We start from the raw sequence: 56231 nt of genomic DNA, 5'->3' as shown, positions 1-56231 counted from the left end.
GCGGCTACGGCGACTTCGCGATGGTGCCGGACCTCGGCACGTTGCGCAGGATGCCCTGGCAGCCGGGCTCCGCGCTGCTGCTGGCCGACCTGACCTGGCTCGACGGTTCCGGTGACGTGGTCGCCTCGCCCCGGCAGATCCTGCGCCGGCAACTGGCCCGGTTGGCCGAGCACGGGCTGACCGCGTACGCCGGCACCGAGCTGGAGTTCGTGCTGTTCCGCGACTCGTACGAGGACGCCTGGCGGCGCGGCTACCGCGATCTCACTCCGGCCAACCAGTACAACGTGGACTACTCGCTGCTGGGCACCGCCCGGGTGGAGCCGCTGCTGCGTCGGATCCGCACCGAGATGGCCGGCGCGGGGCTCACGCCGGAGAGCGCCAAGGGCGAGTGCAACCTCGGCCAGCACGAGATCGCCTTCCGCTACGACGAGGCGGTCGCCTGCGCCGACCACCACGTGATCTACAAGAACGGGGCCAAGGAGATCGCCGCCCAGGAGGGGATGGCGATCACCTTCATGGCCAAGCCGAACGAGCGGGAGGGCAACTCCTGCCACATCCACTTCTCGCTGCGCGACAGCAACGGCCGCTCGGCGATGCTCGGCGACGGGCCGGCGCACCTGTCGCCGACCGGGCAGCGGGTGCTGGCCGGGCTGCTGGCCACCATGCGGGAGTTCAGCCTGCTGTTCGCCCCGAACATCAACTCCTACAAGCGCTACCAGCCCGGGTCGTTCGCCCCGACTGCGCTGCGCTGGGGTGTCGACAACCGCACCTGCGCGCTGCGGGTGGTGGGGCACGGGCAGGGCATGCGTGTGGAAAATCGGGTGCCCGGGGCCGACGTCAACCCGTACCTGGCGATCGCCGGGCTGGTCGCCGGCGCGCTGCACGGCATCGACGGGGAGCTGGAGCTGGGCGAGGAGTGCGCCGGCAACGCGTACGACGACCCGGAGGCCGAGCGCGTCCCCAGCACCCTGCGCGACGCCCTGACCCTCTGGGAGGGCTCCACGGCGGCCCGGGAGGCGTTCGGCCCCGAGGTGGTAGCCCACTACGCCAACCAGGCAAAAGTAGAGCTGAAAGCCTTCGACGCGGCGGTAACGGACTGGGAGCTGACCCGTGGCTTCGAACGCCTGTAACCCCCCGTTCCACCGGGTTGATCATGGGCTTGTGGCGGGCGGAAAGTCAGGGAAGGCGGCTTTTGTGGGGCACCACAACTCCATGATCGACCGGGATATCGAGGGGTGGGGCGTGTGACGGTGGTGGTGGATCCGGCTTCCGGGGTGGGGTTTCGGGAGGTTTCTTCGGCGTCGGTGGGGGACGTGGACTCGGCGATCTCGCGGGCCGCTTCGGCCTTTGCTACCTGGCGTCTCGTTGCGGCGGGGGATCGGGCTCGGTTGCTGCGGCGGTTCGCCGCCGTCGTCGACGCGCACCTGGAGGAGTTGGCTCAGCTGGAGGTGCGCAACTCGGGGCACACCATCGGCAACGCCCGGTGGGAGGCCGGCAACGTCCGCGACGTCCTGGACTACTACGCCGGTGCGCCCGAGCGGCTGACCGGGCGACAGATCCCGGTGCCGGGCGGGTTGGACGTCACCTTCCACGAGCCACTCGGCGTGGTCGGTGTGATCGTGCCGTGGAACTTCCCGATGCCGATCGCCGCCTGGGGTTTCGTCCCGGCCCTCGCCGCCGGCAACACGGTGGTGCTCAAGCCCGCCGAGCTGACCCCGCTCACCGCGCTGCGCCTGGCCGAGCTGGCCCGCGAGGCGGGCCTGCCCGACGGCGTCTTCACCGTGCTCCCGGGCCAGGGCTCGGTGGTGGGGGAGCGGTTCGTCAGCCACCCGGCGATCCGCAAGATCTGCTTCACCGGCTCCACCGAGGTCGGCACCCGGATCATGGCCGGCTGCGCCGCCCAGGTGAAGCGACTCACCCTGGAGTTGGGCGGCAAGAGCGCGAACATCGTGTTCGCCGACGCCGACCTGGACCGCGCCGCCGCGACCGCGCCGGGGGCGGTCTTCGACAACGCCGGCCAGGACTGCTGCGCACGGTCGCGGATCCTGGTCCAGCGCACTGTGTACGACAGGTTCCTGGAACTGCTCGAACCAGCGGTACACGCCGTACGGGTGGAGGACCCGTCCCGGGACACCGCCGAGATGGGGCCGCTGATCTCCGCCGCCCAGCGCGACCGGGTCGCCGGTTACCTGCCCGGGGCACGTGTCGCGTTCACCGGCTCCTGCCCCGACGGGCCCGGCTTCTGGCACGCGCCCACAGTGCTGCTGGCCGACTCGCCGGCCGACCGGCACTGGCGGGAGGAGATCTTCGGCCCGGTGGTCTCGGTGCTGCCGTTCGACGACGAGGCCGAGGCGGTCCGGCTCGCCAACGACACCGAGTACGGGCTCTCCGGCTCGATCTGGACCCGGGACGTGAGTCGGGCGCTGCGGATGGCCCGTGCCGTCGACTCGGGCAACCTCAGCGTCAACTCGCACTCCTCGGTGCGCTACTGGACCCCGTTCGGCGGGATGAAGCGCTCCGGGCTCGGCCGTGAGCTGGGCCCCGACGCGCTGCATTCCTTCACCGACGTCAAGAACGTGTTCATCGCGACAGAGGAGTGACGCCAGTGCAGGGTCGGTTGCAGGACCGGGTGGCAGTGGTCACCGGAGCGGGCAGCGGCATCGGGTTGGCCACCGTGCGGCGGTTCGCCGCCGAGGGTGCCCGGGTGGTCTGCGTGGACATCGACGCGGAGGCCGGCACGAGGGCCGCGCAGGAGTGCGGCGGCGAGTTCGTGGCCACCGACGTGGCCGACGAGTCGGCGGTACGCGACCTGTTCGACGGGGTGGCCGACCGGCACGGGCGGGTGGACATCGCGTTCAACAACGCCGGCATCTCCCCGCCCGACGACGACTCCATCCTGGACACCGGCCTGGACGCGTGGGAGCGGGTGCTGCGGGTCAACACCACGAGCGTCTACCTCTGCTGCAAGTACGCGATACCGCACATGCGCCGCCAGGGCAGGGGTTCGATCATCAACACGGCGTCGTTCGTGGCGCTGATGGGGGCGGCGACGTCGCAGATCGCGTACACCGCGAGCAAGGGCGGGGTGCTGGCGATGACCCGGGAGTTGGGTGTGCAGTTCGCCCGCGAGGGCATCCGGGTCAACGCGCTCTGTCCCGGCCCGGTGGCCACCCCGTTGTTGCTGGAGCTGTTCGCCGCCGACCCGGAGCGGGCCGCCCGCCGGCTGGTGCACGTGCCGATGGGGCGCTTCGGGCAACCCGAGGAGATCGCCGCCGCGGTGGCGTTCCTGGCCAGCGACGACGCCTCGTTCATGACCGCCGCGCAGTTCGTTGTCGACGGCGGCATCACCGGCGCGTACGTCACACCCCTGTGAGGAGGCCGCTGATCGGGATCAGCTCGTATGTCGAACCCGTCGACTGGGCGGCCTGGCGGGGCGTGCGGGCCGTGCTGGTGCCCGAGGCGTACGCGCGGGCGGTGACGGCGGCGGGTGGCCGTGCGGTGGTCCTGCCGCCCGACGACGTGGACGGCGACGTGGTGGCCGTCCTGGACGGGCTGCTGCTGGCCGGTGGCGCCGACGTGGGTCCGGGGCGGTACGGCCAGCAGCCCGACCCGCGTACCGAGGACCGGCCCGACCGGGACGCCGGTGAGCTGGTGCTGTTGGCCGCCGCGCTCGCCGCCGGACTGCCGGTGCTGGGCGTGTGCCGGGGGATGCAGTTGCTCGCCGTCGCCTACGGCGGCACCCTGCACCAGCACCTGCCCGACGTGGTGGGCCACGAGGGGCACCGTCCGGCGCCCGGCGTCTACGGGACCCACGCGGTGCGGTTCACGCCGGGGAGTCTGGCCGCGCGGGTGCTGGCCGGGGTGGACCGGGTCAACTCGTACCACCACCAGGCGGTCGCCGACCCGGGTCGACTCGCGGCCACCGGGTGGGCGCAGGACGGCGTGGTCGAGGCGGTCGAGGATCCGGCGCAGCCGTTCGTGCTCGGCGTGCAGTGGCATCCGGAGAACGAGCCGGACCCCCGTCCGATCACCGCGCTGGTCCGGGCCGGCGGTGTGACGTAGGTCGCCCCGGCCGGATCATGGGGCCGGTGGGAGGATCGGCGCATGGGCAAGGTCTATCCGGAGATCGACAGTCGACTACGTGACTTCATCGCGGGCCAGCCGGTCTTCTTCGTGGCCACCGCGGCGTCCGACGTCGAGGGGCACGTCAACGTGTCACCGAAGGGCATGCGGGGCACGTTCGTGATCCTCGGCCCGCACCGGGTGGCCTACCTCGACTATCACGGCAGCGGGGCGGAGACCATCGCCCACCTGCGCGACAACGGCCGGATCACGCTGATGTTCTGCGCCTTCGACGGCCCACCGAAGATCGTCCGGTTGCAGGGCCGGGGCCACAGCGTCGCGGTCACCGAGGACGCCTTCGCCGACCGGCTGGCCGAGTTTCCCGCACCGCCGGACGTGCACGCCGTCCGGGCCGTGATCACCGTCGAGGTGGAACGGGTCAGCGACTCCTGCGGCTACGCGGTGCCACTGATGGACTTCCGCGCCGAGCGCGACCTGTTACTCACCTCACACTCCCGCCGCAGCGCGGATGACCTGGCGGTCTATCGGGCCACCAAGAACGCCACGAGCATCGACGGTCTGCCGGTCTTCTGACTGGTCGGGCACCCCGGCGACCACCGCTCGTCGCGGGGCGCGCCCACCCTGTCCGGTGCCCGACGGCTCGCGCGTAGGTAAACAGCGCCCGACCGTCGTCTTGCGTTACGTTGCTGGTCCGCTGGGGTACAAGTCGAAGCACGGCGGGTAAAGATCAACGGTCGCGGGGTGCCGGCCGGAGCGGGAGGCTTCATGAGCTCGGCCCAGGGGGGTGCGGACATCGGGCGCTTCTTCGCGCCCGGTCCGCAGGCTCCTCCGATGCTGGCGGCGGCGTTCGCGGCCGGCGGCGAGATGGGCGAGCTGATCAGCGGCGTCGACTGGTCCACCAGCCCGCTGGGCGAGCCCGCCCGCTGGCCGCTGGCGCTCTCCAACGCGGTCGGCATGATGCTCGCCTCCAGTGCGCAGATCGTCATGTTCTGGGGCGACGAGCAGCTCGCCTTCTACAACGACGCGTACCGACCGACCATCGGCGGCAAACATCCGGAGGTGCTCGGCCAACCGGCCCGGCAGCACTGGGCGGAGACCTGGGCCGTGCTCGGCCCGCTGCTCGACGGTGTGCGGAGCACCGGGCGCTCCTACCGCGGTGAAGACCACCCCTTCCTGCTGGACCGGCACGGCTTCGTCGAGCAGACCTACTTCGACGTCTCGTACGACCCGATCAGGGGTGCCGACGGCTCGGTCAGTGGCGTCTACTGCATCGTCAACGAAACCACCGGCCGGGTGCTCGGCGAGCGCCGGCTGCGGGCACTCGCCGAGCTGGGTGCCGAGTTGAACGACACGGGCAGTGCTGCCGAACTCGGCCGGACCGTCGCCGAGGTGCTCGGCCGGCACCGGGCGGACGTGCCCTTCGCCCTGATCTACCTGGCCGACGACAGCGGCCGTCTCGCCCTGGCCGGGTCCACCGGCACCGCCCCGGCCGCGGTCGGCGACACCGCCGAGCTGCTGGCCCGGGTCACCGCCGACACCGCGCCCGCGACCGTCGACGTGGCCGACCTGCTCGACCCGCCGCCGGCTGACGCCGCCGACCAGGCCCTCGTGCTGCCCCTCACCGCGACCAACCAGACGGTCGGCGCGCTTGTCGTCGGCGTGGCCCGCCAGCTTCCGCTCGGCGCCGACTACCGCGACTTCCTGGAGCTGATCGCCGCCCAGATCTCCCGCGCGGCCGGCACCCAGCGGGCATACGAGCAGGAGCGGGCCCGCGCCGCCGAGCTGGCCGCACTGGACCTGGCGAAGACCAACTTCTTCGCCAACGTCAGCCACGAGTTCCGTACCCCGCTGACCCTGGTGCTGGGCCCACTGGAGGACATGCTGGCCGACCCGGCACTGCCCGCGGCCGACACCGCCCGGCTCACCCTGATGCACCGCAACGCGTTGCGCCTGCTCAAACTGGTCAACACAGTGCTGGACTTCTCCCGGCTGGAGTCCGGTCGCCTCGCCGCCCGCTACCAGCCCACCGACCTCGCCAGCTACACCGCCCGGCTGGCCGGCACCTTCCGTTCGGCGACCGACCGGGCCGGGCTGCGGTTGGTGGTCGACTGTCCACCGTTGCCGGCGCCGGTCTTCGTCGACCGGGACATGTGGGAGAAGATCGTCCTCAACCTGGTGTCGAACGCCGTCAAGTTCACCTTCGACGGCGAGATCCGGGTGCGGATCCGGGCGGTGGACGGCATGGCCCGGCTGGAGGTGACGGACACCGGCGTCGGCATCCTGCCGGACGACCTGCCGCACGTCTTCGAGCGGTTCCACCGGGTGCCCGGCGTCCGCGTCCGCACCCACGAGGGCACCGGGATCGGCCTGGCGCTGGTCCGGGAGCTGGTCGAGATGCACGGCGGCGAGACCGGGCTGGTCAGCCAGGTCGACGAGGGCAGCACCTTCACTGTGACAGTTCCGTTCGGGTCGGTACACCTGCCCGCGGACCGGGTCGCGGCCGTCGACTCGTTCCATCCGGGCGAGCCCGAGCAGGCCCGGCTCTACGTGGCGGAGACCGCGCTCTGGACCGGCGTCGAGCCGACACCCGACGTCGCCGGCCGACCGACGAACGGCGCACCGGCCGGCCGGATCCTGGTCGTCGACGACAACGTGGACCTGCGCGAGCACGTCACCCGACTGCTCTCCCCGACCTGGGAGGTGGTCACCGCGAGCGACGGGCTGGCCGCCCTGCCGCTGGCACGTGAGGGCGGGTTCGACCTGGTGCTCAGCGACGTGATGATGCCCCGACTGGACGGGTTCGGGCTGGTCGGTGCGCTGCGTGCGGACCCGCGTACCCGTCATGTGCCGATCGTGCTGCTCTCCGCGCGGGCCGGCTCCGCGGAGGCCGTCGCCGGTCTCTCCGCCGGCGCCGACGACTACCTCACCAAGCCGTTCTCCGGCCAGGAGCTGATCGCCCGGGTCCGGGCCAACGTCGAGTTGGGTCAGCTCCGCGGCCAGGTCATCCGTCGGCTCCGGGCGCTGGCCGACGCGGCGGTGGCGGTGAACACCGCCCGGTCCACCGCCGACGTGCTCCAGGTCGCCGCCCGGCACGCGTTGTGCCTCGCCGAGGCCGCGCGGGTGGTGGTGTCCGCCGCCGGGGCCCGGTCCGAGGCGGACACCGGCGGCGCCACCGCCGCCGACCCGTCCTTCGTGGCCGACCTGACCGGCACCGCCGGCGAACCGCTGGGCGAGCTGCGGGTCTGGCGTCCGGCCGGCGACGACGCCCAGACCGACGAGGCCGCGTTGACCCAACTGGCCCGGCTGGTCGGGGTACGACTGGAAAACGCGCAGCTCTACGAAGCCGAACACCGCATCGCGACCACCCTGCAGCACAGCCTGCTGCCCCGGTCGCTGCCGCAGCTACCGGGAGCGGTGTTGGCCAGCCGGTACCTGCCCGGCACCGCGGACGTCGAGGTCGGCGGCGACTGGTACGACGCGATAAACGTCGAGGACGACGACCTGGTGCTGGTCATCGGCGATGTGGTCGGCAAGGGCGTCCAGGCCGCGGCGGCGATGGGGCAACTGCGCAACGCGCTGCGGGCGTACCTGCTGGAGGGCTACGACCCGGCCGAGTCGCTGACCCGGCTCAACCGGCTGGTCGGCTTCACCGAGGGGCGCTCGTTCGCCACTGTGGTCTGTCTGCTGTTCAACCCGCGCACCGGCCGGCTGCGGTACGCGAGCGCGGGGCACCCGTCCCCGCTGGTGATCAGAGGAGGTGACGTGTCGTTCCTGCACGACAGTGCGCTCGGCCCACCGATCGGCGCGATCCCCGCCGCGACGTACGAGGCGGTCGACGGCGAGTTGGTTGCCGGCAGCCGACTGCTGCTCTACACCGACGGGCTGATCGAGGACCGTCAGCTCGGCATGGACGCGGCGCTGGCCCAACTGCGCGTCGACGCGGCGACCCCCAGTGAGCACGTGGTCGACCTGATCGACGCTGTCGTCGAGCGGGTCGACGGGCGTCCGCGCCGCGACGACGTGGCGGTCCTCGCCCTGGAGGCGGCCGAGCTGAACCGTTTCGCGTTGCGGCTGCCGGCGGACCCGACCCGGCTGAGCGTGCTGCGCAAGCGCCTGGAGGACTTCCTCGTCGCGCACGCGGTCGACGAGACGGACGTGTTCGACCTGACCGTGGCGGTCTCCGAAGCCGCGGCCAACGCCATCGAGCACCCGATCCACCCCGCCGAGCCGACGATCAGTGTGACGGTGGCCATCGAGGATCGGACGGTGACGGCCACTGTGCGCGACAGCGGGCAGTGGCGTGAGTCGACAGGCTCCGGCTTCCGGGGGCGTGGCCTGGCGCTGATCAGGGCGCTGGGTGAGCTGTCGGTGCGGCGTACCGAGGAGGGCACCGAGGTGACACTGCGCCGGGAGCTGCGGGGCTGACCGCGCGCCCGGGGGCGGCTGATGGCCCGGCCCGGCGGCCAGCCGGCTCAGGCCGGCCGGAGCCAGCTCTGCTCGCCCAGGCCGGAGATCTCCAACACGCGGCGGACCTGCCGCGACGGCAGGACGGTCAGCACGCCCGGAAACTGCTGGGCGAGCCGGACCAGGGCGTGGATCGCGGCCGAGTCGAAGAAGGTGACGGCCCTCAGGTCGAGGGTGATCCGCCGGGCTGGCTCGCGCAACGCGGTCTGGAGCATGGTGTCGGCGGTCGCCATGTCGACCTCACCGGCCACCACCACCCGGAGGTGGTCACCGTCGATCTCCGCGCTGGCGGAGAAGACGGGTGGTGCTCCCCCTTGATCCACGCTGCCACCATGGCACAGCCGACCGGGCAGGGCAACAACCCCCTTCCCGCGCCCGTGGCGCGGGTCACCAGCGGCCCCGGCGATAGGCTGATGGCATGACCGTCCGTCCGCCGCTGACGCCAGGCGCGCTCTCCCCAACGCGTCCGGTGCCACCCCAGATCGCCCGACCGGAGTACGTGGGCAAGGAGCGCCCGATCCAGTGGCGCGGCTCGCACGTGCAGACGCCGGAGACCATCGAGAAGATGCGGATCGCCAGCCGGCTCGCCGCCCAGGCGACCCAGCTCGCCGGCGAGCACTGCAAACCCGGCGTGACCACCGACGAGATCGACAAGGTGGTGCACGAGTTCCTCTGCGACCACGGCGCGTACCCGTCGACACTTGGCTACAAGGGCTTCCCGAAGTCCTGCTGCACAAGCCTCAACGAGGTCATCTGCCACGGCATCCCGGACTCCACGGTCCTGGCCGACGGCGACATCATCAACGTCGACGTGACCGCGTACATCGGTGGGGTGCATGGCGACACCGATGCCACCTTCTGCGTCGGCGAGGTGAGCGAGGAGGCCCGGCTGCTTGTCGAGCGGACCCACGAGGCGATGATGCGCGGCATTCGCGCGGTCGTCCCGGGTCGGCAGATCAACGTGGTGGGCCGGGTCATCGAGTCGTACGCCAAGCGGTTCGGCTACGGCGTGGTCCGCGACTTCACCGGCCACGGCATCGGCGAGGCCTTCCACAGCGGTCTCTACGTGCCGCACTACGACAGCCCGCGCCCCACTGACATCATGGAGCCGGGCATGACGTTCACCATCGAGCCGATGATCACACTCGGCACCTACCAGTACGACATGTGGGACGACGGGTGGACCGTGGTGACGAAGGACCGGAAGTGGACGGCCCAGTTCGAGCACACCATCGTGGTGACCGAGGACGGTCACGAGATCTTGACACTGCCGTGACCGACACCCCAGCGGCGCTGCGTGAGGCGCACCACGCGGACGTGTCCGGCGGGTGGCTGCGTCCGGCGGTCTTCGGCGCGATGGACGGTCTGGTCACCAACATCGCCCTGATCGCCGGCGTCGGCGGCGGCGGGGTGTCGCCCCGCAGCATCGTGCTCACCGGCTCCGCCGGCCTGGTCGCCGGTGCGATCTCGATGGGGCTCGGCGAATACACGAGCGTCCGCTCCGCCAACGAGCAGGTCGCCGCCGAGGTGGCCAAGGAGCGACGCGAGCTGGAACGGCACCCCGAGGCGGAGGCCCGGGAGTTGGCCGACGCGTGGGTAGCCCGGGGCCTGCCCCGTGATCTGGCCACCCAGGTCGCCGAGGCGGTGCGGCGCGACCCGGAGGAGGCGCTGCGGGTGCATGTCCGGGAGGAGTTGGGCGTCGACCCCGACGACCAGCCCAGCCCGTGGGCGGCGGCGATCTCGTCGTTCCTGTTCTTCTCGATGGGCGCCCTGGTGCCGCTCCTGACCTACCTGTTCGGTGCCACCGAGCTGTGGCTGGCCCTCGCCGTCGGCGGGCTCGGGCTGTTCGCCGCCGGCGCGGTGGTGGCCCGCTTCACCCAACGTCCGTGGTGGACCAGCGGGCTGCGGCAACTGCTGTTGGGTGCCGCGGCCGCCGGCGCCACCTACCTGATCGGCTCGCTGATCGGTGTGCCGGGCGGGCTCTGACGTGGCCCGGGCCGCTCGCGGGCCCGCCGTGGGCGGCCCGCCCTAGCCGGCCTGCGGCGGGCCGGTCGGCACGAGCCGGAAGATGTGCAGCTCCCGGCCACCGGCCCGTCGCACGTACGTGCGGTACGCGGGCCACTCGGTCACCAGCAGCTGCCACAGGCGGTCCCGTTCGGCGCCGGACGCCAGGTCGGCCCGCACCGGGATCAGCCGGCCCTTCAACTGCACCGCGGCGGTGGGATCGGCGAGCAGGTTCATCGCCCAACCGGGGTGCTGGGTCTGCCCCCAGTTGGAGCCGATCACCACGTACGTGTCGCCGTCGGGGACGTAGAGCAGGGGATTGCTGCGGGGCTTGCCGGAGCGGCGGCCGGTCGTCGTGATCACCAGGGACGGGATCAGGCCGAGCGCGACCACCCGCCCCCGGGTGAGTCGACCGACCACCCGGTCGGCGGGGACCAGCAGGCGTGCGGCGGCGCCGAACCAGCGGTGATGACCGACTCGACGGGTGATGTTTCCCAGCGCTGACACGCCGATCAGTCTGCCGGTTGCCCGGCCCCGGCGGCACCCCCGTACGCGCCCGGATCGTCAGCCGGCCGGCCACCGCTTCGGCGTCAGTCCAGCCGCCGTTCGATCGGCAGCCGGGCGCGGGTGAACAGGCCCGCCCCGAGCATCGCCACCACCGGCACCAGCACCAGGACCCCGAGCACGGGCCAGGGCACCAGCAGGGGGTACGGATCGGATGCCGGCCAGTCGTTGGCGTACTCGCGGTTGACCGAGACCAGCACGATCGCGGCGGTGCCGAGGCCGGCCACGATGCCGAGCACCGAACCGACACCGGCGATGATGCCGGCCTGGCAGATCGCCAGCATGCGGCGTACCGCCGGTGCCGCGCCGACGGCCGCGAGTGTGGTCAGCTCCGCGCGCCCCTCGGCGGCGGCGAGCGCTGTCGCGATCCCTGCCGCCCCCACCGTGATCACCCCGGCCGCCGCCGCGAGCAGCAGCAGCAACGGTGAGATGTCGCGGGGGCCACCGCCGTACTCCACGGCCACCATGAAGGTGCCGAAGGGCCGCAGTGCGCTGGTGAACCGTCGCTCCTGACGCGGGTCCGGCGGGGTCGGGGTGCCGATCACCCAACCGGCCGGTGACCAGGTCAGGCCGAGGTGCCGGGCCGCGGACGCGGAGAGCAGCAGGTGGGGTTGGACGACCACCCCGCTCAGCGCGTACCCGGGCAGGTCGGCGGTGGTCGACCCGTCGGTCCCGGAATCCACGTGGTTCACCCGTACCGTCACCAGGCCGTCGTGCAGGTAGCGCGGGTCGGTCACCACCACGCCCCCGGCGCGCAGCACGGCGGTGGCGGCGGCGGTCGTCGCCGGGTCAGCGCCGGTGAGCAGCGGCAGTGCGGTTCCGTCATCCACTCCGGTCTGCACGTAGCCGCCGTCGTAGCCCAGCGCGCTGATCCGACAACGCGGGTCGGCCCGAGCCTGTCGACGCTGCGCCGCGGAGAGATCGACCCCGGGCTGCCAGGGGCAGACCTGCGCGGGTGGGAGCGCCGGTGTGACATCGCAGTAACCCGTCCCGGACGCGCAACTCACCGAGTTGATCGGGGCGATCGTGTCGGCACCCAACTGTTCCCGGGCCACTGTGGCGACCTGGGCCAGGGTGGGTGGCCGCGCCAGTTCGCTCGCGTAGACCAGCACGTTGCCGGTCGGCACCGACGGCCGGTAGGCGCGCGACTCCCGCGCATCGTTGCTGGCCAGGAACCCACCGAGCGCCACACTGCTGGCGACCGCGGCCATCACGGCGCAGATGGCGGGCGTCGCGGCTGCCCGGTTGCGGCTGGCGTCGCGCAGTGCGATTCGCGGTGCCAACGGCAACACCCGGCCCAGCCGGGCGAGCGCGCCGATCAGCGTGGGCGTGCAGCACACCAGGCCCAACTCGCCGAGGATGAGGCCGGCGAGGATCACCGCCGGGGTGGTACGGGCAGCCCCGAACGCCGCCAACCCCGCCCCGCCGCCCACCAGCGACAGACCGAGGGCCAACCACCGGACCCTGGACACCGGTGGGGTACGCCGCCCGGCGAGCCCGGCGCTGACGTCCTGTCGTGCGGCGGTCCAGGCCGGTGCCAGCGCGGCGAGCACCCCGGCCAGCACCGCGACCCCACCGAGCAGCACCAGCGCGATCGGCCAGCACCGGTACCCACCGAAGCGGGCGTGGAAGACGTACTGCTCCACAAGCGGACGTCCGGCGAACGCCGCGGCGACGCCGACCAGCAGGCCGGCGACGGCGCCCAGCACACCCAGCACCACGCCGTCGGCCAGCACGACGCGGCGGAGCTGGGCGGCATCCCCACCGGCCACCGCGACGAGCGCCAGATCCCGCCGTCGGCGACGGATGCCGACCGCGAAGGCCGGGCCGACAAGCAGCACGACCTCCAACAGCCCGAGGCCGGCGATGAGCACACCGGTGCTCAGGTCGCCGGTGCCGCTCGGGTCGACCGGGCCGAGCCACGTCCGCTTCCGGTCGTCGGCCGGCGCGCGGGTGGTGACCACCACCCCACGCTCGTTGAGTCGGGACACCAGCGCGGCATCGACGGTGCCGGGCACGTCCGCCAACCAGTTGGTCGCCGAGCTGAAACTGGTCGGTGGCGCCGCACCCGGATGCAGCGCCACCACCATTCCGAGATCGTCGGGAAACTCGACGACCCCCACCACCGTGTACGCGCGGCTCCCGTCGGCGAGGGCCACGGCGCGGCCGAGGCGCAGGTCCAGGCGGCGTAGCGCCGCCGGACTCACCGCGACCTCGCCGGGCTGCCGCGGTGCCCGGCCCGCCCGGAACCGCACCAGCCCGCGGGCCAACGGGTCGCCGAGGTCCAGCACCCGCCCCTGCACGTCCTCGTCGTCGCGCGGGCCTCGCAGGGTCAGCGGGATGCGGGTGCGCACCTCGGTGACCCGACTGCCCGGTCCCAGCAGCGCGCTCACCTGGGCGGTGGTGGCCCTCGCGTGGGGTGGCTGCTGCTCGCCGTCTTGGACGTACCAGGTGTTACCGCCCTCGTCCTGTCGCACCGGCGCGTCGGCGATCCAGCGCAACTCCGCGTCGGCCACGCCGAGCCGACGATCGATCCCTTCGGCCGGGGTCAGCCCGGCCATGTCGTAGCTCGCCGCGAGGAAGGCCAGCGCCGCCACCGGCAGGGCGATCATCGCGAGCACCAGGGCGGTCCGGCGTCGGGCCCGGCGGGACTCCCGCCGGGCGATCCGCAGCGCCGTCCGCCAGGAGCCGGTCAGCTCGGCGAACCGCCGTCGGCCGACCGGGGCGAGGGGCGCGGCCGGCCGTGCCGTCGCGGTGTCGACCGGAGCGGGGGCCCGCGTCGCACGGCGGATCGTCACCGGCCGCTGCCGGACAGCAACTGGTCGACGCTGCCCAGCGGCGCCGTCGTGTCCACCAGGACGCCGTCGCGCAGGAACACCACCCGATCGGCCCAGCCGGCGTGCCGCGCCTCGTGGGTGACGAGCACCCCGGCGGCACCCGCGTCGATCCGGCGGCGGAGCAGGTGCAGCACCGCCTCACCGGTCTGCGAGTCCAGTGCGCCGGTGGGCTCGTCGGCGAGCACCAGCCGCCGTTCGCCCACCAGCGCGCGGGCGATGGCCACCCGCTGCTGCTGCCCGCCGGAGAGTTGGTCCGGAAAGCGGTCACCCAACGCGGGCAGACCCACCTCGGTGAGCGCGGCCATGGCCAGGCTGCGAGCCCGCCGTCCGCTGGTGCCGTCCAGCTCCAGCGGGAGCGCCACGTTCTCCAGCGCGCTCAGACTGCCCAGGAGGTTGAGCTGCTGGAAGATGTACCCGATCCGACGGCGGCGCAGTTGGGCCAGACCGCGACGGTCCAGCGCCCCCAGCGGTTGCCCCTCCACCCGGACCTCGCCGCGGGTCGGGCGGTCCAGGCCACCGGCGAGGGCCAGTAACGTCGACTTGCCGGAGCCGGACGGGCCCATCACGGCGACCAGCTCGCCGGGCCGGACGACCAGGCTGACCCCGCGCAACGCGTGCACCGCCGCCGGTCCGGCACCGTGGGTGCGGTGGACGGCGCGGAGCTCCAGCACCGCGTCGTCCGGCCCGCTCACCGTCGTGCCTCCTCGCCGGCCCAGCGCGCCCCGTCCCGCGCGTCGGCATCACCCACCCGTAACGGGGGAGGCGCCGGGCCGCTGGGCTGGTGCCGCACGAGACTGGTCTCGCAGTGGTCCAGCCAGCGCACCTCCGCCTCGGCCTGGAAGACCATCGAGTCCAGTACGAGGCGCCAGGGGAGGTCCTCCGGCCGGTCGCTGCCGTACTTGAGCCGGGTCAGCTCCTGTAGAGCCCGCATCGTCGCGCTGCGCTGGGCCTGCACCACCGAGCGGACGTCCACCCCGGGGGTGGTCAACGCCAGGGCCAGCTTGATCGCCAGCTCGTCGCGGGGTCTGTCGTTCCGGCTGACCGGCGTGGCGAACCACAGCGCCAGGTCGGCCCGGCCGGCGTCGGTGATCTCGTACGGGCGCTGCCCGGCCTCGCTCTCCGGCAGCGGGCGCACCAGACCGTCTCGTTCCAGCCGGGACAGCGTGGTGTAGACCTGCCCGATGTTCAGTGGCCAGGTCGAGCCGGTCGACTCCTCGAACGCGGCGCGCAGCTGGTAGCCATACATCTGGCCGCGTTCGAGCAGGGCGAGCAACCCGTGACGGATGGACATGGCAACGGAGTATGCATACCTGGTATGCGTACCGCAACCGGAGCGGAACGGTTCAGGTTGGCCGACCGGGAAATGGGACAGTCAGCGGGGTCAGCCCGGCCGTCCTGCGCCACCGGGTGGCCCGCACCGCGTACTCGACGAGGGCGGCCAGCGCCTGGTTGCGCTCTGCTCCGGTGGTGGACGCCAGGGCCGAGCGCCAGTGCGCGGCAGTGCGCTCCTCCACCTCCGCGGCGAGCCGCAGGGCGCTGGCCCGGTCGGTGACCGGGAACGGCAGCGCGTACCCGGCGCGGTCCGGCGGCACGACGCCGCCAGCCGCGCTCAGTTGCACCACGAGCGCGTCGCGCCGGCTCCGATGCGCGGCCTCGGCCTGGTGTGCGGCGTCCCGCGCCGCCCCGGTGAGTCGGACCCCGATCCGGCCGTAGGCGTAGATGGCCGCGTACTCGGCGGACAGGGCGGAGGCGAGCGCCTCCCCGGCGGACGGCTGCCTCACTTCAGTGCCTCCTGGTGGGTGGCTCGGGCGGCGGCTATCGACCCGAGCAGTGCGGCCCGTTCCGCACTCGCCGCGGCACAGGCGGCGGTGGCCGACTGCTGGGCGGTCTTCTCCAGCCTGCGCAGGGCGGCGAGCGCGCCGGCCTGGTCGGCGGCGGGGGCGGTGGTCGGTGTGGCGGCCGCCGTCGGCAGGGCGACGCCGATCACCCGGGCCAGCTCGACGGCGTGCGCGGTGTGCGCCTCGGCGATCGGGCCGAGCCGCCCGGCCAGGTCGGGGTGCGCTGTCGCGCCCGCCTGGTACGCGGCGGCGAGCGCGAGTGACTCGTCCACCATCGGCCGCAGCGGGTCCGGCGGTGGCGCCGGCTGATCGTCACGGTCGAAAAGATCACAGCCGGTCAGCGGCGCAGCGGCACCGCCGAGCGCCAGCAGCGCCCCGGCGCGCAAGAGCTTTCGCCGGGAATGTCCTGATGCTTGGTCGCGCTGTGTCGTTCTGCCGGTCCCCACCCGGCAAGTCAACACCATGCCCGCCGGTCCGGGGGCCACCGCCGTCGGTGCGCCGCCCGGCCCACCGACGGGCAGGCGCGTTACGCTCTGCGCAGCCACCGGCGCGTCCGCTCCGGTGGCGTGCCGGCATGTCGGGACGACCGATCACCGTCGACCAGGGAGAGGGTGCGGAGATGACGCAGCGTGGCCGTGCCACCAGGTCGACTGGGCGACCCCGTGACGGCGCGGGTCCCCGCGGCGGTGACCTCGCCGCGCGGCGTGCGCGGTTGCGGGCCGTGATCGAGCCGGTGGTCAACGACGCCGGCTACGACCTGGAGGACCTGACGGTTTCCCGGGCCGGTCGCCGGCACGTGGTGCGGGTGATGGTGGACACCGACGGCGGGATCGACCTGGACGCCGTGGCCGACGTCTCCCGCGCGGTCTCGGCCGCCCTGGACGCCGCGGAGGAGACCGGTGGCGACATCGTCGCCGGGGAATACCAGCTGGAGGTCAGCTCGCCGGGCGTCGACCGGCCACTCACCCTGCCCCGCCACTGGCGGCGCAACGTGGGCCGGCTGGTCAAGGTCACCGCTCGGGGCGCGGCCGCGTTGCCCGGCCAGCGTGGCGAGCAGCCCGCCGGCGACCGCCAGCTCACCGGCCGGGTGGTCGCGGCCGACGACGAGGGCGTCCAGCTGGAGGCCGACGGCGGTCGCGCCTCCTGGACGTACGCCCAGCTCGGCCCCGGCCGTGTGCAGGTCGAGTTCACCCGGCTCGCCGAACTCGGCGAGCCGGACGAAGAGTTCGACGACGCGGACGACTCAGACGAGATCGACGACTCAGACGAGATCGACGATTCAGACGACATCGACGACGAAGATGATGTGGAGGACGAGGAGAGGTGAACATCGACCTCGCGGCGCTGCGCGCACTCGAGCGCGAGCGGGAGATCCCGTTCGACACGATTCTCGCGGCGATCGAGACCGCGTTGCTGACCGCCTACCGGCACACCGACGGTGCCGAACCGCACGCCCGGGTGGAGATCGACCGCAAGTCGGGCGCGGCCCTGGTGTACGCGCAGGAGATGGACTCCGACGGCAGTCTGGTGCGGGAGTGGGACGACACCCCGCACGACTTCGGCCGGATCGCCGCCATGACCGCCAAGCAGGTGATCCTCCAGCGTCTGCGGGAGGCCACCGACGAGGTGCACTTCGGTGAGTACGTGGGCCGCGAGGGTGACCTGGTCACCGGCGTGGTGCAGGCGCACGAGACGCGTACCGAGAAGGGCATCGTCAGCGTCGACCTCGGCAAGCTGGAGGGCGTGCTGCCGCAGTCCGAGCAGGTGCCCGGCGAGCGGTACGCCCACGGCGAGCGGGTCCGCTGTGTCGTGGTGCACGTGGCCAAGGGCATGCGCGGGCCGCAGATCACCCTGTCCCGGTCGCACCCGGCGCTTGTCAAGAAGCTGTTCGCGTTGGAGGTGCCGGAGATCGCCGACGGCACTGTGGAGATCGGCGCGATCGCCCGTGAGGCAGGTCACCGCACGAAGATCGCCGTACGATCCACGACCCCCGGGGTGAACGCCAAGGGCGCCTGCATCGGCCCGATGGGTCAGCGGGTGCGGGCCGTGATGAGCGAGTTGCACGGTGAGAAGATCGACATTATCGACTGGTCGGACGACCCGGCCACCTTCGTCGGCAACGCGTTGTCGCCGGCCAAGGCGCTGCGGGTCGAGGTGGTCGACCTGGCCAATCGGGCCGCCCGGGTGACAGTTCCCGACTTCCAGCTCTCGCTCGCGATCGGCCGGGAGGGGCAGAATGCCCGACTCGCGGCCCGATTGACCGGTTGGCGGATCGACATTCGGTCGGATGCGGAGCAGACCGCCCCGGCCGCCCGTGCGTCAGCCGATCACGTGCGGGAGCCGGGCGGCGCGATCTCGGGCAGCTAGGGGTAGACTTCTTCCAGTGGTACGACGCACAACGCCGGAACGCACCTGTGTGGGTTGTCGGCAACGTGCGCCGGCCAGCGAATTGCTGCGGATCATCGCGGTCAGGGACGAGGCTGGTCTCAGTCTCCGACCTGATCCGCGCCGCAGGCTGCCGGGTCGGGGAGCGAACATGCACCCGGATCCGGCCTGCTTCGCGCTGGCGGTGCGCCGCCGCGCCTTCGGGCGTGCGCTGCGCAGCACCGAGGTCCTTGACCACGGTGTGCTGGCGGAGCACGTCGATGCGCCAACCACTACGTCCGGTCAGCCCGACCGGGCGAGGGTCGCTAGCAGGGTAGGACGACCGACATGAGCACACGATGAAGTCCCTGAAATGACCAGGCTTCAAGTGCACGAGTGAGGTCGCTGCGGGTGCTGCCCGCACGACCTCGGAGTGAGGAGTGCAGTGGCAGGCAAGGCCCGCGTTCACGAGCTTGCAAAAGAGCTCGGGGTCGAGAGTAAGACCGTTCTCGCCAAGCTGAAGGAAATGGGCGAGTTCGTGAAGTCCGCGTCCAGCACCGTCGAGGCGCCCGTCGCCCGACGGCTGCGTAACGCATTCGTCGCGTCCGCCGGTGCTCCGGCACCGGCCGCCCCGTCGGCGCCCGCGCCGACGCCGGCTTCCAACCCGACCCCGACGCTGTCCCCGACCCCGGGCGCGCCCCGGGTCTCGGCCAAGCCGATGCCGCCTCGGCGGCCGGCCGCGCCGGCGCCCGGCCCGAAGCCGAAGGGCCCGGTGCCCGCCGCACCGCAGCCCGCGGCTCCGGTCGCCAAGCCGGCGAGTGCCCACGACATCGAAGTGGCGGCCGCCGAGGCGCGCGCCGCCGCGCTGAAGGCTGAGCAGGAGGCCGCGGTCAAGGCCGCGCAGGCCGCCCGCCAGCAGCAGCGGGACAACCCCGTTCGCCGGGAGCCTCCGGCCGACGGCGGCAACCGTCCCGGTCCTCGGCCGGGTCCCGCGGCGATGCCGCCCCGTCCCGGTTCGCCGGCCGCTCGTCCGAGCACGCCGGCTCCCGGTCCGGGTGCCCGGCCCGGTGGTCGTCCGCCGGCGCGTGGCGCCGGTAACAACCCGTTCGGCATCCAGGGTGGCCAGCAGCAGCGGCCCCCGGCCGCCGGCGCGGGTGGCCCCCGGCCCAACAGCCCGGCGGGCATGCCGCCGCGGCCGAGCCCCAACTCCATGCCGCCGCGGCCCAGCCCGGCGTCCATGCCGAGCCAGCGTCCGGCTGCTGGTCGCCCCGGTCCCGGTGGCGCTGGTCGCCCCGGTGGTGGCGGTGCCGGTCGTCCCGGTGGCGGCGGCGGTGGCTTCCGTGGCGGTCCCGGCGGTGGCGCCGGTGGCGGTGGCGGTTACCGCGGCGGCCCTGGTGGCGGCGCGGGTGCCGGCGGTGGCGGTGGTTACCGTGGCGGTCCCGGCGGCGGTGGCGGTGCTCCCGGTGGCGGTTTCCGTCCGGGTGCTCCCTCCGGTGGCGGCGGTCGTCCGGGTGCGGGTGGTCGTGGCCGTGGCGGCGGCGCCGCGGGTGCCTTCGGGCGTCCGGGTGGTCGGCCGACGCGCGGTCGCAAGTCCAAGAAGCAGCGCAGACAGGAGTTCGACAACCTGTCGGCTCCGACCATGAGCTCGGGTGCTCCCCGGGGTCAGGGTCAGGTCGTCAGGCTCTCCCGTGGCGCCTCTCTGTCGGACTTCGCTGACAAGATCAACGCCAACCCGGGTTCGCTGGTCCAGGAGATGTTCAACCTGGGCGAGATGGTCACCGCGACCCAGTCCTGCTCTGACGACACCCTGCAACTGCTGGGTGAGCACCTGGGCTTCGACATCCAGATCGTCAGCCCGGAGGACGAGGACCGCGAGCTGCTCGCGCAGTTCAACATCGACCTCGACGCGGAGGTGGCCGAGGAGCGTCTGGTCAGCCGTGCGCCGGTGGTGACCGTCATGGGTCACGTCGACCACGGTAAGACCAAGCTGCTCGACGCGATCCGCAAGGCGAACGTCGTCGCTGGTGAGGCGGGTGGCATCACCCAGCACATCGGTGCGTACCAGGTGCACGTTCCGCACGATGGTGTGGACCGCGCGGTGACCTTCATCGACACCCCGGGTCACGAGGCGTTCACCGCCATGCGTGCTCGTGGTGCCCAGGTGACGGACATCGTGATCCTGGTGGTCGCGGCCGACGACGGCGTGATGCCGCAGACCATCGAGGCGTTGAACCACGCCAAGGCGGCCGACGTGCCGATCGTGGTCGCGGTCAACAAGGTCGACAAGCCGGAGGCCAACCCGGACAAGGTCCGCCAGCAGTTGACCGAGTACGGCCTGGTCGCCGAGGAGTACGGCGGCGACACCATGTTCGTCAACGTGGCCGCGAAGCCCGGGATCGGCATCGAGGAGTTGCTCGAGGCCGTCCTGCTGACCGCCGACGCGTCGCTGGAGCTGACCGCTCCGATCGACGGGCCGGCGCAGGGTGTGGCCATCGAGGCGCACCTGGACAAGGGCCGCGGTGCGGTGGCGACGGTGCTCGTGCAGAAGGGCACCCTGCGGGCTGGCGACTCGATCGTCGCCGGTGGGGCCCACGGCCGGGTCCGGGCCATGCTCGACGAGAACGGCAACCAGCTCTCCGAGGCTGGGCCGGCGCGTCCGGTCATGGTTCTGGGTCTGACCGCGCCGCCCGGCGCGGGTGACACGTTCCTCGCCGCGGCGGACGACCGCACCGTGCGGCAGATCGCCGAGCAGCGCCAGGCGCGGCGGCGGGCGGCGGCATTCGCCAACTCCCGTGGTCGGGCCACTCTTGAGACGCTCATGGAGCAGCTCAAGGAGGGCGAGAAGACGTCGCTCAACCTCATCCTCAAGGGCGATGTCTCCGGTTCGGTGGAGGCCCTGGAGGACGCGCTGTTCAACCTCGACATCCCCGAGGAGGTCCAGCTCAAGGTCCTCGACCGGGGCGTCGGCGCGATCACCGAGAGCAACGTCATGCTCGCGAGTGCCTCGTCCGAGCCGGTCACGATCATCGGCTTCAACGTGCGGGCCTCCAACAAGGTCCGTGAGATGGCCGACCGCGAGGGCGTGGAGATCCGGTATTACACAGTCATCTACCAGGCCATCGAGGAGATCGAGGCGGCGCTCAAGGGCCTGCTCAAGCCGGAGTACGAGGAGGCCGAGCTGGGCAGCGCGGAGATCCGCGACGTCTTCCGCTCGTCCAAGATCGGCAACATCTCCGGTTGCATCGTCCGGTCGGGCGTCATCCGACGCAACGCGAAGGCTCGACTGCTTCGGGACGGGACGGTCGTGGCGGACAACCTCACGATCACTTCGCTCAAGCGGTTCAAGGACGACGCCACCGAGGTCCGCGAGGGCTTCGAGTGTGGTCTGACCCTGGGTGGTTACAACAACGTCCAGGTCGGCGACGTCATCGAGACCTTCGAGATGCGGGAGAAGGTTCGCGCCTGATCCGGCAGTGACACGCTGATCAAGGGGTTTACGCCGGACGGCGTAAACCCCTTGATCATGCGGGGTGGGTTGGCGGTATCGTCCGGGGCGATGTTCACCGGAACCGCGGTCTTCGACCTGCTGCTGCCGGGCGACTCCAGGTCGCTCAAAGCCAAGAGATCATACGTACGGCCGATCGTGGCGGCGCTGCGCCGCTTCGAGGTGTCGGCTGCCGAGGTGGGAGCGCTCGACCTGCACGGTCGAGCGCAACTGGCGGTGGCCGTGGTGGCCGCCGAGACGGCGCACGTCCGCGAGGTGCTCGACTCCTGTGAGCGCCTGGTGGCCGGTCGCCCCGAGGTCGAGCTGCTGTCGGTCCGGCGCCGGTTGTACGGCGTGGACGACGACTGACCCCGGAGCCGGCTGTGCCGGGCGACCGGTGCGGCCGCGAAGGTAGTGTTCGAGATGTTGGCCGGTCGGCCGGCGGCCCCGGGTCGCCGACCGACCGGGAGCAGGACGCCGTGGAGGTGGCGAGATGTCTGATCCGGCCAAGGTACGCCGGCACGCGGAACGGGTGCGTGAGCTGGTCGCGTCGGTGGTGCGGAGCCAGATCAAGGACCCGCGGCTTGGGATGATCACCATCACCGACGCCCGGATCACCGCGGATCTGCGGGACGCGACGGTGTTCTACACGGTGCTCGGTGACGCGGTGGCCCAGGCCGACACCGCGGCGGCGCTGGAGAGCGCCAAGGGGCTGCTGCGCAGCACCGTCGGCAAGGCCCTCGGGCTGCGGCACTCGCCGACCCTCACGTTCGTCCTGGACGACGTGCAGGACCAGGTCAAGCACATCGACGACCTGCTCGCCGCCGCGCGCAACGCCGACGCGGAGGTGCAGCGGCTCGCCGCCCAGGCGAAGTACGCGGGCGAGGCGCAGCCGTACCGGGTCGACGACGAGACGGACGAGGGTGACGAGGCGGAAGCGGCCACTGACGTCACGGGGGCCCCGCGGGGTGGGGAAACGCGGTGACCAGCACCGCCAGCGTCCCGCTCGCCGGGGCGGCCGAGGTCGGCCCCGCCGAGACGGACTGGGCTGCCGCCGAGGCGCTGGTGCGGGCTCTCCCGTCGAACGCCCGGGTGCTGCTGATCTGCCACGTCAACCCGGACGGCGACGCGCTGGGCAGCATGCTCGGCTTCGGTCTGGGTCTGCGGCAGTTCGGCGTCCGCGAGGTGCAGGCGACGTTCCCCGGGCCACCGGAGGTGCCCGAGCCGTTCCGGGGGCTGCCCGGGCTGGACCTGCTGGTCCCGGCGGACGCCGCCGACCCGGCACCGGACCTGGTGATCTGCTTCGACGCGGCGAGCGAGTCGCGCCTCGGTGAGCTGGCCGGGCGGTTGTCGTCGGCGGGTGCGGCGCTGGTGCTCGATCACCACGCCTCGAACTCCGGCTTCGGCACTGTCAACCTGGTGGACCCGGGCGCCGCGGCGACGTCGGTGGTGGCGGAGCAACTGCTGGCCCGGCTCGGGGTCGTGGTGGATCCGGCCATCGCGGAGTGCCTCTACGTGGCACTGACCACGGATACCGGGTCGTTCCGGTTCGCGGCGACCACCCCGGCGGTGCACCAGATGGCTGCCCGGTTGCTGGCGACCGGCATCTCACCCGGTGACATCTCCCGGCGGGTCTTCGACACCCGCCCGTTCGGGGCGGTACGGCTCTTCGGTGAGGTGCTCGGCCGGGCCCGGCTGGAGCCGTCGGCTGCTGGCGGTCGAGGTTTTGTCTGGACCTTCGCCACGCTTGACGACCTGGCCCGGCACGACCAGCGTCCGTACGTGCTGGAGGCGCTCATCGACTCGGTGCGGTGTACCGCCGAGGCGGATGTGGCGTGCGTGGTGAAGCAGACCAGGCCCGCCGAGTGGGCGGTGTCGATGCGCAGCAAGGGTGCGGTGGACGTCAGTCGGGTCGCTGTCGCGCTGGGCGGTGGTGGTCACACGTTCGCGGCCGGGTTCACCGGTCGGGGCACCGCAGAGCAGGTGATCGAGTCGATTCGCGGTCAGTTGGACGCGGCGTTGATCGGCTGACGCCCTCCTACGGCTGCCGTCGCTCGCCCGGTCCGGAAGATCAGGGTCAGCTCCGGGGAGTGTTGGTCTTCCGGCGCTCCGTGATAGCGGGAAGAATCGCGGGATGGAGCAGCCGCACGATCTCACCGTGGAGGCCCCCCGTGCCTGGGACCGGCCCGCCGTCTCCGTTCCCGTCCTCGTCTGTCTGTCGCTCGTCGGCGGCCGGTTCGCGTCCTTCTCCACCGAGGCCAATCTGTTCACCCTCGGTACCGGTGGCGTGCTGATCTGGCTCGGTCTGAGCAATCGGGTGCCTCGTCGACCGGCGCCGCGCCGGCTGGGCTCGGGGGCGGTCTGGTGGGCGGTGCCGGTGGTGGTCTTCGGCGTCTTCGAGGGTGTGACCTTCGTGCTTGCCGTCGGTGACGACTTCCCCACCTTCTCCCGGCTGGCCGATCCTCTCCTGGAGGACCAGCTGACCCGCTCTGCGGCGTGGTTCGCCTGGCTGGCCGCCTTCTGGGGGCTGGTGCGGCGATGATGCGGGCGCTCGCGATCGGCGGTTTCCTCACCGCGTTGGCGCTCTTCGCGGTGGTCGAGTGGATGGCCCGGCGGGAGGGTTCCCGCATTCCCACACTGGGCGAGGTCTGCGCGTACGTGATGCGGTACGAGGTCGGCCCGGTGCCGGTGGGCCGAATCGGTCTGTTCGGGTTCTGGTGGTGGCTGGGCTGGCACTTCCTGGCCCGCTGAGCCGGGTTGCCGCCCGTCCAAATGGCGGGAAACGAGCGCAGCATGTGAACCTGAACGATAACTTGGGAGGAGGCCGGCGTCGCGTAGCGGCGCAGGTCATGGGTGGTGGTGCCACACCTCGTGCCGCCTCCCTTCAGGGTCGGATCGACCCGGGCTCACGCTGCCCAGCCGGCTGCTCCGGTAATCCCGGACCGCCGTGGGCGCTCAGCACGACCGCCCGTGAAGGGCTGCCGCAGGGTCGGTGGCCCGCGCCCTGGAAGGACCACCACCATGCCGACCAAGCCCAAGCCCGAGACGACCACCGACGACGCCCGCGAGCAGGCCCGCCGCGCGCTGCAGACGTCGATGGACACCCGGCAGTGACTCATCTCGACAGGTGGTGACGCCGTCGATGCGTCGCGCCGACGGCGTCACCGTCCGGCCACCAGTGGGGGCCGAGTCGTTCAGGACAGGAACGTGTCCAGGGCCGCCTCGATGGTGCCGGAGTCGGGTGCCGCGTACGCCCGCATTGTGGTCTTGTCGTACGAGATGAAACTCGGGCACCTGTTCGTCGGGGCGGTCACTGTGCCGCCGTCGCCGATCTTCTCGGCGGTCCTGGCCGCGTAGAAGGTCAGTGTGTAGCGCGACGAGACGTAGTCGACGCTGACCTGCTTCTCCGCGTTGTCCCGGTACTGACACTTCTTCGGGGCGCCCTGGCTGCCCTCGACGAACTTCAGGCAGCCGACCACCGACACCTTCTGGTAGTCCGCGCCCTTGGCGTAGTAGGACTTGTCCGACCGGACGTACGTCGACGACCAGGACGTCGGCCGGTCGGGGTTGTTCGAGAACGTGTACGCCTTGGCGCCGACCGGGCCACCGTAGGGTGCCGCGTTCAGGATCGGGCTGCCTTCGCAGACGTTCGCCAGGTCGCTGGAGTAGCGGGCGGTCATCGAGTTGTTGTTCGGCTGATCCGCCTGCCCCGGCGTGGGGGCGGCCCCCGGGCCCGGAGTGCTGCCGGTGCCGGGAGTGGGGGTGGAGGACGTGCCCCGTTCGGACTCGTCGCCACCGTAGGCGACAAGGATGCCGATTCCCGCGCCGCAGATGGCGAGTATGACGACCACCGCGCCGGCGACCAGCCCGATGATCAGGCCCCTGTTCGGCGCCGGCGCCGGCGGCGGTGGTGTGCCGTAGTACGGCTGGGGTGGTGGCTGTCCGTACGGCGGGTAGCCACCCTGCTGCGGGGCCGGGGGGCCGCTCCAGGGGGTGACGTTCGGGTCGGGCGAAGGATAACTGTCGCTCACTGTCATAAGGCCCATCGCTGTCGTGGTGCCCCCCGCGTGGGGGCCTCGGACAGGGTAGTGAGCGCCGCAAACCGGGATGCCGGCGACAGGGAGCGCGTCCCGGCCTCGATCCCCTGTGCCATCCGCCGGGTCGGTCGAGAGGTGGGTCCGTAAGTCGCCAGCAGTCTTGTGCTCCTTACCGTAGCCATGCCAGGATCGGCGGCGATGAACCACGCCGCCACCGCTCACCGACCCGCCTCGCCGCGGCGGATCGCCGCGCTCGCCCTGCCGGCGCTCGTGGTGCTCGCCGCCGAGCCGCTCTACGTGCTTGTCGACACGGCGGTGGTCGGCCACCTCGGTCGGGTGCCGCTCGCCGCGCTCGCCGTCGGCGGCACGGTGATGACGCTCACCGCCTGGGTGGGCACCGTCGTCGCGTACGGCACCACCGGGCGCTCGGCCCGCCGCTTCGGTGCGGGTGACCGGGCCGCCGCGGTGGCCGAGGGAGTCCAGTCGTCCTGGCTGGCGTTCGGTGTCGGTCTGCTGATCGCGATCGGCATGCAGGTCGGTGGGGGAGCGCTCGCGCGTACCCTCGCCGGTGGTGCCGGCGACGTGGCCGACGCCGCCGCCCAGTGGCTGCGGATCGCGGCCCTCGGCGCCCCCGGCCTGCTGCTCGCCGCGGCCGGCAACGGCTGGCTGCGCGGCGTGCAGGACACCCGCCGCCCGCTGTTCTTCGTGCTCGGCCCCAACCTGCTCTCCGCGCTGCTCTGCCCGCTGCTCGTCTATCCCGGCGGGCTGGGTCTGGTCGGTTCGGCGGTGGCGAACGTCGCCACGCAGACGCTCTGCGGGACGCTCTTCGCCGCGGCGCTGGTCGCCGAGCGGGTGTCGCTGCGGCCCCGGCCCCGGGTGATCCGCCAGCAGTTGGTGCTCAGCCGGGACCTGCTGATCCGTGGGCTGGCGTTCCAGGCCAGCTTCCTCTCGGCGACCGCCGTCGCCGCCCGGTTCGGTGCCGCCGCCGTCGGTGCCCACCAGATCGCTCTGCAACTCTGGTTCTTCACCGCGTTGGTGCTCGACGCCCTCGCGATCGCCGCGCAGTCGCTGGTCGGGGCCGCGCTCGGCGCCGGCGACGACGCGGGCGCGCGGGCGCTCGCCCGCCGGATCGGGCTGCTCGGCGGCATCTGCGGCATCGGCTTCGCGCTGCTCGTCGCCGCCGGCGCCGGCGTCGTTCCGTCGTGGTTCAGCTCCGATGCCGGGGTACGCGCACAGGCCCTGACGGCCTGGCCGTGGTTCGTCCTCATGCTGCCGCTGGCCGGGGTGGTGTTCGCCCTCGACGGTGTGCTGATCGGCGCGGGGGACGTGCGTTACCTGCGCAACCTCACCATCGTGGCGGCGCTCGGCGGTTTCCTGCCGGCGATCTGGCTGACGTACGCCCTCGACCTCGGGCTGGGCGGCATCTGGGCCGGGCTCACCCTGTTCGTGGTGATCCGGCTGGTCGCCCTGCTGCTGCGCCTGCGCAGCGGCGGCTGGGCGGTGACCGGAGCGGTCCGCTGACCGGGGCGCCGGGCCGGCCGGTCAGCAGCGCGTGTTGGTCGGCGCGGGCGCGTCGAGGTCGAAGATGGTGCCCGGGTCGCCAGCCGGTAGCTGTTCCCGGTGCACGCCGGCCACCCAGGACCGCACCTGCACCCAGCCCTGAGTGAGTTGGGCGCACTCGGCGTTCCAGGTCACTGCCTTCGCCGAGGCGATCCAGAGGCCCCGAGCGGAGGCCGGCACGTCGTCCGGGTGCGGCACCTGCCACACCACGCGGTCGCGGAACGCCACCAGGCCGGCGCCGGCGGGCGCCCGCCGGTCCACCTCGAACGGGTACGCCCACACGAACTCCGTGGACACCTCCAGCAGCCGGATGCCGCTCGCCTCGGTGGCCCGGTAACTGACCCGGCCGTCGGCCCGGGTGCCGGGCTCCCAGTCCGACGGCGACGCCATCCGGGTCGCGTACCGCAGGAAGGCGTTGCTGGTGAAGTCCGTCCGGAGCCGCTCGCGAACGTCCGGGGCGAGCAGCTTCAGGAACGGCTCCGGATCACCCATGAACATCGAGGTGTCGAGCCGGCTCTGGATCAACGCCTCGCGTACCGACTCCAGCGCGGTCCGCACCTGGGCGGCGGTGAACGGCCCGGTGCCCTTGGCGGCCGGCATTCGCACGGCCTCCGCACCCGGCGCGAAGGAGGCCGCCGGCGAGCCCGCGAACAGGTCTTGTGGCTCACCGACCCGGCTGACCGGCAGGGTGGGGCTCGGCGTGGGGCTCGCCGAGGCGGCCACGCGGACACCGTCGGCGACCCTACCCACCAACACCACCCCGCCGGCGACCATCAGCAGGGTCAGCACCAGGCCGAGGCCGAGCAGCACCGCCCCGTTGTGCCGGGCTGAGAAGAAGCGGACTCGGTCCCATCCGATGGGCTGGTGCTCGGTCTGCGACGACCGCATCCACTCCGGTAGCCGCACCGGGTTGACCTCCGCGACCGGTGTGCGCGGCGCTGGCGGATCGGGCGTGCCCGTCGGTGTGGGCTCGCCCGGTGGCGTGTTCTCCATCGGTCCTCCGTCAGTAGTCGCCGCTGGTGGCCAGCGCGAGCAGATAGTAGGCGCCCGTCACCAGGGCGGTCCCGAGGATCGCGGCGACGACGAACGACAGCACGGCGACGACGTTCGGATGCGACTCGCTCCATCTGGTCCGGCCGCGCCAGTGCCACACCGTCCGGCGGGCGGCCCGGAGTGCCGGCGAGCCCTCGATCAGGTCGTCGAGGTAGCGCGCCGGGGTCCGCCGCTCCGGCGTCGGATCCCGCATCCACCGCGGCAGGTCGACGCGAGCGCGGTGCTCGTGGGCCGGAGGTCGGTCGGAGGTCATCGGCGATCCTGATTCCAAGGCGGCGACAGCGGGCGGGTGATCTTCGCATCCGCAGGGGTCGGTCTGCTGCCCGCCGAACGGACGCCCTGTCCCGACGAACCGGCTCAGGCCACGCCGGGCCCGCCCACGCACTCCCGGGCGCGGGCCATCTGGCAGGCTTGGCCGACGTGAGCACCGATGGTCTGATCGTTGTCGACAAGCCCGGCGGCATGACGTCGCACGACGTGGTGGCGCGGATCCGCCGGCTGGCCAAGACGCGGCGGGTCGGGCACGGCGGCACCCTCGACCCGATGGCCACCGGTGTGCTGGTGATCGGTGTGGGCCGGGCCACCCGGCTGCTGACCTACGTGATCGGCGCCGGCAAGAGCTACGCCGGCACCATCCGGCTCGGGCAGGCCACCGTCACCGACGACGCCGAGGGCGACGTGATCGCCACCACCCCGGCCGGCCTGGTCACCGACGACGCGATCTCCTCGGCGCTGTCCGCGCTCAGCGGTGAGGTGGACCAGGTGCCGAGCGCGGTCAGCGCCATCAAGATCGACGGGCAGCGGGCGTACAAGCGGGTCCGCGACGGGGAGAGCGTCGAGCTGCCCGCGCGGCGGGTCACCATCTCCCGCCTGGAGGTGCTCGCGATCCGCCGCACCGAGCCGGACGTGGTGGACGTCGACGTGGACGTGACCTGCTCCTCCGGCACGTACATCCGGGCCATCGCCCGCGACGCGGGCCTGGCGCTCGGTGTCGGTGGCCACCTGACGGCCCTGCGGCGCACCGCGGTCGGCGGCTTCACCCTGGCCGAGGCGGCCACCCTCGACGAGTTGGAACAGCGCGTCCCGGACGTGGTGAACCTGCCGCTGGACGCGGCGGCCGACCGGTTCTTCCCGCGCCGGGAGGCCACTCCCGAGGAGGCGAAGGTGCTCGCCCACGGCGGGCCACTGGACCCGGCCGGCCTCACCGGGCCGTACGCCGTCTTCGGGCCGGCGGGCGGTCTGATCGCTATCGTCAGCGAGCGGGACGGGCGGGCCCGGGCGGAGATCGTGCTCGCCCCGGCCTGACGGGTCGGAAGGCAGGCCCGCCGGCCCGGCCGGCGGTCTTGGGGACACCAGAGAGGAACGGCATGCAGCGGTGGCGGGGTTACGACGCGGCGCCCGGTGGGTGGGGACGCTCGGTCGTCACCATCGGCGTCTTCGACGGCGTGCACAAGGGGCACCAGGCGACGATCGGGCACACGGTGGCCCGAGCCCGGGAGTTGGGCGTGCAGTCGGTGGTGGTCACCTTCGACCCGCACCCGGCCGAGGTGGTCCGCCCCGGTTCGCATCCGGCGGTGCTCACCGAGCAGGCCCGCAAGGCCGAGCTGATCGAGCAACTCGGCGTGGACGTGCTCTGTGTGGTGCCGTTCACTCCGGAGTTCTCCCGGCTGCCGGCCGAACAGTTCGTGCACGACGTCCTGGTCGAGCACCTGCACAGCGCGCTCGTGGTGGTCGGCGGCAACTTCCGGTTCGGGCACCGGGCGGCCGGTGACGTGGCGCTGCTGGAGCGGCTCGGGCAGACCTTCGGCTTCGCGGTGGAGGGCAGCCCGCTGGTCATCGAGGACGGCACCGTCTTCTCCTCCACGTACATCCGCTCCTGCGTCGACGCGGGTGACGTCGGCGCGGCCGCCGCCGCGCTCGGCCGCCCACACCGGGTGGAGGGCGTCGTGGTCCGCGGCGACCAGCGGGGGCGGGAGCTGGGCTTCCCCACCGCCAACCTGCTCTGCCACCGGTACGCGGCGGTCCCGGCCGACGGGGTGTACGCCGCCCGGCTGATCCGTCGCGGGCAGCACGAGCCGCTGCTGGCGGCCGTGTCGGTGGGCACCAACCCGACCTTCTCCGGGCGGGAGCGGCGGGTGGAGGCGTACGCGCTGGACTTCTCCGGCGACCTGTACGGCGAGCGGTTGGCCCTGGACTTCGTGGCGCACCTGCGCGGTCAGATCCGGTACGACTCGATCGAACCGTTGATCACCCAGATGAACCAGGACGTCGAGCGCACCCGGCGCGCGCTGGCCTGATCGTCGTGGGTTGACGAGGCCCCGCCAAGGCCCTTCGCCGGGTGTTACCGGCGAGTGCTGGTAGTCTTGCGCAAAACGTCGGGTGACCGGCGTGGGGCCTCGCGTGCCTGCTCGACGCCGCGGGTGCGAGGTACCGGTCCGTTCCCGGTCCATCGGGACGACGGACACCTACTTGATCAACCCATCGAAACAGGGAGAACATGGCGCTCGACCAGGAAGCCAAGGCCAGCATCCGCGCGGAGTACGCGACCGCCGAGGGCGACACCGGTTCGCCGGAGGTCCAGGTCGCGGTCCTCACCAAGCGGATCGCCGAGCTGACCGAGCACCTGAAGGTGCACAAGCACGACCACCACAGCCGCCGTGGGCTGCTGCTGCTGGTCGGCCGTCGCCGTCGGCTGCTCAACTACGTGCAGAAGAAGGACATTGCCCGCTACCGGTCGCTCATCGAGCGGCTCGGCCTGCGCCGGTGACGTGACGGGGGAGTGGCCGCTCGGCTGCTCCCCCGTACGGCGTCCCACCTGAAAGAAACACGGGCCGCGCGACCACCCGAGAGGGAGCCGGTCAGCGTACCGGTCTCCGGTAGTGGCCCCCGGGAACCCGGCATCACGCCGGCCACCCGGGCGCTTCGATCGAAGACCGGCCGGCTGAGCAGCTCCCCGATGTCGTGGGCCCACGACGCGAAGGAGCACGACAGCACATGACCGAGACCAAACTCGGCACCGAATCCCGCACCGCCGTGATCGACAACGGGTCCTTCGGCACCCGCGAGATCACCTTCTCCACCGGCCGGCTGGCTCGCCAGGCCGCCGGTTCCGTCATCGCCCAGCTGGGCGAGACGGTCGTTCTCTCCGCCACCACCGCCGGTAAGCACCCGAAGGAGCAGTTCGACTTCTTCCCGCTGACCGTCGACGTCGAGGAGCGGATGTACGCCGCGGGCCGCATCCCCGGCTCGTTCTTCCGCCGTGAGGGTCGGCCCAGCGAGGACGCCATCCTCACCTGCCGGCTGATCGACCGGCCGCTGCGCCCGTCCTTCGTGAAGGGCCTGCGCAACGAGGTCCAGGTCGTCGAGACCATCCTCGCGCTCGACCCGCAGCACCCGTACGACGTCGTGGCGATCAACGCCGCCTCGATGTCGACCAAGCTGTCCGGCCTGCCGTTCTCCGGCCCGATCGGTGCGACCCGGGTCGCCCACATCGACGGCCAGTGGGTCGCCTTCCCGACCCTGGAGGAGTTGGCCCGCGCCACCTTCGACATGGTCGTGGCCGGCCGCACGCTCGAGGACGGCGACGTCGCGATCATGATGGTCGAGGCCGAGGCCACCCCGAACGCCGTCGCCCTGATCTCGGCCGGTGCCACCGCCCCGACCGAGGAGGTCGTCGCCAGCGGCCTGGAGGCCGCCAAGCCGGCGATCCGTGAGCTGTGCCGCGCGCAGAGCGAGCTGGCCGAGGTCGCCGCCAAGCCGGTCACCGAGTTCCCGGTCTTCCTGGACTACCAGGATGACGTGTACGACGCCGTCTCCGAGCTGGCTCGCGGCGAGGTGGCCGAGGCGATCACCATCGCCGGCAAGGCCGACCGCGAGGAGGCTCTGGACCGGGTCAAGGCCCGCGTCGCCGAGGAGCTGGGCGCTCGGTTCGAGGGCCGGGAGAAGGAGCTCAGCGCCGCCTTCCGGTCGCTGACCAAGTCCGAGGTGCGCAACCGCGTGCTGCGCGAGCAGGTCCGCATGGACGGGCGTGGCCCGCGCGACATCCGGGCGCTGACCGCCGAGGTCGGCGTGCTGCCCCGGGTGCACGGTTCGGCGCTGTTCGAGCGGGGCGAGACCCAGATCCTGGGCGTCACCACTCTGAACATGCTCCGGATGGAGCAGATGGTGGACACGCTGTCCCCGGAGAACCGCAAGCGCTACATGCACAACTACAACTTCCCGCCGTACTCGACCGGTGAGACGGGCCGGGTCGGCTCGCCGAAGCGTCGCGAGATCGGCCACGGCGCTCTCGCCGAGCGCGCGCTGATCCCGGTGCTGCCGTCGCGCGAGGAGTTCCCGTACGCCATCCGGCAGGTCTCCGAGGCGCTCGGCTCCAACGGCTCCACCTCGATGGGTTCGGTCTGCGCGTCGACGCTGGGTCTGCTCTCCGCGGGTGTCCCGCTGAAGGCGCCGGTCGCCGGCATCGCGATGGGGCTCATCTCCGACGAGGTGGACGGCAAGACCCAGTACGTGACGCTGACCGACATCCTCGGTGCCGAGGACGCGTTCGGTGACATGGACTTCAAGGTCGCCGGCACCCCGGAGTTCGTCACCGCGCTCCAGCTCGACACCAAGCTCAACGGCATCCCGTCGGACGTGCTGGCCGCCGCGTTGCAGCAGGCGAACGAGGCCCGGCAGGTCATCCTCGGCGTCATGAAGGCCGCGATCGAGGCTCCGGCCGAGATGTCGGACTACGCGCCGCGGGTCACCACCGTCAAGATCCCGGTGGACAAGATCGGCATGGTGATCGGCCCGAAGGGTCAGACCATCAACGCGATCCAGGACGAGACCGGCGCCGAGATCTCCATCGAGGACGACGGCACGATCTACGTCGGCGCCACCAACGGCCCGTCGGCCCAGGCGGCCGTCGACCGGATCAACGGCATCGCCAACCCGACACTGCCCAAGCAGGGCGAGCGGTTCCTCGGCACGGTGGTCAAGACCGCCGCGTTCGGTGCGTTCATCTCGCTGCTGCCGGGCCGTGACGGCCTGCTGCACATCTCCAAGGTGGGCGACGGCAAGCGGGTCGAGCGCGTCGAGGACTTCCTCAACGTCGGTGACCGGGTCGAGGTCGAGATCGCGGACATCGACGCCCGCGGCAAGATCTACCTGGACAAGGTCCGCCCGGAGGGCACCGAGGCTCCGGCCGCCGGTGAGGCCGCCGGCGGCGACCGGCCGGCTGGTCGGGACCGGGGCGACCGGGGTCCGCGTGACCGCGGCGACCGCGAGCGTGGCGGCGACCGGGGCGGCGACCGAGGTGGCCGTGGCCCGGAGCGTGGCGGCGAGGGCGGCAACGGCGGCGGCGAGGGTGGCGGCGAGGGCGGCGAGCGTCCGCGCCGCCGGACCCGGCACAGCTGACCGTCGTCCATCGCATCACCCACCCCTCGTCGAACCGGGAGCAAGACGTGAGTCGGGCCATCAGCGCGCCGTTTCCACCGGATCGACGGGGGGTGGCTGCGTCCCGGGGCAATGGGGCGGGCCGCTCCGGCGGCACCGCCCGCGCGGTGACCCGGACGCTCAGCGACGACCCGCTGGGCGGCACGGTACGACGTACCGTGCTGCCCAGCGGCCTGCGCGTGCTCACCGAGGCGATCCCGACGATGCGCAGTGTCTCGTTCGGTGTCTGGGTGGCGGTCGGCTCGCGGGACGAGAGCGGCCCGCAGGCCGGTGCCGCGCACTTCCTCGAACACCTGCTCTTCAAGGGCACCCACAAGCGCACCGCACTGGAGATCTCCTCGCAGATCGAGGCGGTGGGTGGTGAGACGAACGCGTTCACCACGAAGGAATACACCTGCTACTACGCCCGCGTGCTCGACGAGGACCTGCCGCTCGCGGTCGACGTGATGTGCGATCTGGTCGCCGACTCGCTGCTGGAGCCCGCCGACGTCGAGACCGAGCGCGGCGTGATCCTCGAAGAGATCGCCATGCACGACGACGAGCCCGGTGACGAGGTGCACGACCTCTTCGTCCAGGCCGTCTACGGCGACCACCCGCTGGGTCGGCTGATCTCCGGCACCGCCGAGACCGTCACGCCGATGACCCGCAAGCAGATCCAGGGCTTCTACCGGGGCCGCTACACCGCGCCGCAGATCGTCATCGCCGCCGCCGGCAACCTCGACCACGCCGCTGTGGTCAAGATGGTCCGGCAGGCCGTGAAGGGCACTCCGCTGGACAGCGACCCGGCCACGCCGGCGCCGCACCGGGCGGCCACCCCGGCGGTACGCACCAAGCCGGCGACCACACTTGTGGAGCCGAAGGAGACCGAGCAGGCGCACATCATCCTCGGCTGCCCCGGCATCGACCGCCTCGACGAGCGGCGCTTCGCCCTCGGGGTGCTCAACAACGTGCTCGGTGGCGGCATGTCCAGCCGGCTCTTCCAGGAGATCCGCGAGCAGCGCGGCCTCGCGTACTCGGTCTACTCCTATGCCAGCCAGTACGCCGACACCGGCCTGTTCGCCGTCTACGCCGGCTGTGCGCCGGGCAAGGTGGACGAGGTGCTGGCCCTGACCCGCGCCGAGCTGGCCCGGGTGGCCGCCGACGGGTTGACCGAGGCCGAGGTGGCGCGGGGCAAGGGGATGAGCAAGGGCGCGTTCGTGCTCGGCCTGGAGGACACCGGTTCCCGGATGAGCCGACTGGCCAAGGGTGAGCTGCTCTACGGCGACCTGATGCCTGTCGACGAGCTGCTCCGCCGGGTCGACGACGTCACCGTGCAGGACGTGAACGTCCTCGCCGCCGAGCTGCTCAGCCGCCCGATGTCGCTGGCCGTGGTCGGCCCGTTCGGCGCCGGCGACTTCACCGTCTGAGGTCTGCCGCCCGGCGCGTCGAGGGCGTCCCGGTCGGGGGCGTCCCGGCCGGTGGAGCGCACCGGATCCGGCCAGAGGGGCCCGTCCCGATTGGGATAGGTTGTGCCCCGTGACTGACGAGCAGGAGAAGACCCGGGTCGGCGTGTTCGGTGCCCGGGGCCGGATGGGCGTCGAGGTCTGCAAGGCTGTCGACGCCGCCGACGACCTCACCCTGGTCGCGGCGATCGACCAGGGCGACGACCTCTCCGCCGCCTCCGGCGCCGACGTGGTCGTCGACTTCACCACCCCGGACGTCGTCATGGACAACCTCCGGTGGTGCGTCGAGCAGGGCATCAACGCGGTGGTCGGCACGACCGGCTTCACCGAGCAGCGGCTGGAGCAGGTGCGCGGCTGGCTGGCCGACAGGCCCGGGGTGGGCGTCGTCATCGCCCCGAACTTCGGCATCGGCGCGGTGCTGATGATGCAGTTCGCCGCACGGGCCGCCCGGTACTTCGAGTCCGTGGAGATCATCGAGCAGCACCACCCGCGCAAGCTGGACGCCCCGAGCGGCACCGCCACCCACACCGCCCGGCAGATCGCCAAGGCCCGCGCCGACGCCGGCCTGGGCCCGGTGCCGGATGCCACAAAGGACGAGGTGCCGGGTGCGCGCGGCGCCGACATCGAGGGGGTACGCGTGCACGCGGTGCGCGCCACCGGCCTCGTCGCCCACCAGGAGGTGCTGTTCGGCACCACCGGCGAGACGCTGACCATCCGGCACGACTCGTACGACCGGGTGTCGTTCATGCCGGGCGTGCTGCTGGCCGTCCGCGCGGTGCGCAACCGCCCCGGCCTCACCGTCGCCCTGGACGCCCTGCTCGACTGACAGCTCCGTTCCCCCGCCACCGTCCGCCGACCAGGCTCACGACGCCGCACCGCGTTGCCGGGTAGCATCCGCCGCATGATCAACGGGGGACACCTGGACCGGCTCGGGAGGCGAGTCACCCTGCGCCCGGTCGACGACGACAACTGGCGGGCGGTGGCCGACGTCGCCCCGCGCGACGACCAACGCCGGTTCGTGGCCGCGCTGGGGGCCCGCTACCTGCTGCTCAGTCTGCGTTCCGAGGTGTGGACGTCGCTCGCGGTGTACGCCGACGAGACAGTCGTCGGCCACGTCATGTGGGGCGTGGACGACGACGGCTCGCACTGGATCGGCGGAATGCTGATCGACGCCGCCGAACAGAACCGTGGCGTGGGCCGGGCGACGGTGCGGACCCTGGCGGGCTGGCTGTCCACCCGGGAGGGCAACCCCCCGGTCCGCCTCTCGTACCACCCGGACAACACCCAGGCCGCCGCCCTCTACACCGCGCTGGGCTTCCACCCCACCGGCGCCCTCGACGACGACGAGGTGATCGCCGAACAAGCCCGCTGACCCCGCGATCGTGCACTCCCTGCCCTGGCCTGCGTCGATCATGGAGTTGTGGTGCCTAACAAAAGGGGCGCAGGTGGAGCTTTCGCCCACCACAACTCCATGATCGACGGGCGGGGGTGGGCCGGGCGGGCGGGGGCGGGCGGGGCGGGGGCTTGTCGGGTTACTCGGTCGGGACCTTTTCGGCCGGGACGCCCACGTGTAGGCGCACCTGGGGGACCAGCATGTCGTCCACGTCCAGCGCGCGGGCCGCGCCGTCGAGCTCCCAGCCGGTGCTGGTGAGGAATTTGCGGGTCGCCTCGTCGCCCTCGAACGCCCAGGCCACCGCCCGGCTCAGGCCGTCCTCCCGCCACAGGTCGACGGCGGCGGCGAGCAGCCTGCTGCCGTGCCCACGCCGACCCCAGCGCGGCTCCACCAGCAGGTCGGTCACCGCGGCCACGTCCGGGCCGAGTGCCTCGGCCGGCTCGCCCGGGGCCAGCGCCTCCGCGTCGGCCGGCCCGGAGGCGGCGAACCCCACCAGATACGATTGCTCGGCCTGTTCGACAGCGACCAGCACCCGGTGCGCGCCGGAGGGCGGCTCCAGCACCGCGGCGTTCCACCGCCGGGCGAGGAACGCCTCGTCCAGGTTGTCGAGCACGTGCCGAGGAAGGATCCGGCGGTACGCGACCCGCCAGGTCGCGAGTTGGATGCGTGCGATCTCGCCGGCGTCCTCAGGACGCGCCGGGCGGACGTACCCGAGAGCCATGGGACGGAAGCCTACGCAGGGCGAGGGGGGCGACGGTGGCGCAGGGTGCCAGGAGGACGACGGTGCAGGTCGCCGGGGTGGTGGTGCTCGCCGCGGCGGTCACCGCGTTCCTCGCCGTCGCGGCGGTACGGCACGGCTTCTTCGACCTGAAGGTCTACTACGGTGCGTTGACCTGGTGGGTGCACGACGGCGGGGAGATCTACGACTACCTCAAGCCGGGCACCCAGTACGGCTTCACCTACCCGCCGTTCGCCGCGCTGGTCATGCTGCCGATGGCGTACCTGCCGTGGTCGGCCGCGATCGTGGTGAGCGTGCTCGCCAGCGTGGTCAGCACCACGGTGCTGATCTGGTGGCTTGTCGACCCGATCGCCCGCCGGGCCGGCTGGACCCGGTGGTTCGCGCTCGCCGTGGCGCTCTGCCTGGCCGCCGCGTTCGAACCGATGCGGGAGACCGTCAACTTCGGCCAGGTCAACACGTTGCTGCTCTTCCTGGTGGCGGTGGACCTGCTGCGGCTGCTGCCGGCCGGCAACCGGTGGGCCGGGGTGGGCATCGGGCTCGCCACCGCGATCAAACTGACCCCGGGCGTCTTCATCGTCTACCTGCTGGTGACCGGGCGCTGGCGGGCGGCTCTCACCGCCTGTGGCACGGCCGCCGGGGTGTCGCTGCTGGCCGGCGCGCTCTTCCCGGACGCGTCCCGGGAGTTCTGGACCGAGGCGCTGTGGAACACCGGGCGGGTGGGCGAGTTGGCCTTCGTCTCCAACCAGTCGTTGCGCGGGGTGGTCGCCCGGCTCGACCCGCAGCACCCGAGCACAGTGCTCTGGCTGCTGCTCGTGCTCGGCACCCTGGCACTGTGGGCGTGGCGGTCCCGGGCCGCCGTCGCGGTCGGTGACGAGGCGACCGGCCTGGCGCTGACCGGCGCGGTGATGTGCCTCGTCAGCCCGGTCACCTGGGTGCACCACCTGATCTGGCTGCTGCCCGCGCTGATCCTGCTCGTCGACAACGCGATGGCCGCGCCGGCCGGCCGTCGCCGGCGCGTCCTGCTGGTCGCCGCGACCATCGGGTACGCGCTGCTGATCAGCCGGACCGTCTGGTTCTGGGAGAAGGACTTCACCGGCGTCGACGGCTTCCTGGGCAGCAACGCCTACGTGTGGATCAGCCTTGCGCTGCTGGCCTTCCTGCCGATCCGTCGTTGGCTGACCCCGCACGGGTCAGGTGTCGAGGCGTCCGGCGTAGCGCAGCTCGACAAGGCTGACCGGGGGCTGCCCACCGGCGAGCGGCACATGATAGGTCGACCGCTCACCGTCCGCTGACAGCCCGGCCCGCTCGCCGAACCGGCGGGCCCGCCGGTTGTCCGCCAACACCCACGCGCGGTACGCGGTCCAGCCCCGCTCGCTGAGCCCGACCCGGGCGGCGGACAGGAGGGCGACGGCGGTGCCGTCACCCCAGCAGGCCGGTTCCACGTACAGCGCCACCACCTCGCCGACCGTCGGGTCCAGGTCGTCCCGGTCCTGGTTGCGGCGGTACGGCCCGAAGGTGGTGAAGCCGACGACCGCTCCGTCCACCTCGCCGAGCACTGTGGTGAACGGATGCTCCGGGTCGGCGGTGCCCACGTCGCGGCGGCGCTGCGCCCAGGCCGCCACGTTCAGCCGCTGGAGCACCTCGTCGGGCATGAAGCCGGCGTAGCCCGCCTGCCAGCCGTGCACGTGCACCCGGGCGACCGCCTCGGCGTCGTCCGGCTCCTCCCGGCGGATGGTCAGCATTGCACCGTTCTATGCCCAGCTGGCCCTCCCGTCCAACTTCCCGCACCGGCGTCGTACCGATGAATTAAGGTCGCCGACGATGGCCGCACCGGAATCACTCTCGCTCGCCCAGGCCCGCCGGGTGGCGCTCGCCGCCCAGGGCTTCGCCGACCCGACGCCCGCCGGCGTGCCCACCCGCCGGCACCTGCGTCGGGTGCTCGACCGGGTCAACCTGATCCAGATGGACTCGGTCAACGTGCTGCAACGGGCGCACTACCTGCCGCTCTACAGCCGGCTCGGGCCCTACCCGACCACGCTGCTCGACCAGGCCGCCTACCGGCGCCCACGGGAGTTGTTCGAATACTGGGGTCATGAGGCGTCGCTGGTGCCGGTCGAGCTGCATCCGATGCTGCGCTGGCGGATGGCCCGGGCGCACAGCGAATCCTGGGGCGGCATGCGGCGGATCGCCCAGGAGCAGCCGGAGCTGGTCGCGTGGGTCCGTGCCGAGGTGGCCGCCCGAGGTCCGCTGACCGCCGCCGAGATCGAGCACGACGCGCCCCGGGAGACCGGCAACTGGGGGTGGAACTGGTCGGCGGTCAAGCAGGCCTTGGAGTTCCTCTTCTGGGCCGGCGAGGTGGCCGCGGCGGAACGCAGCACCTCCTTCGCCCGCCGCTACGACCTGCCCGAGCGGGTGCTGCCCGCGGCGGTGCTGGCCGCGCCCACCCCGAGCGACGCCGAGGCGTACCGCACGCTTGTGGCCCGTGCCGCGCGGTCGCTCGGGGTGGCCGCCGAGCCGGAGCTGCGCGACTACTTCCGGCTGCCGCTGGCCGGTGCCCGGCAGGCCGTCGCGGAGCTGGCCGAGGCCGGCGAGCTGGTGCCGGTCACCGTGGCGGGCTGGCGTCAGCCGGCGTGGCTGCACGCGTCCGCCCGGCTGCCCCGGTGGATTCGCGGCAACACGCTGGTCAGCCCCTTCGACCCGCTGATCTGGGAACGTGCCCGCACCGAGCGGCTGTTCGGCTTCACCTACCGGATCGAGATCTACGTCCCCGCGCCACAGCGGGTCTACGGCTACTACGTGTTGCCGTTTCTTCAGGGCGACCGGTTCACCGCCCGGGTCGACCTGAAGGCCGACCGCAAGTCCGGGGTGCTGCTGGTGCCGGCCGCCTGGCTCGAACCCGGTGCCGACCCGGGGGAGACCGCCGTGGCGCTCGCCGCCGAGCTGCACCGGCTCGCCGGCTGGCTCGGCCTGGCCGCGGTGGCACCGCCGCAGACCGGAGACCTGGCCGGTCCGCTCAACGCTGCCCTGGCCGGCATGCCCGGTGTACCGTGAGCGCGTGACGAGCGTTCCCGGTCCGTTCGACCAGCAGCCCGCCCCCGGGGCGGTGCACACCGCCCCGACCGAGCCGGCCGGAGTGGGTCCGGCTGGTGTGGGTCCCGACGGCGCCGGCTCGGCTGGTTGGCCGATGACCCCGCCCGGTGGCTACCCGGTGCCGGAGCCGGACCGGCTCACCCGGTTCGTGCTGCGCCTCTACGAGCGTTCGCCGCGCTGGGCGGTGCCGCTCGCCGCGGTCGGCTGCGTCGCCGCGGGCATGGGCTATGCGCTGCTCAGCAATCCGGCCCACGCCGCCCCGGATGCCGCGCCCACCTGTCTGCTCAAGCTGACCACCGGGCTCGACTGCCCAGGCTGCGGCGGCACCCGCGCACTCTGGTACGTGCTGCACGCCGACCTGCCCGCCGCTGCCCGGCACCACTTCCTGTTCGTCTTCGCGTTGCCGTTCCTCGCGTACCTCTTCGTGGCCTGGGCGGGCAACCAGGCGTTCGGTTGGCGACTGCCGGAGCTGCAGATCAGTTCGAAGGTCATCGTCGGTTTCCTGGGCGTGTGGCTGGCCTTCTCGGTGCTGCGCAACCTGCCCTGGGCGCCGTTCACCTCGCTCTACGTCTGAGCGCGTCGCCGCCATCCCATGATCGATTCGCGTTTCCGGAAACCGGGCCATGCACCCGGGCCCGGACACCCCGAGTTTCAGGAAGCCGAGTCGATCAACCCGATGGGTGGGTGGCACCCCGACCCCGGAGGCCGGAGCCGCACCACTGCCGGAGTGATCGACATTGCAGGGGGCGTGCCTGAGTTGGGCCGCAGGGGGCCGCGCCACTACAGTCCCTGGCATGCCGGAGATGGTGCAGCCCCAGGTCAAGTTGATCGCGTGGACCCAGTTCGCGGCCCCGGACGACGTGCCGTGGTCGACCGACGCGGAGGGTGGTCAGGCGCTCGCCGAGTTCGCCGGCCGGGCCTGCTACCAGTCGTGGAAGAAGCCGAACCCGGCGACCGCCACCAACGCCGGCTACCTGGCGCACATCCTTGAGGTCGGGCACCTGTCGGTGCTGGAGCACGGCTCGGTCACCTTCTACTTCACCGGGGTGTCGCGCTCCTTCACCCACGAGTTGATCCGGCACCGGCACTTCTCGTACTCCCAGTTGTCTCAGCGCTACGTCCCGGAACGGGACGCGGCAATGGTCGAGCCGGCGGTCATCGCCGACGACCCGGAGCTGCACAAGAAGTTCGTGGCGGCTGCCGAGGCGAGCGTCCAGGCGTACACGGAGTTGCTGGAGGGTCTTGAGCAGCGCTTCTCCGACGAGCCGAACCCGACGCTGCGCCGCAAGCAGGCCCGGCAGGCGGCCCGCGCGGTGCTGCCCAACGCCACCGAGACCCGGATCGTGGTCACCGGCAACTACCGGGCCTGGCGGCACTTCGTCGCGATGCGGGCCACCGAGCACGCCGACGTGGAGATCCGTGAGCTGGCCGTGGAGTGCCTGCGCCAGCTCCAGGGTGTCGCCCCGAACGTGTTCGCCGACTTCGTGATCTCCACGCTGCCGGACGGCACCGAGGTGGCGGCCAGCCCGCACGAGGCGTCCTGAGCCCTTCCCTGGCGGGCCCCGGCTGGTCGTCCGCTAGGTTGGAGGGTATGACGCACGACCACCCCGACGCCGCGGCCCGACCGGTGTCCCGCCCCTTCGGCCGGGTTCTCACGGCCATGGTGAGCCCGTTCACCGCCGACGGCTCGCTCGACCTCGACGGCGCCGCCCGGCTGGCGAGCCACCTGGTCGACGAGCAGGGCAACGACGCGCTGGTGGTCAACGGCACCACCGGCGAGTCGCCGACCACCACCGACGCGGAGAAGGAACGCCTGATCCGGGCCGTGGTGGAGGCCGTCGGAGACCGCGCGAAGGTCATCGCCGGGGTGGGCACCAACGACACCCGGCACACCATCGAGCTGTCCTCGGCCGCCGAGAAGGCGGGTGCGCAGGGTCTGCTGGTGGTTACCCCGTACTACAACAAACCGCCGCAGAGCGGTCTGCTGCGGCACTTCACCGCCGTCGCCGACGCCACCGGCCTGCCGGTGATGGTGTACGACATCCCACACCGCTCCGGTGTGCCGATCGAAACCGAGACGCTGGTCCGGCTCGCCGAGCACGGCCGGATCGTCGCGGTCAAGGACGCCAAGGGTGACCTGACCGCCACCAGCTGGGTGACCAGCCGGACCGCCCTCGCCTTCTACTGCGGCGAGGACGCCCTCACCCTGCCGGCGCTGGCCGTCGGCTCGGTGGGCGTGGTCGGGACCTCGACGCACTTCACCGGGGCACTGACCGCACAGATGATCGAGGCGTACGACGCGGGGGACATGCCGGCCGCGCTTGCCCTGCACCGGCGGCTGCTGCCGCTGTTCACCGGCATCTTCCGTACCCAGGGCACCATCCTGGTGAAGGCGGGCCTGGCGTCGCTGGGTCTGCCGGCCGGCCCGGTGCGACCCCCGCTGGTGGACGCCACCAACGACGAGATCGCCCAGCTGCGCGCGGACTTCGCGGCAGCGGGCCTGGAGCTGCCCGAATGATCGAACGACACGATGGGCGCCGAGTGACGGCGTCGCAGAATGAGGTGGACGAGTGACCGAGGCGCACATCGAGGCGGAACTACCCCCGCCGCTGCCCGAAGGTGGCCTGCGGATCATCCCGCTCGGCGGGCTCGGCGCCATCGGTCGGAACATGACCGTCTTCGAGTACGACGGCAAGTTGCTGATCGTCGACTGCGGGGTGCTCTTCCCCGACGTCGAGCAACCGGGCGTGGATCTGATCCTGCCCGACTTCGGCCCGATTCTGGACCGGCTCGCCGACGTCCAGGCGATCGTGCTGACCCACGGCCACGAGGACCACATCGGCGCGGTGCCGTACCTGCTCGCCCACAAACCCGACATCCCGCTGGTCGGCTCACAGTTCACCCTCGCCCTGGTCGAGGCGAAGTTGGCCGAGCGGCGGATCCAGCCGTACACGCTGACGGTGCGGGAGGGCGGTCGGGAGCGGCTCGGCCCGTTCGAGTGTGAGTTCTTCGCGGTCAACCACTCGATCCCGGACGCCCTCGCGGTGGCCATCCGCACCCCCGCCGGCCTGGTGCTGCACACCGGCGACTTCAAGATGGACCAGCTTCCGCTGGACGGCCGGATCACCGACCTGGCTGGCTTCGCCCGGCTTGGCGCCGAGGGCGTCGACCTGCTGCTCTCCGACTCCACGAACGCGGAGATCCCCGGCTTCGTCACCCCGGAACGGGAGATCGGGCCGGTGCTCGACTCGATCTTCGCGAAGGCGAAGGGCCGGATCATCGTGGCCTCGTTCGCCTCGCACGTGCACCGCGTACAGCAGGTCTTCGACTCGGCTGCGGAGCACGGCCGCAAGGTCGCGCTGATCGGCCGGTCCATGGTTCGCAACATGGGCATCGCCCGGGACCTCGGCCTGCTGAACATCCCGAATGGCCTGGTCATCAGCATCGACGAGGCGACCACGTTGCCGCCGGACGAGATCGTGCTGATGTCCACCGGCTCGCAGGGTGAGCCGATGAGCGCGCTGGGCCGGATGGCCAGCGGCGACCACCGGCACATCACGATCGCGCCCGGCGACACGGTCGTCCTGGCGTCCTCGCTGGTGCCGGGCAACGAGACCTCGGTCTACCGGGTGATCAACCGCCTGGCGCGGGCCGGCGCGGTCGTCGTGCACAAGGACGTGGCCAAGGTGCACGTCTCCGGGCACGCCCCCGCCGGGGAACTGCTGTACCTGCTCAACGTGGTCCGGCCCAGCAACCTGATGCCCGTGCACGGCGAGTGGCGGCACCTGCGCGCCCACGCCCGCCTCGGCATCGAGTCCGGGGTCGCCGCCGACCGGGTGGTGATCTGCGAGGACGGCGACGTCGTCGACCTGGTCGAGGGCCGTGCCAGCCTGGTCGGGCACGTGAAGAGCCGGTACGTCTACGTGGACGGCCTCGCTGTCGGTGACGTCAGCGAGTCGCTGCTCACCGAACGGCGGATCCTCGGTGACGGCGGCTTCATCGCCACCACAGTGGTCGTCGACTCGGTCACCGGCAAGGTGGTCGCCGGCCCGACGTTGTCCGCGAAGGGCTTCTCCGAGGACCCGGAGGCGTTCAACCCGGTGGTCCCGCTTGTCACCGAGGCGCTCAACCGGGCCGCGGCGGACGGCATCACCGACCCGCACCAGCTCCAGCAGATCGTCCGCCGGACCGTGGGGCGGTGGGTCAACGACAAGTACCGTCGTCGCCCGATGATCGTGCCCACCGTCGTCGAGGTCTGAGTTCGTCCCGCTGACGCCGGTCCACTCCGTTCGGAGTGGGCCGGCGTCGCCGCGCCCGGGGTGTCAGGGCAGCGCGGCGACCGCCTCGGCGTAGGCGACGCCGGTGGTGACGGCGGCGTCCACCAGCACCGTGAGCTGCGCCGGGGCCACCCCGTGGGTCAGGTCGGTGGCCACGTCGCCGGCCAGCACCAACTCGTCGCCGAGATCGTGCGCGTACGCCTTGGGCAGCAGCCGGTCGTGGTTCCAGGCGTTGCAGAAGGCGTACGCCTCGGCGCGGCGGGTCGCCGGCAGCCGCCGGGTGGCCATGGCCCGGACGTGCAGCACCTCGCCGCGTTCGCCGGCCCGGCGGAACTGGATCACCACCCCGTCCCACCGGCCGACCACCCGGTCGCCCTCCTCCACGACGTACCGGGCCCCGCGCCGGTCCAGGGCGGCCGTGATCAGGTCGATGGTGAGCGTCACCAGCTCCCGCTCGTCGTCGGCGGCGGTCTCGGAGTCGCGCTCCGCGCCGCCGGGCGAAGCGTCGCCGGAACCGTCGTCGCCGGGCACGTCGTGGCCGGATCCGACGTCGCCGAAACCGTCGTGGCCGGTGCCAGCGTCGCCGAAACCGTCATAGCCGGTGTCAGCGTCGGCGGGCCCGTCGTCGGCGGGCAGGGGCACCGGAGCCGCCAGCGGGCGCTCGGCGAGCCAGGAGGCCATCCGTCCGGAGTGGTGGCCGGTGCCGTTGCGGGCGTCGAAGCTGCCGGCCAGCTCGTTGACCATCGCGAGCAGCAGCGCGCCGAGGGTGGCCACGTCCAGGTCGGTGGCCGGCCGGCCACCGTAGGCCGGGCGGGGCACCGTGCGCAGGCCGAGCCCGGCCTCGACGGCCACCGCGCAGACCAGCGCACCGGCAGCGGCGAACTCCATCGCGGCGAGGTCGTCGGTGGGTCGGTCCAACCGGGGTAGCTGCTCGGCCAGAATGCTCAGCCCGCGTTCCAGGTGCCCGCCGAGGGCGCAGAACCGCACATGTGCGGCGAGGTGGGGAAAGGCCGCGCGCTCGTGTCGGTGCCGCCGGTACGCCCGCACGTGCGCCACCGCGGCCCGTTCGGCCTCGCCGACGCGCAGTTCGGGGAGCAGACCGGCCACCAGCGCCCGCTCGGGCTGGTCGGTGCAACCCACCGCGTCGTCGGTGGGCGCCCGCAGCTCGGTCAGCGCGGCCCGCCACTCGCCCCAGCCGGCGAGCAGCTCGGCGCGGCGGGCCGGGGCGCAACCGGGGCAGCCACCGGACGGCCCGCCGACAGCGCCCGCCCACCGCTGGTACCAGTGTCGGGCGGTGGGCTCGTCGCCGAGGTGGTCGGCGATCCGGCAGCGCAGCTCCGCGACGGTCGCCGCCTCGGGGCCGTCCGCCCCGATCCGGTGGGCCAGGTCGTCCAGGAGGGACCGGGTCTGGTCCAACCCCACCCGAGGGGTGCCGAGCAGCGCCTCCACGGCGTACCGCTGTAGGCGCAGCAGCAGGGCAGCCTCGTCCTCGGTGAGCAGCTCGGGCCGGTAGTCGGCGGCGGCTCGGCACCGGCGTACCGGCTCGACCAGCCGCCACCGCTCGCCGTGCAACAGGTACGCCTCGATCAGCGCGAACCTGGCGTCCAGGGCGGACCGGAGGTCCCCGGACGCGTCGGCCCGCTCGGCGAGCCGTTCGAGGGCCAACAGCCGGGCTGGTCCGTCGGGCAGGTCCCGTGCGTCGGCGAGCGCGCTCACCAGCGTCGGGTCCCGCTGCACGGGCGGCCGTCGGATGGGATCCGGATTGCCGGACCCGCCGGCCCGGCCGGTGCGACTGCCGGTGAACTCGTCCCGGCCGGTCACGACAGCACCGCGCCGGGCAGCCGACGGACCGCCACGGCGAGCTGGCAGCCGGTGGAGATGCCACAGTCGAGCAGTTGGTCGAGTTGGTGCGGGGTCACCCCGCGTTCCAGGTCGGTGACCACCTCGCCGTAGACCCGGGCCCGACCGTCGTCGTCGACGTGCACGAACGCCTTGGGCCAGAGCCGGTCGTGGTTCCACGAGTTGCAGAACGCGTACAGGGCGGGCACCTGCTCGATGCCGAAGGTGGGAGTCACCATCGTGCGGACCTGGAGCAGCTCGCCGTCCCCGCCGAGGCGGAGGAACCAGATCATGTTGTCGTCGAAGTGGCCCACCAACTCGCCGGCCGCGGTCAGGTCGACGGACCGACCGCGGGCGGCGAGCACCGCGGCGACCAGTTCGCCGGTCAGTGGGCGCAGCGCGCCCGGGTGCCCGGCCAGCGGGTCGTCCGGATCGCCCTCGAATTCCGGCGACGCCATGGGGCATCCCTTCTGAGGCGGATATCACGACCGGCGGCGGGGCCCGTGTTTCGACGCGCGGACACGACCCGGAAAAGCGGGGATCTGCCCGGCCCCACCGTTACCGTGACTCTATGGCGGGCCGTACCTCTCAGGCGAGCCGGCGGCGCGGCGCGTCGCCGCGCGGTGGCACCAACAGTCGTGCCCGTCAACCGGCGAAGAAGACCCGGGCACCGGTCCGGCGTCGTACCGCGCCGGCGCGACCCGGCGCGGCCGTCTACGTGGGTCGCGCGGTGGGCGCACTGTGGATGGGCGTGGCCCACGGGATGGGCTGGGCGGTGCGGGCGGCCGGTCGACAGGCCGCCTCCGCCCGCGACCTCGACCCGGAGCACCGCCGGGACGGCGCCGGGCTGTTGCTGTTCGGGTTCGCCCTGCTCACCGCCGTGGCGCTCTGGCTCTCCGGAGCGGGCCCGGTGGGCACGCGACTGGCCGACACGATCCGGCTCTTCCTGGGCGCGATCTCGGTTGTCGTACCGGTGCTGTTGATGATCGGGGCGTGGCGGTTGATGCGTCAGCCGGCCGATCCGGAGCATCGGGGCCGCGGCCTGATCGGCTGGGGTTCGCTGCTCGTCTCGACCGCCGCGCTGCTGCACATCGGGCAGGCCCCGGCCAACCCGCTCCAGCGCGACTTCGCGGGCGGCCTGGTCGGCGCGGGCATCGGCGGGCTGCTGGAGCGCGCGGTCACCGCCTGGGTGGCGGTGCCGCTGCTGATCCTGCTGCTGCTCTTCGGTCTGCTGGTGGTGACCGCGACACCGATCAACAAGATCCCGGAGCGGTTGGGCCTGCTCGCCGGTGGGCTGGTCGCCGCACCGGAGACCGACGAGGAAGAAGACGTTCCGGCCGCGAAGCCGGCGCGTAGGCGACCGGCGAAGCGGACGCCTGCACCGCTCGACCCGGACGACTTCGAGGACCCCGACGGCGCGGACCTCCAGGAGACCATGGTGCTGCCGCGCAAGGCCCCGGCGAAGGTGCCGGCGAGCCGCCGGCCGCCGGTCGAGCCGCCGGAGCACTCGCCCGCGCCGACCCGGGCCGAGCAGCTCGCGTTGACCGGGCTGGCCGGGGACTACACCCTGCCGCCGCCCAACATGCTCAGCGCCGGTGCCGCCGCGAAGACCCGCAGCAAGGCCAACGACGAGGTGATCGCCGCGCTGACCGGCGTGTTCGACCAGTTCGACGTGGACGCCGCGGTCACCGGCTTCACCCGTGGCCCGACCGTCACCCGCTACGAGGTCGAGTTGGGGCACGGCGTCAAGGTCGAGCGGATCACCCAGCTCTCCCGCAACATCGCGTACGCGGTGAAGTCGCCGGACGTACGGATCCTCAGCCCCATCCCGGGCAAGAGCGCGGTCGGCGTGGAGATCCCGAACACCGACCCGGAGAACGTCGCCCTCGGCGACGTGCTGCGCTCACACGCGGCGACGAGCGACCACCACCCGATGGTGGTGGCGCTCGGCAAGGACATCGAGGGCGGCTACGTGGTGGCCAACCTCGCGAAGATGCCTCATATTTTGATAGCCGGGGCCACCGGCGCCGGTAAATCGAGCTGCCTCAATACCTTGCTGGTGTCCATCCTCACCCGCGCCACCCCGGACGAGGTGCGGCTGCTGTTGATCGACCCGAAGCGGGTCGAGATGACCGGCTACGAGGGCATCCCGCACCTGGTCACCCCGATCGTGACGAACGCGAAGAAGGCGGCCGACTCGCTGGACTGGGTGGTCCGCGAGATGGACATGCGCTACGACGACCTCGCCGCCAACGGGGTCCGGCACATCGACGACTTCAACCGCAAGGTCCGCAACGGCGAGATCAAGGCCCCGCCGGGCAGTGAACGGGAGATGCGCCCGTACCCGTACCTGCTGGTCATCGTGGACGAGCTGGCCGACCTCATGATGGTCGCGCCCCGCGACGTGGAGGACTCGGTCGTCCGGATCACCCAGTTGGCCCGCGCGGCCGGCATCCACCTGGTCCTGGCCACCCAACGCCCCTCGGTCGACGTGGTGACCGGTTTGATCAAGGCGAACGTGCCGTCCCGACTGGCGTTTGCCACCTCCTCCCTCGCCGACTCCCGGGTCATCCTCGACCAGCCGGGCGCGGAGAAGTTGCTCGGCCGGGGTGACGGGCTCTTCCTGCCGATGGGCGCCTCCAAGCCGGTCCGCATCCAGGGCGCCTGGGTCACCGAGCGGGAGATCGCCGACGTCGTGAAGTTCTGCAAGGACCAGCGTGAGCCGGAGTTCCGCAAGGACGTGCTGGCCCCCGCACAGGAGAGCAAGAAGAAGATCGACGAGGACATCGGCGACGACCTGGACCTGTTGGTGCAGGCGGTGGAGTTGGTGGTCACCTCACAGTTCGGCTCGACGTCGATGCTCCAGCGCAAGTTGCGTGTCGGTTTCGCGAAGGCGGGCCGCCTGATGGACCTGATGGAGACCCGTGGGGTGGTCGGGCCGTCCGAGGGGTCGAAGGCGCGTGACGTGCTGGTCAAGCCGGACGAGTTAGAGGAGGTCCTGGTCGGCCTGCGCGGCGACGTGGACTGACCGGCGCAACGACCGACCGGGGAAACGCGACCGACCGGGAAAACGCGACGGGCCCGCCGGAATCCGGCGGGCCCGCGAGTCGGGGAGCGTTCAGTTGAGCAGCGCGGCGGCGATGACGGTGCCGATGATCGCGCCGACGACGCTGGCCGCCGCGGCGTACCAGCCCAGGGGCTTGTCACCCAGCACCGCGCCGACGATGCCCGCGACGATGCCGAGCACGCCGAAGATGATCGGGGAGATGAGCAGGGCGAGAACCGCGAAGACGAAACCCACGATGGTGAGGATGCGGGCGGCGTTGGCGCGGGGGCGGGCGGTGCTGGGCAGGTCGGCCATGTCGTCCTCCGGGTGAGAGCCTGTCGTGACGAATCGATCACTACCCACTGTGGGTGGTGACCACGCCTGCCGAGGTAACTCCTCAGTGGAAGATTTTCAGGCCGATCACGCCGGCGACCACCAGCAGCAGGCACAGGATCCGGGGCAGGCTCGCCGACTCGCCGAGCGCCAGCATCCCGACCAGCGCGGTGCCGACCGCGCCGATGCCGACCCAGACCGCGTAACCGGTGCCGACCGGGATCTCGCGCAGCGCGTAGGCCAGCCCCGCCATGCTCAGGGCCAGCGTCACCGCGAACACCACGGACGGGCCCAGCCGGCTGAAGCCGGCGCTACGGTCCAGGGCCACCGCCCAGGCCGTCTCCAACAGGCCAGAGATCACCAGCACCAGCCAGGCCATCGTTACCTCACACGGGAGTGCCCGGGCCGCCGGGCCGGGACGAGTCGGGGTCTGCGCGTCGCGGGGCGTCTTGGCCTTACCGGGTACGCCCACCACTCGTCCGGGGTGGCCACGGGCCACCGAAGCCGACGCTAGCACCTGTCGACCGTCGGGGTGGACGGGTCGAGAGCCGATGGCCCGGTGACTCCCACCACCCCGTGTTGACCTGCACTTGACTCTAACTTGCAGGATGGCCGCCATGACGCTGATCTATGCCGACCGGGACGTCGCCGCCGCACTGGACGCCGCCACCACTGTCGACGCGATGCGTGCCGCCCTTCTGGCCGCGTACGAGGGACGCCTCGTGGCCCCACCCCGGGCCGCCGCCCCGCTCGGCGGTGGCCGGCTGGTGCTCACGGCGGGGCACCTGGTCGGCGAGTGGTACGGCTTCCGCTCCTACGACACCTTCGGCCATCCGCAGAGCGAGCAGGTCGTGGTGCTGCACGACGCGCGTACCGGGGCGATCCGGGCGGTGGCGGTGGGCGAGGAGCTGGGCTCCCGTCGTACCGGCGGGTTGGGGGCCCTGGCGGTCGACGCCCTGGCCCGTGCGGACGCGGCCACCATGGGCGTGATCGGCTCCGGCCGGCAGGCCTGGACCCAGGTCTGGGCGACCGCCGCCGTGCGTTCCCTGCGGGAGGTGGTGGTGCACAGCCGCGCCGCGGCGCGGCGGGACGCCCTCGCCGCCCGGATCCGTGCCGAGCTGGGCGTGCCGGCCCGCACGGTGGCCGACCCGGGCGCGGCCGTCGCCGGGCGGGACATCGTGGTGCTCGCGACCACCAGCCCGACCCCGGTGCTCCGCGCCGCCGACCTCAGCCCCGGCACGCACCTCAACGCGGTCGGCTTCAAGCAGCGGGACCGCAGCGAGTTCGGCACCGACCTGCTGGACGTCGCCGACCTGCTGGCCACCGACTCGCCAGCCCAGGCGGCGGACTACCAGCCGCCGATGCTCGCGGCCACACCCCCGTACGCCGGGCGGTTGCGTGACCTGGGCGGCATCCTGGCCGGGGCGGTCCCCGGCCGGACCACCGCGGACCAGATCTCGGTGTTCTGCTCCACCGGCCTGGCCGGCACCGAGGTGTTCCTGCTCGATGCGCTGACCCGCATCGGCGCCGTGGCCCGCTGACCGCTGCCGGAAACCGGGCACACCGATTCGGTGCCCGGTCGTCGCCGCAGCCCCGCGTGCGTGGGCTTCCCCGACCGGCCCGGTACCCTCGGATGGTGTCTGCCACCTCTCCTTCTCCTTCTGACCACGCCGAGGGCCGTCGCGTCGCCCTGCTCACCCTGGGCTGCGCCCGCAACGAGGTCGACTCGGAGGAGCTGGCCGCACGGCTGCACGCCGACGGCTGGCAGGTGACCACCGACGGCGAGGGCGCCGACGTGGTGGTCGTCAACACCTGCGGTTTCGTGGAGAAGGCCAAGCAGGATTCCATCCAGACGCTGCTCGCCGCCGCCGGGACCGGCGCCAAGGTGGTCGCGGCCGGCTGCATGGCCGAGCGGTACGGTCGTGAGCTGGCCGACAGTCTGCCCGAGGCGCAGGCGGTGCTGAGTTTCGACGACTACCCGGACATCGCCGCCCGGTTGAACGCCGTCGTCGCCGGTGAGCAGATCACCGCGCACACCCCTCGGGACCGGCGTGAGCTGCTGCCGCTGACCCCGGTGCAGCGCCGCGACAGCACGGTGTCGCTGCCCGGGCACGGCACGGTGAGCCGCACCGTCGTCGACACCGACGAGCACACCCCCGCGCACCTGCGCCAGGTGCTGCGCCGCCGACTGGACACCGGCCCGGTGGCCTCGCTGAAACTGGCAAGCGGTTGCGACAGGCGCTGCGCGTTCTGTGCCATCCCCGCGTTCCGTGGGGCGTTCGTCTCGCGTACCCCGGACGAGTTGCTCGCCGAGGCGGAGTGGCTGGCCAAGACCGGCGTCCGGGAGCTGGTGCTGGTCAGTGAGAACTCCACCTCGTACGGCAAGGACCTCGGCGATCCCCGCGCGTTGGAGAAGCTGCTGCCGCAGCTCGCCGCGGTGACCGGCATCGTCCGGGTGCGGGCCAGCTACCTCCAGCCGGCGGAGACCCGACCCGGGCTGGTCGAGGCGATCGCCAACACCCCGGGCGTGGCCCCGTACTTCGACCTGTCGTTCCAGCACTCCAGCGAGCCGGTGCTGCGCCGGATGCGGCGTTTCGGCTCCACCGACCGGTTCCTGGAGCTGCTCGCCGGTGCCCGCGCGTTGGCACCGGACGCGGGCGCCCGGAGCAACTTCATCGTCGGTTTCCCCGGCGAGACCCGCGCCGACGTCGACGAGCTGGTCCGGTTCCTGACCGAGGCCCGGCTGGACGCGATCGGGATGTTCGACTACAGCGACGAGGACGGCACCGAGGCCGCCGGCCTGCCCGGCAAGGTCTCCGCCGCGACGATCAAGCGGCGCTACGACCGGCTCAGCGCGCTCGCCGACGAGCTGTGCTCGCAGCGGGCCGAGGACCGGCTCGGTTCGACTGTCGAGGTGCTCGTCGACTCGATCTCGGACGGCGTGGTGGAGGGTCGGGCGGCGCACCAGGCGCCGGAGGTGGACGGTTCCACCACCCTTGTCGCCCCGGCCGAGGGTGGGGTCGACCTCGCCGCGCTGCGACCGGGTGATCTGGTACGCGCGACAGTGACCGGCACCGAAGGGGTCGACCTGCTGGCGGTGCCGGATGAGATGATCTCGGCGGCGCCCGGCGCGGCACGGTGACGGTGGGCCCAGGCGGAGCGGGGGAGCCCAGTGGTGCGGTGCCGGGAACGCCACGACGGCCCGAGCGGAGTGCGGCGGTGACCGGGGCGACGGAATCGACTCCGGCCCGGGTGGTCGCCGTGGTGCCCGTCCTCAACGCGGCCAACGCGCTGACCGCCCTGCGGTTGGCGCTGGTGCCGGTCTTCGCCGCCTCGGTGATCATGTCCGGGATGACCCATTCCGGCTGGCGGATGGCGGCTTGCCTGATCTTCGCGGTGGCGTCGGCGACCGACCTGGTGGACGGCTGGATCGCCCGCCGGTTCGGGCTGGTCACCTCGGTCGGCAAGGTGGCCGACCCGATCGCCGACAAGGCGCTCACCGGGGCTGCCCTGGTGCTGCTGTCCTGGTACGACCGGCTGCCCTGGTGGGTGACCGCGCTGATCCTCGTCCGCGAGTTGGGCATCACCGGGCTGCGGTTCTGGGTGATCCGGCACGGGGTGATCGCCGCCAGCCGGGGCGGCAAGGTCAAGACCGCGCTCCAGATCCTCGCGATCGCCTGGTACCTCTGGCCGATGCCGGCCGTCCTCGCCGCCGTCGGCCCGTGGATCATGGGCGCCGCCGTCCTGGTCACGGTGGCGACAGGCTTCGACTACATAGCCCAAGCCCTCCGCCTCCGCCACCCCCGCTAAACCGTCCCCGCCCCGCCCGCCCCCCTTCGCCCCGCTTCGCTTCGTTGATCATGAGGTTATTGCCATCCGGAACGGCGTGTCGCGCCGCTAACCTCATGATCGACGCGATTGGGCAGGGGCAGGTTGGGGGTTGGGGGTTGGTGTGTGGGGAAGGGATGGTTGATGCAGCGGGACACGGGTCTGGAACGGCCGGCGGGTGGTGCGGCGGACGATGCCGAGGTGGGCAGTGCGGCGGCGGGTGTGGTGCACCGACTCGCCCAGCGGCACGAAACCCTGGCCACCGTCGAATCACTCACCGGTGGGCTGCTTGCCGCATCGATCGTGGACATCGCCGGGGTCAGCGGGATCTACCGGGGCGGTTTCGTGGTCTACGCCACCGAGTTGAAGGGCACCCTGGCCGGCGTCCCCGCCGACCTGCTGTCCGAGCGGGGGCCGGTGGACCCGGACGTGGCGGCGGCGCTCGCCACGGGTGGGCGCCAGCGCTGCGGCGCGGACTGGGGAGTGGCCACCACCGGTGTCGCCGGCCCCGACCCGCAGGACGGCAAGCCTGTCGGCCTGGTCTACGTCGCGGTCGCCGGCCCGAACGGCGCCGAGGTCCGACAGCTCGACCTGGGTGGCGGGCGGGACCACGTCCGTTCCGCGGCGGTGGTCGAGGCGCTGCGGCTGCTCGCCGAGCGGATCCACGCTGCCGACAGCGCGCAGGCCGCGCTGCCCGCGAGTTAGCCGGGGGACGCCCGGTCCACGCCGCCGACAGCGCGCAGGCCGCGCTGCCCGCGAATTGGTCGGGACATCCGGGGCATCCGGGGCAGCGGGAGCTGTCGGTTTCGCGCGAAGTGAGGCCGTCTCGGCGAACCGACGGGCGGGGCGGGATGTCGGCGGGGCTCGTAGCAGGTACGGTTGCGGGAAGGCTCCGACGTTTCGGGGTCGGCGCGGTCCGCCGCGGCCGGCCGCTCAGCGCCGGGCGCGAGGTATCCCTCAGGGGGAGGTGCGATGATCCTGCTACGCCGGGTGATCGGTGACGCACTGCGGGCGCGCCGGCAGGGCCAGCAGCGCACGCTGCGTGAGGTCTCCACCGCCGCCAACGTCAGCCTCGGCTACCTCTCCGAGATCGAGCGGGGGCACAAGGAGCCATCCAGCGAGCTGCTCGCCGCGATCTGCGACGCCCTGGGTGCCCGGCTGTCCGAGCTTCTGCGTGAGGTGAGTGACACCGTGGCGCTCGCCGAGCAGATGCCCGGGGTCCTCGTCTCGATGCAGGACGAGCCGGCCGAGGCCGCGGCCAAGAGCACCGGCCGGGGCGTCCGTCAGGTCACCTCCGATGGCAAGGTCGCCGTCTCGGTCCGCCAGGACTCGCCGCTCAAGGCCACGCTGCGCAGCACCCGTGTCCGCCCGACCGAGCGCGACCGGGACGTGGTCTGCGCCGCCTGAGACCGTCGTCCGGTTGACCATGGGTGGGCTGGCTCCGGCCGCGTAGGGTGGCCCACAGGAGCTGCCGGTGCTGTCGACCGCCCGGTACGGATGCCTCGTTGGCGTCCGGCTGGGACGATGGAGACCGGCGGTGGTGGTCGGTCGGCCCGTCGGGCCTGGCCGGCCGTGGTGGAGCGACGCTACTGAGGGGATACCGCGGAGATGGCGAGCCCGTTCGTCAAGGGTTGGAACTACCTGATGGCACTCTTCGGTGCGAAGATCGACGAGCATGCCGATCCCAAGGTGCAGATCCAGCAGGCCATCGAGGATGCCCAGCGGCAGCACCAGGCGCTGGTGCAGCAGGCCGCCGCGGTGATCGGCAACCAGCGTCAGCTGGAGATGAAGCTGTCCCGGCAGATGACCGAGGTCGAGCGGTTGCAGGGCAACGCCCGGCAGGCCCTGGTGCTCTCCGACCAGGCCCGGGCCAAGGGTGACGAGGCCGAGGCGGTGCGGTTCGAGCAGTCGGCGCAGACCCTGGCCACCCAGTTGGTCTCCGCCGAGCAGGCGACCGAGGACCTGAAGACCCTGCACGACCAGGCGCTGGGTGCCGCCGCCCAGGCCCGCCGCGCGGTCGAGAACAACTCGATGATCCTCCAGCAGAAGCTCGCCGAGCGCACCAAACTGCTCAGCCAGCTGGAGCAGGCCAAGATGCAGGAGACGGTGGCCCGCTCGCTGGAGTCGATGTCGTCGTTGACCGCGCCCACCAACACCCCGTCACTGGACGAGGTGCGCGACCGCATCGAACGGCGCTACGCCAACGCGATGGGTCGCGCCGAGCTGGCGGGCAACTCCGTCGAGGGCCGGATGTTGGAGATCCAGAAGGCGACGATCGACTCGGCCGGCTCGGCCCGGCTTGAGCAGATCCGGTCCAGCATGGCGGGGGAGCAGCTCGGCGGGGCCGGGCAGCGACCGGCCGTGCCGCAGGCCGAGAAGGCCGACCCGACGGCCGCCGCCCGGCTGGACGAGCTGCGCGCCAGCATGGCTCGCGAGCGGGGCACCGGCGACCCGACCGCCGCCGGCTGAACGACCGGACCGAGGAGGTCAGGGTGGCAGACGAGCGGACGCGGTACTTCC

At 72.3% G+C, this 56231-nt stretch carries 55 protein-coding genes and 1 riboswitch (2 of these 56 cut by a window edge); of the genes, 39 read left to right on the top strand and 16 right to left on the bottom strand.

Annotation, left to right across the window (positions count from 1 at the left end):
• The 6 genes from AB0A95_RS02225 to AB0A95_RS02200 form a co-directional block, all read left to right on the top strand.
• On the top strand, positions 1-1130 hold the 3' portion of the coding sequence (locus AB0A95_RS02225; protein WP_357553755.1) for a glutamine synthetase family protein. The gene continues 235 nt to the left of window position 1, outside the view; the window shows 1130 of its 1365 coding nt (coding positions 236-1365); the start codon falls outside the window, past its left edge; it ends in the stop codon at positions 1128-1130.
• Between the two features lie 126 nt (positions 1131-1256).
• Complete coding sequence (locus tag AB0A95_RS02220; protein WP_357553908.1) at positions 1257-2600, top strand: aldehyde dehydrogenase family protein; 1344 nt, start codon at positions 1257-1259, stop codon at positions 2598-2600.
• A 5-nt stretch (positions 2601-2605) separates the two neighbouring features.
• A complete protein-coding gene (locus tag AB0A95_RS02215) occupies positions 2606-3373 on the top strand; it encodes a 3-oxoacyl-ACP reductase (protein WP_357553754.1) in 768 nt (255 codons plus the stop codon).
• Positions 3370-4062 (top strand): gamma-glutamyl-gamma-aminobutyrate hydrolase family protein, encoded by a 693-nt coding sequence (locus AB0A95_RS02210; RefSeq protein WP_357553753.1) that lies wholly within the window; start codon positions 3370-3372, stop codon positions 4060-4062. Before AB0A95_RS02215 ends, AB0A95_RS02210 begins: the two co-directional genes overlap by 4 nt.
• A gap of 42 nt (positions 4063-4104) precedes the next feature.
• The gene (locus tag AB0A95_RS02205) at positions 4105-4656 is read left to right on the top strand and encodes a pyridoxamine 5'-phosphate oxidase family protein (RefSeq protein ID WP_357553752.1); all 552 of its coding nucleotides are present in this window, start codon (positions 4105-4107) and stop codon (positions 4654-4656) included.
• Positions 4657-4848: 192 nt separating this feature from the next.
• Positions 4849-8508, top strand: coding sequence for a SpoIIE family protein phosphatase (locus AB0A95_RS02200; protein WP_357553751.1), 3660 nt, complete (start codon positions 4849-4851; stop codon positions 8506-8508).
• A 47-nt stretch (positions 8509-8555) separates the two neighbouring features.
• On the opposite strand, the gene AB0A95_RS02195 is transcribed toward AB0A95_RS02200, so the two are convergent.
• Positions 8556-8870: an STAS domain-containing protein gene (locus AB0A95_RS02195; RefSeq protein ID WP_357553750.1), complete on the bottom strand. Its 315-nt coding sequence runs from the start codon at positions 8868-8870 to the stop codon at positions 8556-8558.
• A 95-nt stretch (positions 8871-8965) separates the two neighbouring features.
• On the opposite strand from AB0A95_RS02195, the gene map reads away from it, so the two are divergent.
• Both map and AB0A95_RS02185 read left to right on the top strand, forming a co-directional pair.
• Positions 8966-9823: a type I methionyl aminopeptidase gene (map, locus tag AB0A95_RS02190; RefSeq protein ID WP_357553749.1), complete on the top strand. Its 858-nt coding sequence runs from the start codon at positions 8966-8968 to the stop codon at positions 9821-9823.
• Complete coding sequence (locus AB0A95_RS02185) at positions 9820-10533, top strand: VIT1/CCC1 transporter family protein (RefSeq protein WP_357553748.1); 714 nt, start codon at positions 9820-9822, stop codon at positions 10531-10533. The genes map and AB0A95_RS02185 overlap by 4 nt, the downstream gene beginning before the upstream one ends.
• 42 nt (positions 10534-10575) lie before the next feature.
• On the opposite strand, the gene AB0A95_RS02180 is transcribed toward AB0A95_RS02185, so the two are convergent.
• The 6 genes from AB0A95_RS02180 to AB0A95_RS02155 all read right to left on the bottom strand — a co-directional run bounded on the left by AB0A95_RS02180 (position 10576) and on the right by AB0A95_RS02155 (position 16254).
• The gene (locus tag AB0A95_RS02180) at positions 10576-11058 is read right to left on the bottom strand and encodes a nitroreductase family deazaflavin-dependent oxidoreductase (RefSeq protein ID WP_357553747.1); all 483 of its coding nucleotides are present in this window, start codon (positions 11056-11058) and stop codon (positions 10576-10578) included.
• A gap of 83 nt (positions 11059-11141) precedes the next feature.
• Positions 11142-13913 carry an FtsX-like permease family protein gene (locus AB0A95_RS02175; RefSeq protein WP_357553746.1) on the bottom strand — a complete coding sequence of 924 codons (2772 nt, stop codon included), beginning with the start codon at positions 13911-13913 and terminating at the stop codon, positions 11142-11144.
• Positions 13910-14644, bottom strand: a complete 735-nt coding sequence (locus AB0A95_RS02170; protein ID WP_357553745.1) for an ABC transporter ATP-binding protein — start codon at positions 14642-14644, stop codon at positions 13910-13912. Before AB0A95_RS02170 ends, AB0A95_RS02175 begins: the two co-directional genes overlap by 4 nt.
• Positions 14641-15243, bottom strand: coding sequence for a PadR family transcriptional regulator (locus AB0A95_RS02165; protein WP_357553744.1), 603 nt, complete (start codon positions 15241-15243; stop codon positions 14641-14643). The genes AB0A95_RS02170 and AB0A95_RS02165 overlap by 4 nt, the downstream gene beginning before the upstream one ends.
• 52 nt (positions 15244-15295) lie before the next feature.
• Entirely contained in the window at positions 15296-15733 is a 438-nt protein-coding gene (locus tag AB0A95_RS02160; protein ID WP_357553743.1) for a ferritin-like domain-containing protein, read from the bottom strand.
• Positions 15730-16254, bottom strand: a complete 525-nt coding sequence (locus AB0A95_RS02155) for a hypothetical protein (RefSeq protein WP_357553907.1) — start codon at positions 16252-16254, stop codon at positions 15730-15732. Before AB0A95_RS02155 ends, AB0A95_RS02160 begins: the two co-directional genes overlap by 4 nt.
• A gap of 155 nt (positions 16255-16409) precedes the next feature.
• On the opposite strand from AB0A95_RS02155, the gene rimP reads away from it, so the two are divergent.
• The 9 genes from rimP (at position 16410) to AB0A95_RS02110 (ending at position 24389) form a co-directional block, all read left to right on the top strand.
• Positions 16410-17117, top strand: coding sequence for a ribosome maturation factor RimP (rimP, locus tag AB0A95_RS02150; RefSeq protein ID WP_357553906.1), 708 nt, complete (start codon positions 16410-16412; stop codon positions 17115-17117).
• A complete protein-coding gene (gene nusA / locus AB0A95_RS02145) occupies positions 17114-18157 on the top strand; it encodes a transcription termination factor NusA (protein ID WP_357553742.1) in 1044 nt (347 codons plus the stop codon). Before rimP ends, nusA begins: the two co-directional genes overlap by 4 nt.
• A gap of 16 nt (positions 18158-18173) precedes the next feature.
• Positions 18174-18506 carry a YlxR family protein gene (locus AB0A95_RS02140; RefSeq protein WP_357553741.1) on the top strand — a complete coding sequence of 111 codons (333 nt, stop codon included), beginning with the start codon at positions 18174-18176 and terminating at the stop codon, positions 18504-18506.
• A gap of 93 nt (positions 18507-18599) precedes the next feature.
• Positions 18600-21620, top strand: coding sequence for a translation initiation factor IF-2 (infB, locus tag AB0A95_RS02135; RefSeq protein WP_357553740.1), 3021 nt, complete (start codon positions 18600-18602; stop codon positions 21618-21620).
• 90 nt (positions 21621-21710) lie between these two features.
• Positions 21711-22007 (top strand): DUF503 domain-containing protein, encoded by a 297-nt coding sequence (locus AB0A95_RS02130; protein ID WP_030489481.1) that lies wholly within the window; start codon positions 21711-21713, stop codon positions 22005-22007.
• 124 nt (positions 22008-22131) lie between these two features.
• Complete coding sequence (rbfA, locus tag AB0A95_RS02125) at positions 22132-22623, top strand: 30S ribosome-binding factor RbfA (RefSeq protein ID WP_357553739.1); 492 nt, start codon at positions 22132-22134, stop codon at positions 22621-22623.
• Positions 22620-23669 carry a bifunctional oligoribonuclease/PAP phosphatase NrnA gene (locus AB0A95_RS02120; protein WP_357553738.1) on the top strand — a complete coding sequence of 350 codons (1050 nt, stop codon included), beginning with the start codon at positions 22620-22622 and terminating at the stop codon, positions 23667-23669. The genes rbfA and AB0A95_RS02120 overlap by 4 nt, the downstream gene beginning before the upstream one ends.
• A gap of 103 nt (positions 23670-23772) precedes the next feature.
• Entirely contained in the window at positions 23773-24180 is a 408-nt protein-coding gene (locus AB0A95_RS02115) for a hypothetical protein (protein ID WP_357553737.1), read from the top strand.
• Complete coding sequence (locus AB0A95_RS02110) at positions 24180-24389, top strand: DUF6186 family protein (protein ID WP_203151123.1); 210 nt, start codon at positions 24180-24182, stop codon at positions 24387-24389. Before AB0A95_RS02115 ends, AB0A95_RS02110 begins: the two co-directional genes overlap by 1 nt.
• Before the next feature lie 443 nt (positions 24390-24832).
• On the opposite strand, the gene AB0A95_RS02105 is transcribed toward AB0A95_RS02110, so the two are convergent.
• Complete coding sequence (locus AB0A95_RS02105) at positions 24833-25675, bottom strand: hypothetical protein (RefSeq protein ID WP_357553736.1); 843 nt, start codon at positions 25673-25675, stop codon at positions 24833-24835.
• 198 nt (positions 25676-25873) lie between these two features.
• On the opposite strand from AB0A95_RS02105, the gene AB0A95_RS02100 reads away from it, so the two are divergent.
• Positions 25874-27196, top strand: coding sequence for an MATE family efflux transporter (locus AB0A95_RS02100; protein WP_357553735.1), 1323 nt, complete (start codon positions 25874-25876; stop codon positions 27194-27196).
• A gap of 21 nt (positions 27197-27217) precedes the next feature.
• Here AB0A95_RS02100 and AB0A95_RS02095 read toward each other — a convergent pair whose 3' ends face one another.
• Entirely contained in the window at positions 27218-28228 is a 1011-nt protein-coding gene (locus tag AB0A95_RS02095) for a hypothetical protein (RefSeq protein ID WP_357553734.1), read from the bottom strand.
• Positions 28229-28238: 10 nt separating this feature from the next.
• Positions 28239-28541, bottom strand: a complete 303-nt coding sequence (locus AB0A95_RS02090; protein ID WP_357553733.1) for a hypothetical protein — start codon at positions 28539-28541, stop codon at positions 28239-28241.
• 167 nt (positions 28542-28708) lie between these two features.
• Between AB0A95_RS02090 and truB the strand changes: the two genes are divergently transcribed.
• The 7 genes from truB to AB0A95_RS02055 all read left to right on the top strand — a co-directional run bounded on the left by truB (position 28709) and on the right by AB0A95_RS02055 (position 36538).
• Positions 28709-29593, top strand: a complete 885-nt coding sequence (truB, locus tag AB0A95_RS02085; protein WP_357553732.1) for a tRNA pseudouridine(55) synthase TruB — start codon at positions 28709-28711, stop codon at positions 29591-29593.
• Between the two features lie 62 nt (positions 29594-29655).
• Positions 29656-30585, top strand: a complete 930-nt coding sequence (locus AB0A95_RS02080; protein WP_357553731.1) for a bifunctional riboflavin kinase/FAD synthetase — start codon at positions 29656-29658, stop codon at positions 30583-30585.
• A gap of 200 nt (positions 30586-30785) precedes the next feature.
• A complete protein-coding gene (gene rpsO, locus AB0A95_RS02075; RefSeq protein ID WP_030337594.1) occupies positions 30786-31055 on the top strand; it encodes a 30S ribosomal protein S15 in 270 nt (89 codons plus the stop codon).
• Between the two features lie 227 nt (positions 31056-31282).
• Positions 31283-33685 carry a polyribonucleotide nucleotidyltransferase gene (locus tag AB0A95_RS02070; RefSeq protein ID WP_357553730.1) on the top strand — a complete coding sequence of 801 codons (2403 nt, stop codon included), beginning with the start codon at positions 31283-31285 and terminating at the stop codon, positions 33683-33685.
• 47 nt (positions 33686-33732) lie between these two features.
• Entirely contained in the window at positions 33733-35130 is a 1398-nt protein-coding gene (locus AB0A95_RS02065) for a pitrilysin family protein (RefSeq protein ID WP_357553729.1), read from the top strand.
• 109 nt (positions 35131-35239) lie between these two features.
• Positions 35240-35992: a 4-hydroxy-tetrahydrodipicolinate reductase gene (dapB, locus tag AB0A95_RS02060; protein ID WP_357553728.1), complete on the top strand. Its 753-nt coding sequence runs from the start codon at positions 35240-35242 to the stop codon at positions 35990-35992.
• A gap of 75 nt (positions 35993-36067) precedes the next feature.
• Positions 36068-36538, top strand: a complete 471-nt coding sequence (locus AB0A95_RS02055; protein ID WP_357553727.1) for a GNAT family N-acetyltransferase — start codon at positions 36068-36070, stop codon at positions 36536-36538.
• Between the two features lie 160 nt (positions 36539-36698).
• On the opposite strand, the gene AB0A95_RS02050 is transcribed toward AB0A95_RS02055, so the two are convergent.
• Complete coding sequence (locus AB0A95_RS02050) at positions 36699-37280, bottom strand: GNAT family N-acetyltransferase (protein ID WP_357553726.1); 582 nt, start codon at positions 37278-37280, stop codon at positions 36699-36701.
• Between the two features lie 35 nt (positions 37281-37315).
• On the opposite strand from AB0A95_RS02050, the gene AB0A95_RS02045 reads away from it, so the two are divergent.
• The gene (locus tag AB0A95_RS02045) at positions 37316-38590 is read left to right on the top strand and encodes a glycosyltransferase family 87 protein (protein WP_357553725.1); all 1275 of its coding nucleotides are present in this window, start codon (positions 37316-37318) and stop codon (positions 38588-38590) included.
• Here the strand turns inward: AB0A95_RS02045 and AB0A95_RS02040 are convergent.
• Complete coding sequence (locus AB0A95_RS02040; protein ID WP_357553724.1) at positions 38489-39040, bottom strand: GNAT family N-acetyltransferase; 552 nt, start codon at positions 39038-39040, stop codon at positions 38489-38491. The two genes, AB0A95_RS02045 and AB0A95_RS02040, sit on opposite strands and share 102 nt — an antisense overlap.
• A 79-nt stretch (positions 39041-39119) precedes the next feature.
• Between AB0A95_RS02040 and AB0A95_RS02035 the strand changes: the two genes are divergently transcribed.
• The 5 genes from AB0A95_RS02035 (at position 39120) to AB0A95_RS02015 (ending at position 44647) form a co-directional block, all read left to right on the top strand.
• Entirely contained in the window at positions 39120-40349 is a 1230-nt protein-coding gene (locus tag AB0A95_RS02035) for a crosslink repair DNA glycosylase YcaQ family protein (RefSeq protein WP_357553723.1), read from the top strand.
• A 97-nt stretch (positions 40350-40446) separates the two neighbouring features.
• A complete protein-coding gene (locus AB0A95_RS02030) occupies positions 40447-40962 on the top strand; it encodes a DUF2752 domain-containing protein (RefSeq protein WP_357553905.1) in 516 nt (171 codons plus the stop codon).
• A gap of 229 nt (positions 40963-41191) precedes the next feature.
• Entirely contained in the window at positions 41192-41932 is a 741-nt protein-coding gene (gene thyX, locus AB0A95_RS02025) for an FAD-dependent thymidylate synthase (RefSeq protein ID WP_357553904.1), read from the top strand.
• 47 nt (positions 41933-41979) lie between these two features.
• On the top strand, positions 41980-42906 hold the full coding sequence (dapA, locus tag AB0A95_RS02020) for a 4-hydroxy-tetrahydrodipicolinate synthase (protein WP_357553722.1): 927 nt from the start codon (positions 41980-41982) through the stop codon (positions 42904-42906).
• Positions 42907-42958: 52 nt separating this feature from the next.
• A complete protein-coding gene (locus AB0A95_RS02015; RefSeq protein ID WP_357553721.1) occupies positions 42959-44647 on the top strand; it encodes a ribonuclease J in 1689 nt (562 codons plus the stop codon).
• A 63-nt stretch (positions 44648-44710) separates the two neighbouring features.
• Here the strand turns inward: AB0A95_RS02015 and AB0A95_RS02010 are convergent, their stop codons facing one another.
• Positions 44711-46417, bottom strand: coding sequence for a YbjN domain-containing protein (locus AB0A95_RS02010; protein ID WP_357553903.1), 1707 nt, complete (start codon positions 46415-46417; stop codon positions 44711-44713).
• Between the two features lie 65 nt (positions 46418-46482).
• The gene (locus AB0A95_RS02005; protein ID WP_357553720.1) at positions 46483-46962 is read right to left on the bottom strand and encodes a YbjN domain-containing protein; all 480 of its coding nucleotides are present in this window, start codon (positions 46960-46962) and stop codon (positions 46483-46485) included.
• 113 nt (positions 46963-47075) lie between these two features.
• Here AB0A95_RS02005 and AB0A95_RS02000 point away from each other — a divergent pair, with 113 nt between their 5' ends.
• Positions 47076-49532 (top strand): DNA translocase FtsK, encoded by a 2457-nt coding sequence (locus AB0A95_RS02000; protein ID WP_357553719.1) that lies wholly within the window; start codon positions 47076-47078, stop codon positions 49530-49532.
• Between the two features lie 90 nt (positions 49533-49622).
• Here AB0A95_RS02000 and AB0A95_RS01995 read toward each other — a convergent pair whose 3' ends face one another.
• Together AB0A95_RS01995 and AB0A95_RS01990 are read right to left on the bottom strand one after the other, a co-directional pair.
• Entirely contained in the window at positions 49623-49865 is a 243-nt protein-coding gene (locus tag AB0A95_RS01995) for a hypothetical protein (RefSeq protein ID WP_357553718.1), read from the bottom strand.
• An 82-nt stretch (positions 49866-49947) separates the two neighbouring features.
• The gene (locus AB0A95_RS01990) at positions 49948-50262 is read right to left on the bottom strand and encodes an SMR family transporter (protein ID WP_357525983.1); all 315 of its coding nucleotides are present in this window, start codon (positions 50260-50262) and stop codon (positions 49948-49950) included.
• A 59-nt stretch (positions 50263-50321) separates the two neighbouring features.
• A riboswitch (guanidine-III (ykkC-III) riboswitch) is annotated at positions 50322-50386 on the bottom strand.
• 114 nt (positions 50387-50500) lie between these two features.
• On the opposite strand from AB0A95_RS01990, the gene AB0A95_RS01985 reads away from it, so the two are divergent.
• The 7 genes from AB0A95_RS01985 to AB0A95_RS01955 form a co-directional block, all read left to right on the top strand.
• Positions 50501-51424 (top strand): ornithine cyclodeaminase family protein, encoded by a 924-nt coding sequence (locus tag AB0A95_RS01985; protein WP_357553717.1) that lies wholly within the window; start codon positions 50501-50503, stop codon positions 51422-51424.
• 92 nt (positions 51425-51516) lie between these two features.
• Positions 51517-53025, top strand: coding sequence for a 30S ribosomal protein S12 methylthiotransferase RimO (gene rimO, locus AB0A95_RS01980; protein WP_357553716.1), 1509 nt, complete (start codon positions 51517-51519; stop codon positions 53023-53025).
• 77 nt (positions 53026-53102) lie between these two features.
• Positions 53103-53693, top strand: a complete 591-nt coding sequence (pgsA, locus tag AB0A95_RS01975; RefSeq protein ID WP_357553715.1) for a CDP-diacylglycerol--glycerol-3-phosphate 3-phosphatidyltransferase — start codon at positions 53103-53105, stop codon at positions 53691-53693.
• A gap of 162 nt (positions 53694-53855) precedes the next feature.
• Complete coding sequence (locus AB0A95_RS01970; RefSeq protein ID WP_357553714.1) at positions 53856-54416, top strand: CinA family protein; 561 nt, start codon at positions 53856-53858, stop codon at positions 54414-54416.
• A 267-nt stretch (positions 54417-54683) separates the two neighbouring features.
• A complete protein-coding gene (locus AB0A95_RS01965; protein ID WP_357553713.1) occupies positions 54684-55118 on the top strand; it encodes a helix-turn-helix transcriptional regulator in 435 nt (144 codons plus the stop codon).
• A gap of 201 nt (positions 55119-55319) precedes the next feature.
• On the top strand, positions 55320-56180 hold the full coding sequence (locus tag AB0A95_RS01960; protein ID WP_357553712.1) for a PspA/IM30 family protein: 861 nt from the start codon (positions 55320-55322) through the stop codon (positions 56178-56180).
• Between the two features lie 23 nt (positions 56181-56203).
• Positions 56204-56231, top strand: partial view of a hypothetical protein gene (locus AB0A95_RS01955; protein WP_357553711.1) — the beginning only. The gene runs 758 nt beyond the window's last position; 28 of the gene's 786 nt are visible here — the first part of the coding sequence; it begins with the start codon at positions 56204-56206; its stop codon lies beyond the right edge, outside the window.

Source organism: Micromonospora sp. NPDC049230 (assembly GCF_040647875.1).
Taxonomy (GTDB): Bacteria; Actinomycetota; Actinomycetes; order Mycobacteriales; family Micromonosporaceae; genus Micromonospora.
The sequence above is the reverse complement of the archived record's forward strand: the minus strand, read 5'-3'. Positions and strand labels throughout refer to the sequence as shown.

What these genes read in the sequence shown, in the direction of transcription:
- AB0A95_RS02205 (WP_357553752.1), top strand. Translation starts at nt 4,105, where the DNA reads ATGGGCAAGGTCTATCCGGAGATCGACAGTCGACTACGTGACTTCATC.
- AB0A95_RS02200 (WP_357553751.1), top strand. Translation starts at nt 4,849, where the DNA reads ATGAGCTCGGCCCAGGGGGGTGCGGACATCGGGCGCTTCTTCGCGCCC.
- map (WP_357553749.1), top strand. Translation starts at nt 8,966, where the DNA reads ATGACCGTCCGTCCGCCGCTGACGCCAGGCGCGCTCTCCCCAACGCGT.
- AB0A95_RS02165 (WP_357553744.1), bottom strand. Translation starts at nt 15,243, where the DNA reads ATGTCCATCCGTCACGGGTTGCTCGCCCTGCTCGAACGCGGCCAGATG.
- AB0A95_RS02155 (WP_357553907.1), bottom strand. Translation starts at nt 16,254, where the DNA reads ATGGTGTTGACTTGCCGGGTGGGGACCGGCAGAACGACACAGCGCGAC.
- rimP (WP_357553906.1), top strand. Translation starts at nt 16,410, where the DNA reads ATGACGCAGCGTGGCCGTGCCACCAGGTCGACTGGGCGACCCCGTGAC.
- AB0A95_RS02130 (WP_030489481.1), top strand. Translation starts at nt 21,711, where the DNA reads ATGTTCACCGGAACCGCGGTCTTCGACCTGCTGCTGCCGGGCGACTCC.
- rbfA (WP_357553739.1), top strand. Translation starts at nt 22,132, where the DNA reads ATGTCTGATCCGGCCAAGGTACGCCGGCACGCGGAACGGGTGCGTGAG.
- AB0A95_RS02115 (WP_357553737.1), top strand. Translation starts at nt 23,773, where the DNA reads ATGGAGCAGCCGCACGATCTCACCGTGGAGGCCCCCCGTGCCTGGGAC.
- AB0A95_RS02110 (WP_203151123.1), top strand. Translation starts at nt 24,180, where the DNA reads ATGCGGGCGCTCGCGATCGGCGGTTTCCTCACCGCGTTGGCGCTCTTC.
- AB0A95_RS02105 (WP_357553736.1), bottom strand. Translation starts at nt 25,675, where the DNA reads ATGACAGTGAGCGACAGTTATCCTTCGCCCGACCCGAACGTCACCCCC.
- AB0A95_RS02100 (WP_357553735.1), top strand. Translation starts at nt 25,874, where the DNA reads ATGAACCACGCCGCCACCGCTCACCGACCCGCCTCGCCGCGGCGGATC.
- AB0A95_RS02095 (WP_357553734.1), bottom strand. Translation starts at nt 28,228, where the DNA reads ATGGAGAACACGCCACCGGGCGAGCCCACACCGACGGGCACGCCCGAT.
- AB0A95_RS02090 (WP_357553733.1), bottom strand. Translation starts at nt 28,541, where the DNA reads ATGACCTCCGACCGACCTCCGGCCCACGAGCACCGCGCTCGCGTCGAC.
- AB0A95_RS02080 (WP_357553731.1), top strand. Translation starts at nt 29,656, where the DNA reads ATGCAGCGGTGGCGGGGTTACGACGCGGCGCCCGGTGGGTGGGGACGC.
- rpsO (WP_030337594.1), top strand. Translation starts at nt 30,786, where the DNA reads ATGGCGCTCGACCAGGAAGCCAAGGCCAGCATCCGCGCGGAGTACGCG.
- AB0A95_RS02070 (WP_357553730.1), top strand. Translation starts at nt 31,283, where the DNA reads ATGACCGAGACCAAACTCGGCACCGAATCCCGCACCGCCGTGATCGAC.
- AB0A95_RS02055 (WP_357553727.1), top strand. Translation starts at nt 36,068, where the DNA reads ATGATCAACGGGGGACACCTGGACCGGCTCGGGAGGCGAGTCACCCTG.
- AB0A95_RS02050 (WP_357553726.1), bottom strand. Translation starts at nt 37,280, where the DNA reads ATGGCTCTCGGGTACGTCCGCCCGGCGCGTCCTGAGGACGCCGGCGAG.
- AB0A95_RS02040 (WP_357553724.1), bottom strand. Translation starts at nt 39,040, where the DNA reads ATGCTGACCATCCGCCGGGAGGAGCCGGACGACGCCGAGGCGGTCGCC.
- AB0A95_RS02035 (WP_357553723.1), top strand. Translation starts at nt 39,120, where the DNA reads ATGGCCGCACCGGAATCACTCTCGCTCGCCCAGGCCCGCCGGGTGGCG.
- thyX (WP_357553904.1), top strand. Translation starts at nt 41,192, where the DNA reads ATGGTGCAGCCCCAGGTCAAGTTGATCGCGTGGACCCAGTTCGCGGCC.
- dapA (WP_357553722.1), top strand. Translation starts at nt 41,980, where the DNA reads ATGACGCACGACCACCCCGACGCCGCGGCCCGACCGGTGTCCCGCCCC.
- AB0A95_RS02005 (WP_357553720.1), bottom strand. Translation starts at nt 46,962, where the DNA reads ATGGCGTCGCCGGAATTCGAGGGCGATCCGGACGACCCGCTGGCCGGG.
- AB0A95_RS02000 (WP_357553719.1), top strand. Translation starts at nt 47,076, where the DNA reads ATGGCGGGCCGTACCTCTCAGGCGAGCCGGCGGCGCGGCGCGTCGCCG.
- AB0A95_RS01995 (WP_357553718.1), bottom strand. Translation starts at nt 49,865, where the DNA reads ATGGCCGACCTGCCCAGCACCGCCCGCCCCCGCGCCAACGCCGCCCGC.
- AB0A95_RS01990 (WP_357525983.1), bottom strand. Translation starts at nt 50,262, where the DNA reads ATGGCCTGGCTGGTGCTGGTGATCTCTGGCCTGTTGGAGACGGCCTGG.
- AB0A95_RS01985 (WP_357553717.1), top strand. Translation starts at nt 50,501, where the DNA reads ATGACGCTGATCTATGCCGACCGGGACGTCGCCGCCGCACTGGACGCC.
- rimO (WP_357553716.1), top strand. Translation starts at nt 51,517, where the DNA reads ATGGTGTCTGCCACCTCTCCTTCTCCTTCTGACCACGCCGAGGGCCGT.
- AB0A95_RS01970 (WP_357553714.1), top strand. Translation starts at nt 53,856, where the DNA reads ATGCAGCGGGACACGGGTCTGGAACGGCCGGCGGGTGGTGCGGCGGAC.
- AB0A95_RS01965 (WP_357553713.1), top strand. Translation starts at nt 54,684, where the DNA reads ATGATCCTGCTACGCCGGGTGATCGGTGACGCACTGCGGGCGCGCCGG.
- AB0A95_RS01960 (WP_357553712.1), top strand. Translation starts at nt 55,320, where the DNA reads ATGGCGAGCCCGTTCGTCAAGGGTTGGAACTACCTGATGGCACTCTTC.